A 56,299-nucleotide genomic window follows, 5' to 3' on the forward strand; every position below is an offset into this window, starting at 1 on the left:
CCCGAGCCCGGCACGGTCGGCGAACTCGTGTGGGGCGACCGCGCCGCGATCGAATCGATCACGGTGGTGGACGTGGACCCGCCCCACAGGTTCGCGTTCCGCTGGATCGCCCCCGCCGCCCAGCTGCCCGATGCGGACAACTCCCTCCTGGTCACCTTCGAACTCGAGCCCTCCGGTGACGGCACGATCCTGCGCCTGACCGAGAGCGGCTGGCGGGAGAAGGGCTGGGAGGCCGCCGTACTCGAAGAAGCCTTCCACGACCACGAGCGCGGCTGGGACATGTTCCTGCCCAGGCTGCAGAGCTACGCGCCCTCCGTGGAGGTGTGATGTCCACCGCTGTCGACGACGAACTCTGGTCCGCGATCGGCGACCCGATCAGACGGCGACTGCTCGACCTGCTGCTCGCGGAGGGCTCCGGAACCCCGACGGGCCTCAGCGACCGGCTCCCGATCACACGCCAGGCGGTCACCAAGCACCTGGGCGTCCTCGATCGCGCGGGCCTCGTGCACGCGACTCCGATCGGCCGCGAACGGCGCTACGAAGTCGACGAGCCACAGCTCGCCCGCGCTGTCCGGCAACTGAACGAGGTCGGCAAGAACTGGGACGCCCGGCTCAACCGCATCAAGCGCCTGGCGGAAGAGATCCAGCGGCAGAGAAGCGACTGACCGGCCGGCCGCCGGAAGAGGCACCGGTGGCCTCCACCATCCGGAAGAACCGATCACCTTTGGAGAGCGCCATGAGTCTGCTGCTCGGTGACCTAATGAGCCCGGCGCAAGCCCCGTCCTCCAGGGCGGGGTAAGCCGAAACGGTCCGCAGCGCGAAGCTACAGCGGCCGGCGCTGCTGTTCGATGCACTGCCGCACCACTGTGAGCGGGGCGCCGCCGCAGGAGGCGGCGAAGTAGGACGGGGACCAGAGATGTCCGTGCATGATCGCCCGGTTCACGTGTCCCGGTGAAGTCCCGGCGCATGATGCGGGCGGAGACGCCTTGAGGCTGTTCACGAGACCGGACACGCCGACCTTCGGAGGCTGGTGGACCAAGAGATGCACGTGGTCATGCTCGCCGTTGAACTCGAACAGTTCAGCCTCGAAGTCCACGCACACCTTGCGCATGGTCGTCTCGCACACGGTCGGCATCTCGTCGTTGCGTACACGGTGCCGATATTTTGTTCCGAAGGCCAAGTGGACGTGTATCGGCGGATATTGTGGGGGCTGTGCAGCTCCGTTACAACTTCCGTGTGTATCCCGAGCCTGCTCAGCGTCGGGCGCTGGCGAGGGCGTTTGGGTGTGCCCGCGTGGTTTTCAATGACGGTCTGCGGGCCCGTCAGGAGGCCCGTGAGGCGGGGCTGCCGTATACCAAGGACACTGATCTGCAGAAGCAGGTCATCACCGCTGCCAAGGGCACCGAGGAGCGGGTTTGGCTGGCTGAGGTGTCCTCGGTGGTGCTGGTGCAGTCGTTGCGGGACCTGCACACCGCCTACCGGAACTTCTTCGCCTCCGTCACCGGCAAGCGCAAGGGCCCCAAAGTCGCGTCCCCACGCTTCAAGTCCAAGCGGGACAACCGGCAGTCGATTCGTCTCACCGCCAACGGTTTCTGCCTGCGCGGCAACGGCAGACTGTATGTCGCGAAGGTCGGGGACTTGCGGGTCCGTTGGTCCCGTCCGCTGCCGGCCACGCCGACCTCGCTCACCCTCACGATGGACGCCAGCGGCCGGTACTTCGCCTCGTTCGTCATCCACACGGACGCCTCAGAGGTGTTGCCCGAGACGACCGGCATGGTGGGTATCGACCTGGGGCTGACGCACTTCGCGGTTCTCTCCGATGGCCGCAAGATTGCTTCCCCCCGCTTCTTTCGCCGGGCGGAGAAGAAGCTGCGCAAGGCCCAGCAGAACCTCGCCCGCAAAACCCGGGGATCGAACAATCGTAAGAAGGCCGTCGTGAAGGTGGCCCGTGCGCACGCGGACCGCCGACGCGCGCCGGGACTTTCACCATCAGCTGTCCACGACGATCATCCGTGAGAACCAAGCGGTGCACGTCGAGGACCTCGCGGTGAAAGGCCTTGCCCGCACACGACTCGCCAAGTCCGTACACGATGCAGGCTGGTCCGCGTTCGTCGGCATGCTGGAATACAAGGCCACCCGATACGGGCGCACCTTCACCCGCGTCGACCGGTTCTTCCCCTCGTCCCAGCTCTGCTCCGTGTGCGGCGTCAAGGACGGGCCGAAGCCTCTGGACGTCCGGGAATGGACCTGCCAAGCGTGCGGGACCGTCCACGACCGGGACGTCAACGCGGCCCGCAACATCCGCACCGAAGGATCCAAGGTCGCCGCCGGACAGGCGGAGACCCAAATCGCCCGTGGAGCGCAGGTAAGACCGGTACTCGTACCGGCACCGCGCGCAACCCCCGCACCCGCGAGGAAGAAGCAGGAACCCACCCGAAGCAGCCAGCCCCGCGGCTGGATGCAGACGGGAATCCCCGGCCTTAAGGCCGGGGAGGATGTCAAAAGAACGCTGTGAGCTACGGGACGGTGGAGGCGGGGGCGCCATCCCGCGCGTGTTCGCCCGGGAAGGCGCGAGGGTCTTCATCGCCGGACGCACCCAGGGAAAGCTCGACGTCGTGGCACGTGACATCGGCGCCTCGGGCGGCAGGGTCGAGGCCGCTCAAGTGGACGTTCTCGACGAACAGGCGGTCGAGAAGCACGCCGAGGCGGTCGCGGCGACGGCCGGAGGCATCGACATCGCCCTCAACGCCGTGAGTGTCATGCACGACCAGGGGACCGGGTGATCTGCATCCGCCCCCACGCCGTCGTCGACGCTCCGGCAGCCGGCTCCTACACCAAGGATCTGTTCAAGCCGATCGCGGCAGCGGCCGGGCAGTCGGTCCAGGAAATGCTCGACGGGGGAATGGCGCAGGGCACGCTGCTCAAGAGACTGCCCACACTCTCAGAGATCGCCGAGACCGCCGCGTTCCTTGCCTCGGACCGGGCCGGAGCCGTGACCGGCACCGTCGCCAACCTGTCGGCGGGAGGACTCGTCGACTGAGGCCGCCACCTTCGGCTGGAGGGGACGCGGGCAGCCTCATCGCTGGCTCCTGCGCCGATGAGGCTGTCCGGCGTGCTCGGTCAGGGCAGGAGCTCGACGTACCCGTCCGTCCCGTGTACGCGGATGCGCAGGCCGTCCCGGATCAGGCGGGTGGCCTGCTCCACGCCCACGACCGCCGGGAGGCCGTACTCCCGGGCGATCACCGCGCCATGGGTCATCTGGCCGCCGACCTCCGTCACCAGGCCCGCGATTCCGACGAACAGCGGTGACCAGCTGGGGTCCGTGAAGGTCGTCACCAGGATGTCGCCCGCTTCGAGGTCGGCCTCCGCCATGTCGAGGATGACCCGGGCCCGTCCCTCGATGGTCCCGGCGGAAACCGGCAGACCGATCAGAGCGCCCGCCGGCACGTCGTCACGCCGGTACGCCCCCGTGACGGCCTCGCCGTCCGACGTGAGCACCCGGGGCGGAGTGAGCCCCTGGTACGAGCGGAACGCGTCCTTGCGCTGCTGGATGAGCCGGTCGTCGACCTGGTGCGAGCGCGCGACGTCGTGGAACTCCTGGAACGTGAGGTAGAAGCTGTCCTCCCTCTCGCGAAGCACGCCTGCCTGCACGAGGCGCCCGGCCTCCTCCAGCAGGGCCTGCTTGTAGACGAAGTACCGGGTGATGATGCCGTACTTCGGGTACTCCCGGTATCCGATGAAGGTCCGGACCCGGTCGATCATCTGCTGGGTCTCGTCGGCCTTCTGGTCCCCGTCGGGCAGGGTCCTCAGGCGTGACAGCACGTCCTGTTCCTTCTCCTGGGCTCTCCACCGCCCTTGCTCGAAGCGCCGCTCGGCGGCGCCCGGTTCGAAGATTCTGACGTTGTCCAGGATCACGGGCACGAGCGTGGCGGGCCGCTCGCGCCACCGTGGCCTCGTGATGTCGATCTCGCCGACGCAGCGCATGCCGTATCGGTCGAGGTAGGCCTCGATGGCGTCGCGCGCCTCGGTCCCGCCCGCGAGCTTCGCCAGATCGTCCAGGAAACCCTCGTCCTGGACGCCCTGCAGGAACGCCACCACCTCCGGGTGCGGGCGGATCACGTCCGCGACGTCCAGCAGCGCCAGCCCCATCTCGGACGTGATGTTGTCCGGGGCGGACAGCGTGAGCGTGTCAGCCGCGTTCTTCTCGCCCAGCCACTCCCGCAGCTTGTCGTTGAGCCACCACGTGGCCTCCATCCCCGCCATGATCACCTGCATGCTCAGCGGATCACTGAGAACGCGTTTGTGCTCCTCGAACGCCTCCAACAGGAAGTCGAACAGCGCGGGTCCGCTCTTGCTCCGGATGTCGTGCTCAAGGGCGCTGATGGACGCCCGGCTGCGCTCGATCAGCTCGGTGACGATGGCCGGATCGGTCTCGATCGGCGCGGACGCACCGCGTCCCGGCAGCCCACCGGGGCCGCCGTCCGGGAGCGACGGGATGAAGTCGTCGTGAGCGAGGACGGTCTCCAGTGCGTCCCTGACCAGGGGATCACCTTTCCCCATCATGTCCAGGAGACCTGCCCGGCCGGCGGGCGAGGCCAGGCGCCGGGCCACATCGACGAACAGTCTCCCGCCGGCCGCGTGCATCGGCGCCATCGCGGTCAGCTGCCACATGGACAGCCCCAGGGGCTTCATGGGGTCGGTCATCATCTGCTGGTGGCCCACGGAGACATAGACGTGGTTCTCCTCGTCGTCGCTCTCCGGGATGGGGAACAGCGTCGTGATCGGCCGGCTCTGAACGATCTGAAAGCCGTCGCCGACCAGGCACCACTCGATGTCCTGAGGGCGGCCGAAGTGCGCCTCGATCCGTCGCCCGAGCCGCACCAGCCGCACGACCTGCGCATCCGTCAGCGCCGGCTGCTCCTGCCGGTCGGGGTCGATCGTGACTTCCCGCGTACCGCCCGTCGGCAGGGCATGGACGGCACGCTGCTTGGCGGCGATCACCTTGGAGACGATCTCGTCCTGCCGCACCCTGAAGGCGTCCGGATTCACCAAACCGGAAACCAGGGCCTCACCGAGGCCGAAGCCGGCGTCCACGGTGGAGACCTTCCGGTTGCCCGTGACGGGGTCGGCCGTGAACAGGACGCCGGCCGCGTGCGGGAAGACCATCCGCTGCACGACCACGGCCATGCGGACCGTGCGGTGGTCGATGCCGTTCCGCCGGCGGTACGCCACGGCCCGCTCGGTGAACTGCGACGCCCAGCACCGGCTGACCTGCTGGAGGACGGCCTGTACCCCCATGACGTTCAGGTAGGTGTCCTGCTGGCCCGCGAAGGAGGCCGTCGGCAGGTCCTCCGCCGTCGCGCTGGATCGGACGGCGTAGGCGGCCCGCTCGCCGTGCCGGTCGAGCGCGCGGGTGATCTCCGCCGCGAGATCGCCCGGGATGGCGATCTCCTCGATGGTCCGGCGAATCTGCGCGCTCAGCGTACGGATCCCCTCCCGGTCGTCCGGGGCCAAGCGCGACAACTGCTCCAGCTGCTCGTCGACCGACTCCGCCTCCGCCACGATCCGACGGAAGGCCTCCGTCGTCACACAGAAACCGGCCGGGACGCGGATGCCCTCGATCCGCGACAGTCCGCCCAGGTGCGCACCCTTGCCGCCGACGTCCGCGACCCGCGTCTCGTCGACCTCTTGAAGATCCAACACGTACTGCTCAATCACTGCGACACCTCCGAGGCAGCCGTGTTCCGTCGCGTTGCGATGGCCGACCGAATCACCGGCGCCTCCAACTCTGTCGAACCTCTTGTCGGACACGTCGCCATCCCTGGTCGCATTCCCTCTGATGAGTCACCCGGCCACTCCGCCGGCCGTGCGGCACGCACGGCGCGGCCTTCATTTCCGCAGGTGATGGCTTCGGTCGACGATTCTGCGGCACCACGGGGGCCTTGCCGCAAGCCCCCCGGTGCGCTATAAGTTGAGAGAGGCAAGGAGAGGGTTCTCTCCTTGCCTTCGTCATGCGCCGGCCACTGCACCGGGCAGGACCCTCATCCGGTCGGCCTGTCTACGGGTAATAGGGCGTGTACGTGATCGCCGAGACCTTGAGATAGCGCGCGCCGTCCGCCGTGGCCCAGGTCGAGGAGTCGGGATTACCCGGCCAGTCGCCCCCGACGGCGGTGTTGACGATGAAGTGCATCCCGATGCCGGGAGCGGTCGAGTACCACTTCGTACCCTGGAAAGCGCCGTCGACCGTGAAGTCGATGTGGTCGGGCCACCACGTGAACGAGTACGTGTGGAAGCTGTTGGTCCATCCGCCGGCGTTGTTCACGGCCCACTGGGTCTGTGCGTTGCTGGTGTCGTGGAACGTCTGGTAGACGGTGTTGGGGTTGGATCCCACGATCTCAGCGGCATCGAACTCGGGCAGCCACGGGTTGAGGTAGGCAGCCCAGACGGCGGGCAACAGCCCTTTGCCGTTGGGCATGTTCGCCGTGAAGCTGTACGTCCCGTAGCCGTAGAGAGCCTGGGACTCGACGCGGCCCGAGTAGTAGGTCCCGTTCCCCGCGTTGTAGGTCTTGATGACGAGCGTGCCGCCTTCGTACCAGACGCAGGCGGGCGTGTAGGTCTCGAGTTCGTTGTTGGCCGTCCATCGTCCGTTGATCGTGTTCCAGGAGTTGACGGTCTGCGGAGCGCCCCAGGTGCCGGCGTGCGCCGGAGGCTGGGTCAGGAGCACCAACGCCAGTGCCGCGAACGCGGCAGCGACAAGCCTGGTCCTGGAAAGGAGAGTTGATCGCATCAGAGCTCCGTTGCTCGGACATGAGGAGGATGGGAGCGGTCCCACTCCTGAAACGCACAGTAGAACCATGTCCCGTACCTGACAATCCTTCGCGCGGCGGGCCGCCACGGGGCCGGCGTCGTGCGGCGCGGTCACCGTCGACGAGCGAACTGATATCCGATCCAGACCTGAACCTCGGTCAGACCGCTCCGGGCCAGGCTCCGCGTCGAACTGCCCCCGTGGGATCGACACTTGTCAGCCCGCCTACGGCACGGTCCCAGAACGCCAGCGACCGTGGAGCCGTGAGGGGTGGGGCGCCGCCCAGTCCCTCGTCGGCAGGGAGAGGCGTCGCTCGGCGGCGCGCAGCATGGCGATGTCGTCCGACAGGGTTTCGATCCGCAGGGTCAGCGGGAGTCACTGCTCGGCGAGCAGGGCAGGCAGTTTGCGCATGTCGTGGAAGACGACGGTGCCAGGGCCCGCGAGTTCTTCGGCCGGGGTGAGTCCGCCGGCGTAACCGAGGGAACGCATGCCCGCGGCGCGGGCCGCCTGGATACCTGGACGGCTGTCCTCGACGACGACACAGGCCGAGGGATCGACGCCCATTTGCTGAGCGGCGTACAGGAACAGGTCGGGCGCGGGCTTGCCGTGGACGACCTCGGTGGCGCTGAAGATCCGGCCCGCAAAGCGTTCGTACAGCCCGGTACGGCCCAGGGTGTGTCTCATCTTGTCGTGCGATCCGCTGGAGGCCACGCAGGTCGTGAGCGTGACCCCGTCGAGTGCCTCCGGCAGTCCCTCGACCGGCATGAGCCCGGCGTCGACGGCTTCGCGATGACGTTCTTCGAACTGTTCCGCCCACGTCGCGGCCGTCTCTTCGCCCAGCTGAGCCGCGACCTGCTCGCGGATGGCGGCGTGTGAGCGCCCGATGAATCGTGCAACGACGTCCTGGTGGGTGAGAGGCCAGCCCAGTGCGGCGCCGAGCGCGACCTGAACGCGTACCGCGATGCGTTCGCTGTCGACGAGCACTCCGTCGCAGTCGAATATCACCAGTTCAATTGGTTTGATCACTTCGGCAGCATAGGGCCGACCGTTCACGGGGTCCGGCGCTCCGGAGGTCGGGAATGCGTGGCCTCCGCGTACGTTCAGCTCGCTCGGAGGATCCGAAAGCGGTCGAGTTCCGTCGGATCGCGCTCCACGACCTGGATCGGTGCACCGGCCCATTGCCAGACGCTGATGCCTGGTGTGCGGGTGAACTGGATCAGCCCTCGGGTGCCTTCGACGGCGATGCGGGGCCAGGCGTCGGCGATACGCCTCCGGTCCGCGCCGTGAACGCGCAGCAGGTCGGCGAGGACGGTGATCGCGTCGTAGCCCTCGAAGGCGACGAAGGAGGGTGCTTGGGCCAGCCGCTCGCGGAGGGTCGTTTCGACTCGTGTGCCGAGTGGGCCGAATCGCTCGGGCAGATAGCGCAGGAACGGGATCGCGGCGCCCTCGCCGCCCAGCAGCGTGTTCCACTCGGCGAGTTCGGGTTGTCCGGCCGGAGCACCGATCATGATCTCGGCGAGGCGCTGATCACGGCGGACAGCCTGGACGATGGGCACCGCCGGCTCCGGGTGGCCGACCAGGAGAAGGAGGGCGTTCGCCTCGTTCTCGACGAGCTCCTCGCACAAGGCCGATGGAGTGAGCGCGGTCATGTCGAGTTCGACGACGCTGCCTCCGCGCGCAGTGACGTGTTCGCGCAGAATGCGGGTCCCCGACGCCCAGTAGACACTCGGCTGGGCTGCAACGGCGATGCGACGACGCCCCGCTCCGAGGAGGAAGTCCGCGTACATCCGCCAGCCGCGGGACTGCGGTGGCGCGAGGCGCGCGACCCAATCCGTGGGCTGTTCGGTGAGTGCGTCGAGAACCGCGGACGAGCAGAGGAACGGCACTCCCAGAGCGTCGGCCCTGGCGGCCGCGGTGCGAGCGACGACGCTGTGGTACTCCCCGGCCAGGGCCGCCACGCCAAGCAGAGTCAGTTCGTCCACGGCGGCCGCTGCCCTCTGAGGATCAGCGGCGGTGTCGCGGACCACCAGCTCAAGAGGCCTTCCGGCGATCCCGCCGGCTTCATTGACGTCGTGGACGGCCAGTTCGAGTCCGGCGAGCAGGTGGCGGCCCGCCTCGACCCAGCCGGGCCGGGTCAACGGAAGGAGGGCGCCGACCGTGACCGCTGATCCGTCAGCCCGTACCGCTCCAACCGGCTCCTGCATGCGGGGGCATCTCCCATCGATCCGAACGTGCAGCTTACCCACGTACGGACACTCGCAACTTCGCGGTGTTCACCATGGGAACCCGTGTCCGTGTGGTGCGCGGAGGCATGGGCGCGAGGGTTGTGGGCAAGGCCGGAAGCATGACCACAACACTTGGCGCCTTCGTGCTCGGCACTCCCGATCCTCCCGTCCTGGCCGACTTCTACCGGTCTCTGCTCGGCTGGCAGGAGGTTCATCGTGAGCCGGAGTGGGTCCGGCTGAAAGCCCCGGAACAGGAACGCCCGGGCCTGAGCTTTCAGTTGGAGGCCGACCACACGCCTCCGACGTGGCCCCAGAGCCCGGGCGCTCAGCAGATGCAGGCGCATCTGGACCTACAAGTCGATGACCTGGAGGCGGAGACCGCACGGGCCCGCGCCCTGGGGGCGACGCTGGAAGAGCACCAGCCTCAGAAGGACGTACGGGTACTCCGCGACCCGCACGGCCACCTGTTCTGCCTCTTCCTTCCGGGCGCCTGACGGTCCCGGAACCTGGCCCCGGTTCACGGCCGAGGACCGGGGCCACGACCAACCGCATGACGAACCCTGCCCGCTCCCGGAGGTCCGCGCGCTGTCGGAACGAATGCGCTGACGCGTGCAGTTGGCCTGGTGTAGAGATGAGCCAGCGTCCTGAACCCGTGGCATGGAGGCGTCGGCCTGCACGCCCGTGCAGGGCGCCTTCGCTCGGAACTGCATACCGCTCACGATCACCGGCCAGGAGGCTCGCATGAAGGTACGGGTACGCGACGTACGAGACACTGACCTGCCCGTATTCTTTGCTCAGATGAACGATCCCGAAGGGTGTCGGATGGCGGCGTTCACCGCCAAAGACCCATCTGACCAAGCGCAGTTCCAGGACCACTGGGCACGGAATCGCAAAAATCCATCGAACCTCATGCGCACCGTCGTTGGCGTTAGCGACGGCGATGGCGATGGCGATGGCGCTGAGATCCTTGGGCATGTCGCCGTGTTCGGGCCGCCCGAGGAACGCGAGGTCACGTACTGGATCGGACGGCCGTACTGGGGGCGAGGAGTGGCCACCGCTGCTCTGCGGGCGCTGCTCGGCGTCGCGACGGAGCGTCCGATGTACGCTCGCGCGGCAGCGGACAACCTTGCCTCGATCCAGGTCCTGAAGAACTGCGGGTTCGTCCTCTCCGGCAGCGGGCGGGGCTTCGCGAACGCCCGGGGAGCGGAAATCGACGAAGTGGTCCTCACGTTGACCGACTGAGCATGAACGTCCCCACGGGTGACGCAATTTGTCCGACCCTGCCGGAAGGTCAGCTCAGCAGGGCGGCCGTGAACGTATCGCGCTGAGCGGCGAGCCAGTTCTGTATCCGGTCCCAGCGTTCCCATCCGCCGCGCTCCTCCAGTGCCCGCACGTAAACAGGATCACCGTCAGCCACGCGCCGTGCGACGAACCCCCGGCAGACCTCGGTGGCCTGTTCGACAGCGCCGGGCAACTCGACACGTTCCCGCGAGGAAAGGCCGTAACTGTCGGCGAGGATCCGCAGCCGGTCGGGAGCGACGAGTCCCGAGGGGTGGAAGGCGGCGGCCGACACGGGATCCACCATGGGGATCCAGTAACGGGCGGCCATGGCGAGGTCCCAGAGCGGACGCCCTGGGGCCGCCAGGTCGAAATCGATCAGGGCGGCGGCATGGCCGTCACGGAAGACGACGTTCTCCGGGCACACGTCGTTGTGGCACAGCATCGTTCCTCCCTCAGGGTCGGCGAGATCGTCTGGCCACTTGACGCGGGTGTCGACCCCGACGGCCAAGCTGGTCTCGTGCAGGCGCCGAAGCAAGCTCCCCACCGATGCGAGGGCAGTGTCCGTCACCACCCACTGAGGAAAAGGCGGAAGCGCGACATTGCCCGGGATGAAGGTCAATTGCTCCCGGCCGTCCGCGGAGAGGGCGACGGGAGTCGGAGCCGCGTCGAAGCCGTGCTCCTTGAGCGCGTGGAGGTGGACATGGAGTGCCAACGCGTTGGGCGGCGCCGGGCGTTCTACCAGAGCTCCGGTGCGGAAGACCGCACCGGCGTTCACCATTCCGCCGACCAGTGCTTCGCGGTCCGTCGCCTCCCCGTCAGCCGTCATGCCGGACACGGTATGCCAGGCGGATCCGAGCGGGCCCGCCGAAGCGCGACTGGCACGGCTCGGAGTTGCGGTTCTTGTACGTCGTGGTCACGTAGCCGCTCTGTGAGCCGGTTCCGTGACACCTGTCATGCGAAATGCCGTACGCCGGGCACTGGGGGCGCCACGTGCCCCGCCCCTACCTTCTTCTCATGACGAAGACAGGTGGCAGCAAGCTTCAGAAGACCGACGTCAAGGTGAGCCTGATCGGCGGTCACCGCCTCAAGGGCGAGACGTTGCACGAGCGCACTCTCACGGCGTCCCTCATCGGAGGGGCCGACATCGACCTCAGGGACATCGACATCCCCGACGGTGCCGAGCTGCGCGTCACCAAGCTGAGTCTGATCGGCGGCGTCAGCCTCACGGTCCGTCCCGACGTCGTCGTGCGGGTGTACGGCATCCGTCTGGGGGGGTGTGAAGGACGACGGCCCGAGCGAGCCGGGCGGCCCGACGGTCCGTATCGACGCCTGGGGACTGCTCGGCGGAGTCACTGTCACCCGCGGGTGATCCCACGCAGGCGCTCTGCATGCGGCAACAGGCCGGCCGGTTGACGTACCCCCCGCGGCCCCGCCCTGCGCCTTGGCTCCGGAGCGGCTGCCTGATCCAGGTCGGGATGGACATCAAAGCCCCCGGCGGCGAGACTGGCCGCCCACAACACGTCAAGAATTCTGCCCGGTGACGGAGTCGGTGCGGGGCGCGTGTCCCCTCTCCGCGCCAACACTGGACGGTTCCAGACGGCAACCACGGGTCGGTCCATTCGGGCACCGACGGCCCGGCGGGCCGTCCCGCCGGGCAGCGAACAGGACTCGCCGTGCCATCGGCGAACTACCGTTCCCTGCTGCGTACCCCGGGTGCCGCAGCCTTCTTCCTCCCGGCATCACTCGGCCGCGTCGGCATTGCGATGACCAGCCTCAGCATCGTCTGGCTCGTGCACAGCAGCACCGGCGCCTTCTCCGCGGCCGGCTTGGTCGCCGGCGGATTCGCCGTATGCGAGGCGCTCGGTGCGCCTCAACTGGCCCGACTGGTCGACCGGTTCGGGCAGACCCGCATCCTGCGGCCCACGCTTCTTGTCCACGCCCTCGCCGTGGCGGTCCTCCTCTCCCTGGTCGCCGCGGATGCCGACGTCGCTTTCCTGGTCGTCGGGGGAGGGCTGGTCGGCGGCAGTGTTCCGCAACTCGGCGCCATGTCCGCGGCTCGCTGGGCGGCGTTACTGCGCCCGGCCCGAGCGGCGGAACTGCCCACCGCCTTCGCCCTGGAGTCGATCAGCAACGCGGGCGCGTTCCTGGTGGGCCCGACGCTGGTCAGCGCACTCGCCGCGGCCGATCATGCCGTCACCGGCATGGTGTCGGCCGTCTCGTTGTCGGTGTTCAGCGGCCTGTTCCTCGCCACCCAACGCATCACAGCTCCTCCGGCGGCGTTAGGTGGAGCTGAACATGCGGGAGACAAAGGGCAATTGCTGTGCGGCCCGGTCCTACTCCTGATGGGCCTCAACCTTGCCATCGGGATCTTCTTCGGGGCCATGCAGGTTTCGGTGACCGCCTTCGCGGTGGAGTACGGCGCGCCGGGTGCCGCCGGCCCGATCTTCGCGGTTTCCAGCTGCAGCGGTCTGTTGGCCGGGTGGTTCTACGGGCTGCGCAGGTGGCGTGCCGCACCGCCCGTACAATTGCTGGCCGTGACTGGCGTGTTGAGCCTGGGCACACTGCTGCTGTTCACGGTCGGCTCACCCTTCGGGCTCGGACTGGTCGTGGTCCTGACCGGAGCCGCGATTCCGCCCCTTCTCGCACTCTTCCCCCTGTTCACCGAGTCGACGGTGCACCAGGCCGTCCTGACCCAGGCATTCGCCTGGCTCGGTGCCGCCGGGGCAGCAGGCTCGGCGGCCGCGGCGGCACTCTCGGGCTGGGCGATCGACTCGGTCGGACCACGGGGCGGCTTCGCGGTCACCGCCGCGGCCGCCGCCGCAATGACCCTTCAGGGCCTCGCCGGCCTCCGTGTGCTGCGCACACCTCATGTGCGGTGGAGGCGACGAGGCGAGGGTCCACACTGAACTCGCCTGCGCGCGGCTTGAGTGACGAACACTGCGCTGCAGTGGGGGAGTTGCCTCGCATTGCCTTGTTCCGGCTGCTGCGAGCGCGATCAGCTCTTCAGGCGTGACAGCTGCTCGGGAAGCTCGGTGAGGCGTTCGATGCGGAGCACTGTCTCCTGAGGAGTCGGTGACGGCCCGCCAGTGACGAAGTCGATGCCGCGGTCCAACCAGATGCCGGTGAGCCCGACGAGGCCGGCTGCGTGGACGTCGCTCTCCAACATGTCGCCCACGTTGACCGCCTGCGAGGCGTCCGTCCGCATCCGTCGGCAGGCGGCGGCGTAGGCGGCGGGCTTGGCAGCGCCGAGCTCGGCCGGGGTCAGTACGGCTTCGAAGTAGGTGAGGAGGCCGAAGCGGGCGAGCTTGGCCCGCTGTTGCCCGGGGTCCCCGTTGGTGAGAACAGCCAGACGTGGCCCCCCGGGAAGGCCCTTCAAGGTCTCTAGACAGGGCTGGACATCGGGATAGCACCGCCAGGACTCCTCGAACACAGTGAGGTAGCGCTCCGCGATCCAGGCGTCCAGCAGGCCGGGACTCTCAGGAACGGGCTCGCCGAGGACCGGCAGGAAGGAACGGAGCCTGCGTCGGTGGTGCTCAGCGAAGGAGCACTCACCGGCCAGGTACTCCCGCATGTGGCGTGCCTCCAGCGTCCACCACCGTTCCGCCAGTTCCTCCGGCGGAGCCGTCGCGTTCGGTGAGGCCCGGACGATGTGGCCGATCGTTTCCATGACGGCGCTTCGATGGTCGATCAGGGTGCCGTCCAGATCGAAGAAGATCACTTGTGTCATGGGGTGATCATCTCGTGGCGCCGGCCTCTGGCGGCGAGAGGGCCGGCCTCGGTGCGCTGCTGCCCTGCTCGACCGCAGGAGCTTGGAAACGAACAGCGCACCGACGATCAGCGCCGCCAGGGCTTGTCCCGTCGTCCTTGTGACTGCAGCCGAGCTGTCCGTGGAGCCGCTCGACGTGGCCTGCGGTCTTCTCGCCTGGTCAGCGAGTGATCGAGACGGCGAAGGGGGCGAACCCGCTGGAACGGATCACGTGAGGTGCGAACAGCACGGCGGCCTCGGCGGCCTGCGCGGTGTCGATTCCGCCGAGGTCAGTGATCCAGTCCCGGTGCCAGCCGAGGTCCTCTAGGAGCCCGTGGACGATCTGTTTGGCCCCCGGGTCCTCACCCGAGAGGAAGGCGGTAGGCGGATGGGCGAGCGTGGTGGGCGCCGTCATCACCGTGTACAGCATGGTGTTGAGCGTCTTGACCACGCGGGTGCCGGGGAGCGCCTCTTGGAGTTGCCGACCGAGACTCGAGCCGGGGTAGAGGAGGTTGGCGGGCAGTCCGTCCGGCCCGTCGACGGTGGCGTTGGAGACGTCCACGAGGATCTTGTCCTCGAGCTCCTCGCGCAGAGCAAGGAGACGTTCCAGCGAACTGGCTCCCGGCGTGGCGTTGATGACGATCTGCGCTGACCGGGCGGCGTCGGCGGCAGCGGCCGGCGAGCGGTCGGCGACGGTCACCTCATGCCCGGCCCGGGTGAGGGCTGCGGACAGGCTGCCGCCGACGCGGCCGTTTCCGAGTACGGCGATCATGGTCATACCGATCTGGTCCTTCCGGTGCTGCTGGATGTCAGAGGTGGTCAGCGGGAGAGCGTGGCGACAGCGGCGCTATGCACACCGGGTGCGGCGGCCAGCAGGCTCTCGCTCGCCGGTGTCCAGGGGCGGCCCTCGGCGTCGGAGATCCGCCCGCGGGCCTCGGCGACGAGCAGTGCGCCGGGAAGCAGGTCCGCCCGGGCTCCGGCGAACTGCCAAAAGGCGTCGATCCGGCCGGCGGCCACGTTCAGGAGGTGCAGGGTCGCGGGCACGGACGTCCGCACCACGAGTGCGTCGATGAGCATTGCGGTGATCGAGGAGCCGATGCGCCGGGTGATCGCCTCGTCCTCGTCCGGCCTGGCCTGGCTCGTGGCGACGAGGCTCAGTCCGAGGTCTGTCGTCTCAGAAACGTGCAGCGGCCGGCCGTCGAGGTAGGCGCCACCACCCGCCAGCGCGGTGTACGTCTCGCCGGTCAACGGAAGGTGGACAGCAGTGAGTACCGGCTGGTTGTCGCGCACGAGTGTGGCGGTGACTCCCCACTCCGGCAGACCGTTCAGGTGGTTGACATTGCCCTCGGCGGGATCAACTACCCACCATTCACCGGAAGGAAGTGCCCCACCCGCGAGTTCTTCCTCCACCCAGCGGGCTTCGGGGCGCAGGCGCTCGAGGCGCGGACGCAGAACATCGAGGGCTGCGTCGTCGTTTGCCGCGAGCGCGCGCATCAGTTCTTCGCGCGTCCGGTAGCGGACCACGCCGCCGAACCGCTCTCGCAGCACCGAGCCGGCCGCACCTACGGCGATCGCGGTCTGCTCCAGCAGGTAGGCATCGGACGCGGTCTCGGCGACTGCGGCACTACCTGTGGTCTGAATCGAGTCGGGCATGGCGGTACTCCCATCTCAGCAGGGGTGATGAAGGCGGGGGCCAGATCGTCGATCTGTGCGCCCGCATCTCGAAGGTATGAGCACCCGGCCATAACCTCAAGTGCATGTAAAGCACGGATAGAATGACTCTCATGCAACTGGATTTGAACCTGCTCGGTGCCCTCGACGCGCTCCTCGATGAGGGGAGCGTGGCCGGTGCGGCCGATCGCCTGCACGTGACCGCGCCGGCGATGAGCCGAAGCCTCGGCCGGATCCGGAGAACGACGGGGGATCAGATCCTGGTGCGCACCGGGCGCACCATGACCCCGACGCCGTACGCGATCGCCGTTCGGGAGCAGGTGCACGAGTTGCTGCAGCAGGTCCAAAATGTGCTCGCGCCAAGCCGTGCACTCGACCTCGCGACGCTGGACCGCACGTTCACCCTCCGCTGGCACGACTCCCTTGTCGCTCATGGCGGCCCCGCGCTCCTCGCGGAGGTACGGAGGCAAGCGCCTGGCGTACGGTTGCGCTTCATCGCTGAATCGAGCGTGGACACACCCGAGTTGCGTCGCGGCGAGGTCGACCTCGAGGCGAACGCGAATCGCCCGACCCAGGCCGAGATTCGCGGCGAACTGCTCGCCGAGACTGGGCACGTCATCGTCGTGCGGCAAGGACATCCGCTTACCCTCGCCAAGGCCGTCACGCCCGCGCAGTACGCCGAAGCCGAACACGTCACCATCTCAAGGCGCGGAAAGTTCGACAACGCCCTCGACGGCGCTCTGGCGCAACTCGGGCTCACGCGGCGTGTGGTGGCGACCGCGCCCACCGAAGGCGCCGGGCTGGCGTTCGTGCGCGATTCCGACCTGCTGGTGACAGCTCCCGAATCGACGACACGTTCGTCGGCCGCGGACCTCGGTCTGGTCCTGATCCCTCTGCCGTTCGAACTGCCGTCGGCTCCGGTGTACTTGTCCTGGCATCAGCGCTACGACACCGACCCCGCACATGCGTGGCTGCGCGACCTGGCGCGGACCGCTCTGACCGGGCGCGCGAGAGATGGGCATGAGGTGGCGCATTGACAACCGACTGGGGGCGCGAGGTGGTTTCTCGGAACGCCGGCGGGTTTCCCACACGCTCACGGCGCGTGAAGAACAACCGTGGGGGTTCGACTCCCCAGGAACAGTTCAGCTCAGCACTGCGTACAGATATCGGTGCACATTGCACGGCAAATCATCAGGTGCGGATCAGAGCCGGCCAAGGCGGATTCGGCGCCGTCCGCATCGCAGCGCCGCAGATCGTCAGGGCGGACGGCTCTACCGATGAGTTCGCCGCCCCCCAGCGGTCTACCCAGCGACACGACCGTTCGCGACAGGAGTGCCATGTCTACCATTCAGCCAGTGATCGTGACTGCCGACCAGGACGCCCTGCTCGGCTTCTACACGAAATTGTTCGGCGCTGAGGAGATCTTCCGGGTGCCGGCGGAGGGCCCGGCCTTCTACGTGGGTTTGCGCATCGGCGACTCCGACCTCGGGTTGGTGGCCAGGGCGGACGCGGGGACCGGGGCGGCGTCGCGGATCCTGCTCAGCATCGGTGTCGACGACGTCGATGAGACGCTCGGCCGCGTTGCGGCGCTGGGCGGCTCGGTCAGTGGCGGCCCCAACGGCATGGCATGGGGACAGCGCGTCGCCCACATCCAGGACCCCGACGGCAACCCGGTGAACCTCACTCAGCCGATCCCGGCCCGATAGCACTGTTCCGGGCCGGTACGGAGCTTCCGCGCGGATGCGCCCGAAGGGCTCGGGCTGCCCGCCCGGCGGGCGGGTCAGAGTTTGGCGAGCCGGTCCACCAGTAGCTCCACCCTGCGCTCGGCATCCCCTCGTGGGAGTCGTCCCGCCCGGGTCAGGGTCGCCAGCCCGTGCAGGGCCGCCCAGAACACCTCGGTGAACAGTCCTGGGTGGACGCCCTCCCCGGCGACCTCGCCGAGGGTCTCCATGAGAGCGGCGAAGGCATCCTTCAGAGGTTCCGGGGTGTCGTCGTTCGCGAACGTCAGGCCGCCGTCGAGCTGGAACAGGGCGTCGTAGACCGCCGTGTTCCGTTCGGCGAAGTCGAGGTAGGCGTGGGCGAGAGCGGTGACCCGGGCGCGCGGGCCGACCGCCGCGGAGGTGGCGGCCCGTAGCTCCGCGGCCATCTCGGCGGCGCCCTCGACGGCTACTGCGCCGATGATCTCGCGCTTCCCGCGGAAGTGGCTGTAGAGGACAGGCTGGCTGTACTCGATGCGCTCGGCGAGCAGGCGGGTGGTGACCGCGTCCCAGCCCCGCTGCTCGGCGAGTTCGCGGGCCGTCGCCACGATGAGGCGCTCGCGCTCCATCCGTTCGCGCTGCTTGCGTTCCTGTACCGACATGATTCGATCCTAGCACCGCTAGACAATCGAGCGGCAGCAGTACTAGCGTTGCATCGTCATCTAGCAGCGCTAGATCCCTGGAGGGGTCATCATGCTCAACGCACTCGAGGTCTGCACCACCGTGATCGTCGGCGTGATGGTGGGGGTGGAGTTCTCCGTTGCCTTCGTCATGAACCCGATCTTCAACGCACTTCCCGACGACAGCGGCCAACTCGGCCGGGCGCACGGGGGCCGGATGCTCGGCGCCGTGATGCCGGTGTGGTACATCTCCTCGCTCGTCCTCGTGGCGGTCTGGGCCATCGCCGGACGGCACCACCACGGAACCGGCCTCGTCATCACCGCCGGCGCACTGCTGATCTTCAGCGTGGTTATGTCGCTGCTGCTGCTCGTCCCGATCAACAACCGGAGCAAGACGTGGACCCCGGACAACCGGCCCGCCGACTGGAAGCAGCAGATGAACCGCTGGGACCGCTTCCACTACGTCCGCGTCGCCGTGATCATCGCCGCCTTCGCCCTGCTGGTCGCCGCCCTCGCCTGAGCCCGCGGGCCGAGGCCGAGCCCGGCAGGCGGCGTGCGATCCCCGATCCAGCCATGACGAAGGCGACACGAGGCGAGCGGCACCCGAGGCGGGCGCCGGGAACCGACGCCCGCCTCGTGCAGAAGTGGCCACGCCGGAAGCAGTCGAGCAGACTGGTGCGGTAGGCACGGTGTGGCCTTGCACGTGTGAGGCTCGGGTCCGGTGGGGCAGCCAGAGCCCGCAACATAGACCTGGTGCCCCGCCGTCATCGAGGCCGAAAGCGACAGCGCTGTCCGAGGCACGGCGATGCTGTCGGCGAGAGGCGGTTGTCGTGCGTCCCGACATTGTTCAGGGTGGCGTCCTCCCTGATTTTGCTCTTCCGGACCATACGGGAACGGTTCGCAGCCTCAGCGAGGTCCAAGGCGGCGACCCGTTGGTGCTCACGCTGGCGCGGGGGCACTACTGTCCAAAAGAGCACCAGCAACATCTCGAGATGGCCTCAGTGCTCCAGGCCAAGGCCGCGGTCGCTTACACGCAGATTGCGACGATCTCGACGGACGACCATCACACGACGCAGGAATTCCGCCTCTCCGTAGGCGCCCAATGGCCCTTCTTCTCCGACCCGGAGAGGGTCGTCCAGCGTGAACTCGACATCCAGGAATACACGGATCCTGGACACAACCCCATGATTCCGTACACGCTCGTCCTGAAACCGGGCCTGATCGTGCACAGCGTGTACAACGGCTACTGGTACTGGGGGCGCCCGTCGGCCTACGACCTGTGGCGAGATCTACGGGACGTCACGTGGGAGATACGCCCGGACTGGGATCTGGGCGCTCCGGGCCTCCGCGAGGCCTGGGACTCCGGCGATCGGTCGCCATTCCACGGTTGGGGCAAGTGAGTCGTGAAACGGTGGGGAGTGCAGAGGTGCAGGATCTGGCACGTTCCAGCACACGCCGAGAGGGATTCCGGCCCTCACTCCCAGCGGAGGCATCGCGGCCAGTCCCCTTTCACCGTCCACGACGCCTTCCGCGACCGCCTGGCGCACCTCTGACCGCCGCGGTCAGAGCAGCGCCGCGTACCGGTCCCGCCACGGCGCCGCAGCCTCCAGCTGTGCGCTGAGGGCGATGAGGGTCGCCTCGTCGGCGGGGCGGCCCGCGAGCTGCACCCCGACGGGCAGCCCGTGTTCGGCGGTCCAGTACAACGGCAGGCTCACCGCCGGTTGGCCTGTCATGTTGTACGGACTCGTGAACGCGCTGAACGGGCTCTGGCGACGCAGATTCACCAGCGGGTCGCCCGACTCGTCGAAGTGTTCGACAGGTCGGGCCAGTGTCGCCAGGGTCGGGGTGAGCACGACGTCGTACGATCGCGTCGCCTCGACCGCCCGGCGCGTAGCGCGGTGCATCCCGTTGACCGCGGCCGCGAACCGCTCGCCGGTCACCTGTCGCCCGTACTCCCGCCAGGCTCGTGTCACCGGCCTGAGCAGCGTCTCCTGTCCCGGCGCCACCGTCCGGGCCAGGGACTGCACGCCCCAGGCCGTGACGAAGCAGTCGCTGATCTCCGGGCCGAACGGCGTCGGGATGTCCTCCACCTCGTGGCCGAGGCTCTCCAGGAGCCGCGACGCGTACTCCCAGGCGGCCACGCACTCTGGGTCCACGGCGATCCCGTCCGCCGCGGGGGACGCGTACCGGCCGATCCGGAGCCTGCCCGGTTCGCGCTCGGCGTGCTGGAGGAACGTCTCACCGGGCGGCAGCGGCGGCGCCCAGTGCGGATCGCCGGGCTCGGGTCCCGCGAGGACGTCGAGCAGAGCGGCCGCGTCGCGCACCGAGCGGGCCAGCGGCCCCTGCACGGCCAGCCCGGTGACCTCGGCTCCGGCGGGGCCCGAACTGACCCGCCCCCGTGCGGGCTTGAGGCCGAAGAGTCCGCACAGAGCTGCCGGGATCCGGATCGAGCCGCCGCCGTCGCTGGCATGCGCGACGGGTACGAGGCCGAGCGCCACGGCGAGGGCCGCTCCGCCGCTGGACCCGCCGGCCGACAGCGACGGGTCCCACGGATTGCGGGCCGGGCCCGCCAGATCGTTGTCCGTGTAGCAACAGCAGCCGAACTCCGGGGTGTTGGTCTTGCCCAGGCTGACGGTGCCGACCTCCCGCATCCGCCGCACACTGTGCGCGTCGACGTCCGGGACGTGCGCGGCGAACGCCTTCGAGCCGTACGTCGTCACCACCCCGGCCGTCTCCACCAGGTCCTTGACCGCCGTGGGCACACCGCTCAGGGCGCCCGCCGTGCCGCGCGGCGCCTTCTCCAGCGCGGCCGCGGCGTCCAGGGCCGCCTCGGGCGTGCGGGTCAGGAACGCCCCGTAGCGTTCATCCAACTCCTCGGCACGGGCGAGGTGGTGGTGGGCCAGCTCCACCGGGGAGATCCCGCCGGTGCGCACAGCGGCGGCCTGCTCGAGCGCGGTGAGCGCGTGCGGTGCGGTCGGGGTACTCACGCGGGCGCACCCTCCTGCGAGTCCGCCTGCCGCATCTCGGCGACCTGGCGGGCCACCGCCTCCTCGTGCTCGCGCAGGTCGCGCCGGGCGTCGCGGGGCCGCCAGCGCCCGGACATCAGGAAGACGAACGGCACGAACAACACCTGCCCGGCCAGCGACACCCACCACCAGATCTGCCACTTGCGCGGGTTGTCGGCGCTCGCCTTCTGCACCTCGGCGCCGTGCTCACGGAGAATCTTGAGCTGGGGCGCGGCCTTCTGCACGGTGGCCAGATCCTGCGCGCCCACCTCCTGCACGGCCTGCTTCAGCAGCGTCGGCGGGACCTTGTCCGGTGCGTAGCGGCCGAGTTCGGCGAACACCTTCGGATGGGCCTGGGTGATGGCTAGCGCGTCGGCGGCCTGTACGGACGCCTCCTTGACCTCGGCGCCGTGCTCGACGATCGGGGTCACGGTGTTCACCACGAGCGGCAGGAAGGCCGCCGACAGCGCGACGGTGATGCGGACGATCCAGCCCCAGATCGCGAGACCCGTCGCGGTGGCCGCCGGATTGTGCCGCTCGACGGTCTCGGTGAAGCTCGCCATCCACGGCGAGTAGGCGAGGCCACTGGTGACGCCGATGCCGGCGACGATGAACGCGAAGGTGTAGTAGCTGGTGTCCGGCTCGGTGGCGCGCAACGTGAACGCGAGGGTGAATCCGATCGTGCCCAGTGCGCCGCCGAGCATGAACGGCTTGCGCACGTGCAGTCGGTCGGAGAGCAGTCCGGCCACCACGAGGGAGATGGCGTTCGCGCCCCAGTACCAGTTGAGCAGGGCGTTCGCGCGCTGGGTGGTGTAGCCGAAGGCCGTGGCGAAGTAGACGACGAAGTTGCCGACCGCCGCGTAGTACAGCAGAAGGAAGAGCGCGACGGCGACGGCCGAGCCGATGACGTCGAAGCGCAGCATCTGCCGCCACTGGCCCTTGAGGGCGGCCTCGGTGTCGATGCCCTGGGCGCGGGCTTCCACCAGGGCGCGGTCGCGCAGGCTCACCATGATCTGGTCGCGCAGCGCCGGAGCCAGCTCACGCAGCCCGATGAGCGCCACGACGAACAGCACCAGACCGCTGATCCCCGCGTAGCGGATCTCGTCCTGCCAGGTGGCGGAGGTGCCGTACGTACGGGAGGTGACGGCGGTGACGACGAGGCTGCCGATGACCGGGCCCATGGTCCAGTACCCCATGGCGGACGCACGGCCCAACTGCGGCGAGAAGTCACGGACGAGGGCGGGTGTGGCGACCAGGATCATGCCCTCGACGAGAGCGACCGCGCTGTAGATGAGCAGGTAGCTCAGCTTCCCCGGCGCGTTGGGCAGCGCGAAGGTGGTCAGCACACCGACCACCAGCAGGCCGTAGACCACGATGTTCGCGCGGCCCCAGCGGTCGGCCAGTCCGGCCGCGAGGGAGGCGAAGGCGCCGACCGCGTTCGCCGCCACCGAGATGTAGACGAAGTACATGAACGACATGTGGTAGTCGGCGATCACGGCTGTCGAGACCGCGTACTGCACGTACAGCTGGTAGTAGAGGACGATCGTGACGAGCACGACGAGCGCCAAGTACCAGTAGCGCGCTCCGCGTTCGGGATAGTGCTGGAGCCGTCGGCCGCCGAGGCCCCACAGCGGCGTCGACGCACGCGTGGCCTGCGGCCCGTCGGTCGCCGGAGGAGAAATCGACACAGTGCCTCCCTGGAGGTCGCCATGGCACGCGGCAGTGCGTGCTCGACGCGGCGACGCTAGTACCGACCAGTCGGTACGGGGAAGGGGGTGGATCCGATTCTCTGGAGAAAAGAGTGACGGCCGAGGCGGTCCCGCCGGGTCGTCCGGCGTCGAGCGGCCACCTATGCGACCTCCCAATCGCAAGCTCCCGCGCGAGTCAGGCCGGGTCGACGAACGCCGACGTGGGCCCACCAGCCGGCTTCGTAACCGTGCGAAACCCAGGCATCTGTCCCGCCGGCCGACGAGTGTCACCGAGAGTTCCGGCCCTGTCCGCCGGAGCGGAACAGAAGGGCGACGCCGCTGTCACGCCGTCCCGGCTGCGATGGACCGAGCTCGTTCGAAGCCAACCTCTAGGCGGGGGCGTCGTGTTCCGGGTATTGCGGGAGTTTCCAGGCGCCTCCCCGGTCCTCCTTGGAGAACCGCGCGACGAGATCGGGCACGCGCAGGAAGCATGCCAGAGCCGTGACGGAGTGGAAGGTGTCGATGGAGAGTTGGTTCATGGGCATGCCCACCCGGAGGAGGTGCGGTTTCACCTGGGACTGGATCTCGTCGACGAACGGCCGCAGTGTGGCGTCGTAGGTCGCCAGCGCCGTCGGGAGGTCGTGGGGGCGGCGATTGATCTCGCCTGCCAGGACGTAGGCGCCGACCAGACCGCCGGAAACGCCCATTCCGCTGTAGGGGGAGGCGCAGTGGGCGGCGTCGCCCGCCAGGACCACGTGCCCCTTGGACCAGGTGTCCGTGCGAACCTGCACGACCTCCTGGGAGTAGAAGCTCTCGGCAGTCCGCATGCCGTCGATGAACCGCTCGGTCTGCCATCCCGCGTCGCGGAACCTGTCGGCCCAGAACTCCTGCTGGCGTTCCGCCGGTTCGCGGTGCACGGCCGAGGCTTCCTCGGACTCCTCGCGCAGGACGAAGTAGACCTGGGTCTCGGTCGGGTTGTGGCTCCTGCGCATGATCATCCGACCGCCGGGAGCGTTGTACGTGTCCCGGATGTTGGTGTCCGAGGCGATGCGCGGGACGAACCAGTAGGCCATGTGGATGCCCACCCGCCAGTACGGCTCGGGAGAAGCGGTCGGCAGGATGGCCCGGCGTATCCGCGAGCCCTGTCCGTCCGCGCCGACCAAGAGGTCGTACTCGCCCGACGAGCCGTCGGAGAACTGGGCGACGACCTTCTTCTCGGCCTGCTCGAAGCGCTCGACCCCCCTACCGAAGACGTAGTCCACGTCGTCCTTGACCGCGTCGTGGAGGATGCGCACCAGGTCGCCGCGCATGATCTCGTACTCGGAGGTCAGTGTCTGCCGGCCGTGGCCCGAGGTGTTGGCCATGATGGTCGCCCGCGCCTTGCCACGCGCGTTCACGAAGGCGACGCCGCACTCGTCCACGAGCTTGCTCCTGACCGTGTCGAGCAGCCCCATGCGCTCAACGGCGTCGATGCCCTGGCCCCGTAGGTCGACCTGCGCGCCCGTGGCCCGCAGCGCCGGGAAGCGTTCGGCCACGGTCACCCGATGGCCGCCCCGGGCGAGCCAGAAGGCGAGGGCCTGACCCGCGACTCCACCGCCGCATATCAGGACCTTCAGAGAGGGGTCTCCGCTCTTGTGCGGCATGAGGCATCCCACTTTCTATCAGTGATAGGTGCTCTTGCAGAGTCACCTATCACTGATAGATTGTCAACGTGAAAGTGCATCGTGAGAACGTCGTCGGCGCGGCGCTCGACCTGCTCGACGAGGTCGGCCTGGACGGCGTGAGTACCCGGCAGCTGGCCAAGCGACTGGGCGTCGAGCAGCCGTCGCTCTACTACCACTTCCGGAACAAGAAAGAGCTGCTCAGTGCCATGGCCGAGGCCGCCATGGAGCCCCATTCGACGGCCCCACTACCGCAGGCGGGCGAGGACTGGCGTCACTGGTTCCTCGAGAACACGCGCAGCTTCCGGCGGACCCTGCTGATGCACCGCGACGGCGCACGGCTCCACGCCGGAAGTAGTCCCGGAGTGATTTCCCTCGACCGGGTCGCCCACAAGATGGACTTCCTGCTCGCAGCCGGTCTCCCCGAACGGGAGGCCCAGATGGCGATGCTGGCAGCCAGTCGCTACACGGTCGGCAGTGTCCTGGAGGAGCAGGCGGCCCCCGGCATCGCCGCCGACGCGGACCATCAGGTCGTCCCGGTGATCGACGACGAGCGGGCGTTCGAGGCAGGGCTGACCCTCATCGTGGACGGCCTGGTGCAGCACGTCGGGGCCTAGCAAACGGGCATCGCGGCCCGCGGTGCTACACACTCGGACGCCGCGGCGCCCCGCCTGCTGCGGACGGGGCCCGCCGCGAGAGTGCGGCAGCCTGGATCAGTAGCGCTGAAGATCACCACGCACACTCGCGTCGTCCCTCAGCCGGCCTCCGCTGAGACGTCGGCACCGCCACCCTCCTGGACGCCAGGGGTGCGATCCTGTCTCGACTCCCTGCGCCGCTGGATCGCGGCGTACAACGCGTCCCTCGGCTGCAAGGCCCATGAGATTCCCCGGCTGGAAAAGGACACCTCACCGTCCCACCACAACCTCTCGGGTGACGCCGGAACGGACTGACCTCGCTCGGTCAGATGCCGGCTCCCGCGGCCAAGAGGAAACGGCTCCCGCGGTCACGCACACGACCAGGCAACCGAATCCGCCGTAACGGTGGTCTGGTGGGCGAGGGAGGGTGCTCGATGCAGGCCGAACAAGAGGACCGGTTCCAGGACTTCGTCAGAGTGAGGTGGCCGCAACTGGTGCGGACCGCCTATCTGCTGACGGGCGACGTCCATCATGCGGAGGACCTGACGCAGACCGCGCTGGCCAAGGCGTACCGGTCGTGGCGGCGGATCTCGCGTGCCGACAACCCGGAGGCGTACGTCCGGCGGATGCTGGTCAGCTGCAACAGCGACCGGTTCCGGAAACGGCGGGTCACCGAGTCGCTCACCGCGGCGGTACCCGAGACGGCTGGGCGCGACGAGAACGCGATCCGGGTGGAGGAGCGCGGGTCCTTGCTCGCCGGACTGGCTCAACTCCCGTCGCGACAGCGGGCAGTGGTGGTGCTGCGGTACTGGGAGGACCTGTCGGAGGCAGAGGTGGCCGAAGTGCTCGGCTGCTCGACCGGCACGGTCAAGAGCCAAGCGTCCAAGGGGCTGGCGAAGTTGCGCAAGTATCCGGGGTTGGCCGACAGCCGTACGGTGTCCGGCGGGCGGGGAGGCGGCAGGTGAACGGGCCAGGTGACGCGCGGGAGTCCGGTTCTCGGGCAGCGGGGTCGGAGGGCGAACGGGAGTCCGGATTCGAGGAGCGTATGCGTGAGTTGCTGGCTGAGGACGCTTACACCATCAGGCCCTCGCCGGCGCCCTACAGGGCAATCCGGCAGCGTGGCCGGAGCGAGAGGAGGCGGCGTGCGGCAGTGGCGGGGGCCGCGCTGGCGTCGCTGGTCGCGGTGCCCGCAGGGGCGTACTCACTGGTCGGGGGAGAGGGGGGACAGGGCACGCACACGGCGGCGGCGAAGCCCTCGGACGGCGCCCCGCGGACCTCGTCCGCGACGACGTCCGGGCCCACGCGACCTGCCACTGAGGGGCAGTTGCTCGACGGGATCACGTTCGCCCAGGCGTCCGACGGGCTGGGGAAGTGCCTGACCGCGGAGCGCGGGGCGCCGTCCGCCCCGCTGGGCGAGGCCAAGGACTACCGGATCGTCCTGGCGGCGAAGAGCACGGGCGGTTCCGTCCCCGGCGACAACTTCCATGTCGTCGGCGTGCGGGAGCACCCGGCGGGCATGAGGGTGGTCTGCGACATCGAGGACGGCGTGGCCTCCGGTTTCAGTACCGGCACCAGTGCCGATGATTCACCCGACGCAGGCCCGGTCGTGCCCGACCTCAATGCCGGCGGACTGTTCCAACCGTCGGCCACCGACAAGGGCAGTTGGAAACTCCCCTTCCGGTGGGCGGTCGTCGGAACAGTCGAGCCCTCGGTGGCCGAGGTGTCCGTCTCCTACGGTGACGCCACCCGCCAGGCCGTCCTGGACCACGGCTGGTTCGTCGCATCCGGCGTGCTGGACCGGCAGGTCACTGCGGCACCCCACATCAAGGGGTACGACAGTTCCGGAAAGCTTCTCTACGACTCCGACCAGGACAAGGGCTGGGCCCGGATGCTGCCGTGAGGGAGCCGTACAGGCCGGCCGGGGCGCCGTACAGGGGTCGGCGCGTCGGCCAGCCGGACCGCAACGACGTGCGCGGTGGGCCGGCCTCGGGGCCGAGCTGCGCCTGTCACCTGGCCCAGCACCCACAACTCGTCCGGCAACAAACGCTGAATCCGGTCGACCAGGCACGGGGCGCGGAACGTTCACGCATGAGAAGCGGCGTCTCAGTCGCGTTCCGCCAACCTCGCACAACCCTTCGTACGCCTCGTGCGTCACACCTCCGAGATTCCTCAGTCTCATCACCCCCTTCGACTACGGGAGTTCCACCGTGCGTGCACGCACCCTGGCCGCCGCCGCCGCAGCGGCACTCACCGCCGCCGGTCTGACCCTGCCACTCGCCGGGAGCGCCGCGGCTGCCACGACTCCGCGGTTCGATTTCAACGGCGACGGATACGCGGACATCGCGGTCGGCATGCCCGACGCCACGGTGGACGGCAAGGCCAAGGCCGGCTACATCAGCGTGATCTATGGCGGGCCGCAGAGCCCGAGCCAGTCCACGGGCGTCATCAGCCAGGCCGAGGCCGGGATACCCGGCACCCCTGAGGCGGGCGACCGCTTCGGGTCCTCCGTGGCGCCCGTCGACGTGAACGGCGACGGCGTCTTCGAGCTTGTCGTCGGCGCGAGCGGCGAGTCGCTCACCTCCGACCAGCTCAAGGACGAGGGCACCATCACCGTCCTGGACGGCTCGGGGTGGAACGTCAAGGGCACCACCGTGGCCAGGGGCTCGGGCGAGTTCAGCAGCATCGGCCGTACCGTCGCCGCGGGTGACTACGACGGCGACGGCGACATCGACCTCGCGTACGGGGAGAACAGCGAGGAGAGCGGCTCGCTCCGGTTCCGCCCGGGCCCGCTCACCGCGGACCCCGTGACCACCACCAGCCTGCGCCGCTACAGCATGGGCGGCGTCACCCGCGACCTGGCCACCGGCGACTTCGACGGCGACGGCCGGGACGACCTCGCCGCCACCTGGCAGGGACTGGAGGACTCCAGCACCTTCATCACGCGCTGGGACGATCAGGCCAAACCGGCCCAGTGGTACGCCGACGCCGACCGGGGCAGCTCGCTCGCCGTCGCCGACTTCGACCGGGACGGCACGGACGACCTCGCGGTCGGTCTCGTACAGCCCAACCCCGAGTCGGAGACCACACATTGTGAGGACCGGCTCGGCGGTGCGGTGCTCCTGCTGAAGGGCTCGAAGACGGAGAACTTCGGCACCGAGAGCGAGTGCTTCACCCAGTCGAACCCGGAGGTCGGCGGCGCCGCCGAGGAGGGTGACGACTTCGGCGCCGCGCTGGCCGCGGGCGACCTGAACGGCGACGGCCGTCCGGAACTGGTGGTCGGCGTGCCCGGCGAGGACGTGGGCACCGTCAAGGACGCGGGCGGGTACGTCACCATGAACGGCACGGAGCACGGCCTCTACGGCGGTCTGGCCCGCAGCCAGAGCACCACGAACATGCCCGGCACCGCCGAGGCGGGCGACCGCTTCGGGGGCCAGGTGGCCGTCGGCGACTACAACCGCGACGGGCTGTGGGACACCGCGGTGAGCGCTCCTGGGGAGAACGCCGGTGAGACCAGGTCGGGTGGCGTCTGGTTCGTGCCGAGCAGCACCGAGGAGACGTACCCGCTGGGCAAGTCGCTGACCCCGTTCGGCTTCGCGCTGCCTCTTGGGGCCATCAAGTACGGCGAGGTGCTGGGGCTTTAGAGGCCGTTCAGCGACCGCGAAGCACCGGTCGCGATCATCCTCGTGGCGGCGTCGGGCTCCACCTGACGGCAGAAGCCGCCGGTGTTCGGCCCAAGCCGGCGGGCGGGCTATCGGGACTTCGCCCAGTGGAGCCGGGCCCGGGTCCGGGGCCTGGCTCCACCGCGTCGTCCTCGACGAACTCGGCGCCGCGGGGGTGCAGGGCGTCCCCGACACCCGATTCGTTCCAAGGGGCCGGACGTCGCCACAACGCCATGCGCGAGCCGGAGCCCAACTCCTCAAGCGGGTACGCCCATTGGAGGCCCGCGCCCAGGACGAACAGGACCCAGCACACGGCCTGCCGGTCCGGGGCCAAAGGTTCACCTGCCGGCGCTGTGCCGACAAGCCCCGGCGCTCTTTCCTCTCTGTCCGCGTCGCATATGGACACCCGGCCGCGGCTGTGTTGTCATGCCACGGGCATCATTTACAACGATAGAAGTCGTCGGGGCACCCATGGTGCCTCCGTCCTTCCATCGTTCGCGCAGGTTGAGCCGATTCCACCGGCGCCCCGGAAAGGGCGAAGGTGACAACGATGTCAGCAGGACTCGCGAGGGGCCGAGAAGCTCGCTCCAGGACGGAGTTTTCCGTGAGAAGAAGACCAGCGTGGCGCGGGGCGCACTTCATGCGCCGGCGGATGACGGGCGTCGCGCTCGCCGCGTGCCTGGCGGGGATGACCTTGGCCGGGCAGGCCGCCGCGGGACCGGCGGAGCGGCCGGGCGAGTACAGGATCCCGGCGGTGACGTCGGGAAACGCACGCTTCCAGGTGCTGTCGCCCACCTTGATCCGTACCGAGTACGCGCAGAACGGGCAGTTCACCGACCAGGCCACGTACAACGCCATCGGCCGCGGCGACTTCACGCCGACCGCGTACACGTCGAGCACGGCCGACGGGTGGCTGACGGTGAAGACCAGCGCGGTGACCCTGCGCTATCAGGTGGGCTCCGGGTCGTTCAACGCCCGCAATCTGTCCGTGCGGTTGACGGCGGCGTCGGCGGTGACCGCGGCACCCTGGCAGCAGATGACGTGTACGGTCGGCGCGCTGTGCGAGGCGGAGAGCCTGTCGTACGGAGGGCTGGGCCTCGCCTCGGACCACACCGGACATACCGGCGCCGGATTCCTGGCCGGTTTCCAGGGGACGGGCAGCTCGCTGACGGCCGATGTCGACGTCACGACCGCGGGGACCTACCAATTCGACGTCCGGTACGCCAACTCCCTCGCCGGTGACGGAAAGAACGTCACGCGCACCCTCACCCTGACTGTGGACGGCGGCGCGGCCAGGACGCTGAGCCTCCCGGTGACCGGCAGTTGGGACACCTGGAGCCTGGCGAACAGCGCCGTACAACTCGGCGCCGGACACCATACGATCACGCTGGCCAAGACCGCCGCCGACTCCGGAAATGTCAACGTCGACAGCGTCGCCCTGGTCGCCTCGGGCGGTACCTTCCCGCCCACCTCGACGACCGCGATCACGGACTGCGCCTTCGGCACGAGCTGCGAGGCCGAGGACGCCCGGATCGCGGGCTCCGCGAAAGTGGCCACCGACCACGGCTCGTACTCCGGCAACGGCTTCCTGTCCGAACTGAACCAGGGTTCGAGCGTGTCGGCCCACGTGGTCGGTGTGCCCTCCGACGGCACGTACGCCCTCCAGGTGCGCTACGCCAACGCGGCCGGCGGCGACGCCCTGAACCAGACGCGTACGGCCTCGGTGTCCTCCGGCGGCACGACGCAGACGCTGTCGCTTCCGGTGACCGGAAGTTGGGACACCTGGCACACCGCCTCGGTGCCCGTGGCGCTGAAGGCCGGCTCCGACGACATCAGCATCGGCTGCCCCGAGGCGGCGAGCTGCCACATCAACCTCGACACGGCGTCCGTGACGGCGTCCGGCGCCGCGGCTCCGCAGCCGCATCTGGCCCTGGGCGGCTATCGGCGCAGCCTGGACGGCCTGAACGGCGACAACGGCGATCCGACCACCACACCGGGCCTGCTCCACAAGGACGGGTGGTATCTGTTGGACGACACCACGTCCGCGCTGTACGACACCGCCACCAAGAAGGTCACGCAGCGACCGTCCCACAATGGCACGCCCTACCAGGACGGTTACGTCTTCGGGTACGGCCACGACTACAAGAAGGCCCTGTCCGACCTCGCCACCCTCACCGGCCCGCCGAAGCTGCTGCCCGAATGGGCCTACGGCACCTGGTACTCGGAGTACATCGACCGGACGGCCGCCGACTACGAGAACACGATCCTGCCCGCCTTCCGCTCCGAAGGCGTCCCGCTGGACGTGCTGGTGACCGACACCGACTTCAAGTCGCCCAACACCTGGAGCGGTTGGGAGATGGACACGGCCAAATTCCCGGATCCCAAGGCCTTCTTCGACTGGTCCGCCGCGCAGGGACTGCACAACACGCTCAACACCCATCCGAGCATCCTGGCGTCCGACCCGCAGTTCGCGAAGGCCCAGACGACCGCCAAGGGCAAGCTGACGAAGGGCGGTTGCGCGTCCGCCGCGAGCGCCGGCGGTGACTGCTACACCTTCGACTTCGGCGATCCCGACCAGCTCAAGGCCTACATGGATCTGCACCGGACCATGGACGACCAGGGCAACGACTTCTGGTGGCTCGACTGGTGCTGCGACAACTCCCAGTCGTCAGTGCCGGGCGTCACGCCGGACGCGTGGATCAACCAGCAGTACGCCGCCGACGCCGACCGGGCGATCGGCCGCGGCTTCGTCGTCTCCCGTGCGTACGGCTCGCTCCAGGCCGGTGGCTACAGTGGCCAGCAGGGGTTGCCGACCGGGCCGTGGGCGGACAAGCGGACCACCGTGCACTTCACCGGGGACACCTCGTCCACCTGGGGCACCCTGCGGTCCGAAGTGGGCTACACACCCGGCGAGTCTGCAGCCACCGGCATGTCCGCCGTCAGTCACGACATCGGCGGCCACAACGACACGACGGGGCTGACCGGTTCGGAGACGTACACCGACGGCGGCAGCACCCGCACCACCCACAAGCTGCCCGACGACCTCTACGCCCGCTGGGTGCAACTCGGCACCTTCCAGCCGATCGACCGCCTGCACAGCAACCACAGCGACCGGCTGCCCTGGCAGTACGGCACCAAGGCACGGCAGTCGGCCGACACATTCCTCAACCTCCGCGAGAACCTCGTGCCTTACACGTACTCACTCGCACAGGAGGCAGCCACGACCGGCATCCCCGTGGTCCGCTCCACGTATCTGGAGTATCCGGACGAGCCGCAGGCCTACGCCACCGCGGGCAGCGAGTACTTCTACGGCAAGGACATGCTAGTGGCACCCGTGACCACGCCCGGCAGTACCGCCACGACGCCGGTGTGGTTCCCGCCAGGCCAGTGGACCGACTACTTCACCGGACAGACCTACAACGGAGGCACCACGCAGAACATCACCACCGGCCTCGACCGGATGCCGGTGTTCATCAGGGCGGGCGCCACCATCCCGACCCGGACGGACAACGTCACCAGCAATGACAAGGCGCCGCTCACCAAGGCCACGCTCACCGTCGCGACCGGCGCCGACGGCAATTCGTCCCTGTACGAGGACGACGGCACCACGACCGGGCCCGGACACAGCGCCACCACGAAGATCCAGTACCGCGAGAGCGGCTCCCGGCACATCGTCACCATCGGCCCTGCCACGGGTTCCTTCCGCGGCCAGGTCAAGAGCCGGCAGTGGACGGTGAAGCTGCTCGGCGTGACCTCGCCCAGCAGCATCTCCGTCGGGAGCAAGGGGTTGTCGTCGCGGGCATGGCACTACGACAGTGCGGCCCACACGCTCACCCTCACGCTGCCGCCGCGCAACGTGCACACCCCGGTGACCATCGGCTACCGCTGACAGAACGACGTACGACGGGCCTGCGCGCTCATGCGCGCAGGCCCGTCGTACGTCGGCCACCGAGGTCTCCACACGGATCGGCGAACCGCCGGTCGTCATTGGCGCGGCCGGTGAGAACGGCCCCCGGCGCCTGGCGGGAGCGGCGTGACGCGACCGGCTACCAACCCCGCCGAACGTGAAACTGTCCAACGCTCACAGCAACCTGTGGATCTCCCGACCCGTTGCCGACAACTGCGCGACGATCAGTCACTTCTCAGGGTCCGCCGAGGAGCGGCCGTCGGCGGACCGGGTGGTTCCACCGGCGCTGGACGGGCCGTTGTCGACCGGGTCGACGGAGCCCGTGTGCCGGCCGCTTTCGGCGGCCGTTCCGGCCACGCCGACCGGCGCGGACGTGGACTGGGTCAGCCCGTAGTGGGCGTACAAATCGCTCTCCTCGTCGGCGTCGAGACGCGCGTCCACGTCGACACGGGGCGCGTGCTTGACGGTCTCCTTCGTGACGGGGACATGGAGCTCGTCGCCGCTGACACGGGCGCCCGCGAGCGGTACCAACGTCTCTTTGCTGCCGAACAGACCCGTTTTGACGGTGACCCACTCGGGCCGACCGTCCGCGTCGTCGCGGTAGACCTTGCCGACTGTGCCGACCTTCTCGCCCTCCCGGTCGAGGACGGTGAGGTCACGCAGCTGGTCCGCACTGGCAAATTCAGTCATGGTTGTACCTCTCGGGGAAGCGTTGTTCGGTGCCAGAAGCCTGCTCTGCCCGTGGCGGTCTCGACGGGGCGCAGACGGTCGCTGCCTCGGGCCACGCCCTTCTGGCTCATGCGAGTCAGTCATCACGGATCACTTCGCAGAAGAAACAGCGCACGGAAACGCCCACGATTTCACCCGGTCGGAACATTGCCGGGCCTTCGCCGCGGCGCCTTCCCATGAGACGTCATGCACCTCTGCTCCCTCCGCGTCGCAGTGATTCCGCTCTGTCTGCGTGACCCTCGCTCCGCCGAGTAAACATCTGGCTTGCCCCGGCCATGAGTGTGTGACCTGCTGTCACTCCGCGGCCGAGATTCCGTGAACCGCTGCGATCCGGCCTCGACGCCAGAGCGACATCCTCACCGTCGGGCCGATGGCCGACGAGCCACCGCGGCGGGACGGACGTGAACCCTCTTGCACGGGGTAGTCGAGCGTCACGATGCGGGGCGGGCCGACGCGCTGCTTGAGGGGGAGTCAGCGAATGGAATTCGACGAGAACGCCGCGCTGGACACGTCCGAGGTGCAGGACAACCGCGGTGGAGCGATGGGCGGGATCCCGGGCGGCGGGAAGACCGTCGGCGGTGGAGTGGTCGGGCTCCTGGTGCTCGTCGCATCGGTGATCTTCGGCGTGGATCCGGGCCTGTTCAGCTCGGACAGCACCACCTCGCCGGGCACCGGTTCGGGATCTGGCACGTCCGCTGCCGACCTGGCGGCCAACTGCAGGACCGGGGCCGACGCCAACAGCAAGGAAGAGTGCCGGATCGTCGCCGTGGTCGACAGCGTCCAGGCGTTCTGGAAGCAGACCGAGACGGCCGTCGGCAAGTCCTACGAGCAGGCCCCGACGTACCTCTTCACCAGCAGCGTGAACACCGGCTGCGGGAACGCCACCTCCGACGTCGGCCCCTTCTACTGCTCAGCCGACGACAAGGTCTACCTCGACCTCGGCTTCTTCGACGACCTGAGCAGCAAGTTCGGCGCCAAGGGCGGTCCGTTCGCCGAGGCCTACGTCATCGCCCACGAATACGGGCACCACATCCAGGACCTCAGCGGCACGATTTCCCGGGGCAGCGGCCAGGGCCGGAACAGCGGCTCGGTGAAGCTGGAGCTCCAGGCGGACTGCTACGCCGGAGTGTGGGCCCACCACGCCACCACCACACCCGACGCGAAGAGCGGAAAGCCCCTGATCACCAAGCTGACCCAGGACGACATCAACCGTGGGCTGGACGCGGCAGCCGCCGTCGGCGACGACCGCATCCAGGAGCGGTACCAGGGCAAGGTCACGCCCGACACCTGGACCCACGGTTCGGCGAGCCAGCGCCAACAGTGGTTCTCCACGGGGTACACCTCGGGCAGCGTCGCCCGGTGCAACACCTTCGGCTGAGAACGGTGCAAAGGAGGGGCCGGGGCACCAGCGGCGAGCGAGCCGTGTTCCTTCTCATCGCTTCGGGCGCACCGTCGTCGCCATCGCTCCCGAACGCGAGGAAGTCTCTCAGCACCGGCCCTCTGGAAACGTGCTACGGCGTGGCGGGCTGCCGCGGGGAGCGGAGGACGAGCAAGGTGATCTCGCTGGGGGCGAAGACGCGGAACGGCGGGCCCCAGAAGCCGGTGCCGCGGCTCGTGTAGAGCAGGGTCCGGGTGCCGTGGCGGCTGAGGCCGGCGACGGCGGGCTGGTCGATGCGGACGAGGTAGTGGAACGGCCAGATCTGGCCGCCGTGGGTGTGGCCGGAGAGCTGGAGGTCGACGCCGCCCGCCGCGGCCCGGTCGACGAACTTGGGCTGGTGGGCCAGGAGCAGGACGGGCAGGTCGGGATCGGCGCCGTTCAGGGCACCGGCAAGGTGGGCGCGGTGGCCGGCCAGGCCCGAGGACTCGGCGGTGACGTCATCCACACCGGCGACCACCAGCGTGTCGCCGCCGCGTTCGAGCAGCAGATGGCGGTTGCGCAGCGGCTCCCAACCCAGCTCGTCCATCAGGTCGACCCAGCCCTGGGCCTCGCTGTAGTACTCGTGGTTTCCCGTTACGTAGACCCGGGCCCGGGCGGCCCGCACGGTGCCGAGCGGAGCGGCCTGCGCGCGTCGGCGTTCGGCCGTGCCGTCGGCGATGTCGCCTGTGTGGCAGACCAGGTCGGCCTCCAGTGTGTTGACCTTCTCGCAGACACGCGCCGACCAGCGGGCGCGGTCGAGCGGCCCGTAGTGGGTGTCGGTGACGAGGACGACCCGGGTGCCGTCCAATCCGGCTCCCAGGCGGGGGAGTTGCACGTCGAGCTGGCGAACGCGTGGCACTCGGCGCGCCTCGGCGTACCCCCAGGCGAGCAGTACGGCGGTCACGCCGAGCACCGCCCAGGTGACGATCCGGGCGCGGTCTTGACCGTCGCCCACGCCCGCCAAGGTGAGGGCGAGCCGCAGCAGGACGCCGAGCAGGACGGACCACGTGAACAGAACCCAGCTGGCCCCGAGGAGGGTGTCCCCGACGATCGCCGCCCAGTCCTGCTGGCGCCTGCCGTGGCCGCGCGCCATCGCGAGCGGCATGGCGATCAGGCCGAGGACGAACAGGGCGGTGCCACCCAGCGCCACGGGGAGCGGCCAGTGCTGGCCTACGTGCAGCAGCACCACGCAGGGCACGGTCCACAGCAGGACGGGGGCGATCAGAGGGATGTAGCGCATCAGGCGGCGCAGTCGGCTCTGCTGGGTCGCATGAGCCGCATCGTCCGCGGATCGGGCTTCGTCGGTGTCGGTCACGCTTCCCCTCCTTCAAGTAGTCAGACTGGCAACGCGCGCACTTTATCCGGTCGTCCGTGGAGACGTCCTGCCGATCATGGATCGAGCCGGATGAGTGTGCCGGCGAGGGCGATCGCGGCGAGGCGGCGGTCGCGGGCGTCGGCATCGGAAGCGGGCGCTGAGAGCGATGAATCTGGTCGCGGACTGCGGTCTCAGCACGGTAGCCAACCGATCGGAGCGGATATGGGCAAGCTGCATCAGGTAGCCGATGGCGTCTGGGTCCGGCAGAGCGAGTGGGTCTGGACCAATTCCATCGTGGTGCGCGTGGAGGGTGGGTTGGTCCTGATCGATCCCGGCATCGATGGCTCCGAGTTGAGCCGACTCGCCGATGACGTCGACCAGCTCGGCCTTGCGGTGGTCGCCGGATTCGCCACCCATCCCCACTGGGACCACCTGCTCTGGCATCCCCGGTTCGGCGAGGTTCCGCGCTACGCCACCCCTGCCGCCGCCCACCTGGCGACCCAAGCCCGAGAGCGGGCGAAGGCGATGGCGGCGGAGAGCGCGTCCGGCATCCCCCTCGATCTGGTCGCGCACGTCACCCCGCTGCCTGCGGACGGAGGACGGGTGCCGGGCGAGCTCATCGAGCATCAGGCGCACGCCGTCGGCCACGCCGCGGTCCTCCTCGCGGACCGTGGCGTCCTACTCGCCGGCGACATGCTCTCCGACGTCCTGATCCCGCTCTTCGACGTCCGCCAGGACGGGCAACTGGGAGCCTACGAGGCTGCGCTCGACCGCCTCGGTGAGGCCGCCGGGCACGTCGATGTCGTAGTGCCCGGCCACGGCACCGTGGCCGAAGGTCCCGAGGTGGCGGCACGCCTCGCCGCCGACCGTGCCTACGTCGACGCGCTCCGGCGAGGAGAGGAACCGGTCGACGCGCGCCTGGGGCCGCATGCGGACTGGCTCTTCGGCCCCCACCGGTCGAACGTCGAGCAAGTGGGCCGAGGGCGGTAGGTGCCGGGAATCCCTTGCGGGTCGGCCGGATCGACACTCTCGCCGAGTTGGACGGCCTCGATGGGCGGGCCCCGTTTCCCGAGACAGTCGTGCGCACCGGCAGATGGGCGTCCGGCTCGGTGATCTGGGGCATCCGTCCTGCCCTCACCCGCGCCCGGCTCGCCCTTACGGCTTCGGCTGGTCCGCTTGGCGCGGAGGGCATCCGGCATGCGAACGCACGTGACCGAATACCGCTCTTGACGGTGAGTCAGTCCCACCTTCACCATCCAGGCACCCCATTCACCGTGGAATCCCGGACACCTCACGCACCCCTCGTGGGAACTCCGCCGGATTCCCTGGAATTCGGAGCCCCCCACATGAAGCTCTCCATTCCTGGGCGTGCCTCGGCGACCGCTGTCGTCGCGGTCGCCGCGCTGCTCACCGGCGGTTCGATAGCCGGGGCGGCCCCCGCCCCCACGGCAGCGGCCGCCGCACCCGACCTCCCCGTGGCCAACGTCAAGGCCCACCTCACCCAGCTGCAGTCCATCGCCACCGCCAACGGCGGCAACCGCGCGCACGGCCGCACCGGCTACAAGGCATCCCTCGACTACGTCAAGGCCAAGCTGGACGCGGTCGGATTCACCACGACCGTCCAGCAGTTCACCTCCGGCGGCCGCACCGGCTACAACCTGATCGCCGACTGGCCCGGCGGCGACACCGGCCGGGTCGTCATGGCCGGCTCCCACCTGGACAGTGTGACCGCGGGCCCCGGCATCAACGACAACGGCTCCGGTTCCGCGGCCGTGCTGGAAACGGCACTCGCCGTCGCACGCTCCAACTACCAGCCAACCAAGCACCTCCGGTTCGCCTGGTGGGGCGCCGAAGAGCTGGGCATGGTGGGCTCGCGCTACTACGTCAACAGCCTGACCACCACGAATCGTTCGAAGGTCAGCGGCTACCTGAACTTCGACATGATCGGCTCGCCGAACCCCGGATACTTCGTCTACGACGACGACCCGGCCATCGAGAAGACGTTCAAGACGTACTTCAGCGGGATCGGGGTCTCCACGGAGATCGAGACCGAGGGCGACGGACGCTCTGACCATGCACCGTTCAAGAGCGCGGGCATCCCCGTCGGCGGCTTGTTCAGCGGTGCCGACTACATCAAGACCTCCGCTCAGGCCGCCAAGTGGGGTGGCACCGCGGGCAAGGCCTTCGACGCCTGCTACCACTCGTCGTGCGACACGTCCTCGAACATCAACGACACGGCGCTGAACCGGAACGCGGATGCGCTGGCGTACGCGGTGTGGGAGCTCTCGGCGTAGGCACGCTCCGACAGCAGGTCATCCGCGCGGTGGGCCATCGGTCCCCGCGAGAGGTTCCGTGGGGCGGGGAGGGGCCGGCGGCCCCTCCCCGCCCTCTGCCTGGCGAGCCCGCCGCCTTCGGCAAAGGGCCTGATGCTCGACGCCGGCCCGTCACGACGAGAGGCCCTTCGCGTCGGGATCCGTCGCTCCTCGCACCACCTTGTATCGATCATTTGACACAAAATTCCGCCTAGGGCATCTTGTGCTTGCTACTTGATACAAGATGACCCGAGGGGATCTCTCATGCTCGGCACCGCCCCGCTCCAGAGCCGTTTCCTCGATCACGCCGACCACTACGCCCGCTGGTCGGGCCTGGCCATCGGCGTCATCGCCGCACAGGCGCTTTTCACTCTGGGCGACGTCGAGTTCGAGCAGCGCGTCGTGTTCTGCATCACGGCCTTCGGCCTGTGCGCGGTGGCGGGTGTCCTCCTTGCCGACGCGCTGACCCTGGTCCCGCAGGATGTGGTGCGCACCGCGAGCCTCGCGCCACGCCTCGTCAGAAACCATGTGCCACCACGTATGGGCCCCTTGATCGTCCTTCAGGGGGTCTCCCTCACCGTACTGCTGGTGATCACGGCAGTCACGGCCTCCATCGACTCCGGCCGCACCTTCAGCACGGGGAAGGTCGTCGCCGTCACCTGCAACGGAATGAAGGCGCTTCTGGGCCCCTGGCCTGGCTTGTACTACAGCCTCCCGATGTTCGGCGCACTCGCCGTAGCCACTCCCACCTGCATGTGGGCCCTTCGCCGCATCGCCGACGGACCGGGTGGCAAGCAGCAGCGTTGCGACCGCGCGTGGGCGGTGACCGGGGCCTGGGGCCTCCTGGTCTCGAGCCAGCAGCTGTACGCCGTCGTGATGGTCTCCATCTCGCTGACGGAGACGGGCTGCGCCGGCGCGATGGGCGCGCTCACCTTCTGGGTGTTCTACCCGCTGGCCCTGCTGAACCTGTTCACTGTCGCGTGGTCCCTGGTCACGGTCGTGGCTCCGCGAGCAGTCGGCGACGACGCGACAGAGGGGCTCGCCGACGATGAGTGAGCTCGCCGTCCGCGTCGACACCACCAGCCAGGTACCGCCGTACGCGCAGATCCGTGCGCAGCTCGGCGCGTTGATCGTCACCGGACAGCTGGCCGAGGGCGACCGGCTGCCCACCGTGCGTCAGTTGGCCTCCGACCTCGGTCTCGCACCAGGCACCGTGGCTCGTGCCTACCGCGAGCTCGAGGCCGCCGAGTTGATCCGCACCCGCCGGGGGGCAGGCTCCCGGGTCGCTGCACGCCCGGCCGGCCCGATCCGCCCGTACGCCTCTCAACTCGCCACCCTCGCTCGCGATTTCACTTCCTCGGCCCGCGCACTCGGCGCTGACACCGAGGCCGTCCTGGCCGCGGTACGCGATGCCCTGGGCCCGGACCGTTCCTAGGCTCTTCCGTTCCGATGCCGGTGGCTGAGCGCGTGTGATGCGATGGAGTGCTTGCGGCCCGACAGGCTTCGGCGAACCCGTGAGTCATCGACTCCGCCGACGGGCTGCTTCCAGCGCGGTGCCGAAGTAGGTCCGGTGTCCGTCCCGCGCGGTGGTTCGCCCTCAGAGGCGTAACCGCCACGCGAGGCGACCGCTCAGCGCTCCAGCCGGGCGGCGAGCCCGTCGAGCACGCAGTCCAGGCCGAACGTGAACTCCACGTCGGGGTCGAGTTCTTCCGCTTCGAAGACGCGGCGGGCGAGCATCGGGTGTTCGCCGGCAGCGAGGACCTCGGTGATGTACGGGCCGACGCTGCGCTGCCACTCCTCCTCGCTGAGCCCGGTGCGCTGCTCCGCGAGCCGAAGGGCCTGTTGGGCGGCGACCGAGCCCAGCACGTACGCGCGTACGGTGCCGAGCGCCTGCGAGGCCAGCGTGATGTCCGGCGTGAGGGCCACGCCGGCGCGCAGCGCGGACTCGGACCGCCGCAACGAGTTGGGGCCGAGCGCGGGCCTTCCCGTCAGTTCACCCGCCAGCCAAGGGTGCCGAAGCAGCGTTGTACGCAACCCGTGCGCGACGGCCCCCAGGTCGGCACGCCAGTCCCCGGTGGGCTCGGGAAGTGGATCCTCGCCCTGTGCCGTGTCGACCATCAGGTCCACCAGCTCGTCGCGGTTGGTGATGTACCGGTAGAGCGAAGCGGTCCCGGAACCCAGGTCACCCGCGACCCTCCGCATCGAGACCGCCGCCAGTCCCTCCGCGTCCGCGACCGTCAGCGCGGCGGCCACGTACTGGTCCACCCCGGGCGCGCGTCGACGCGGCTCGGGGCGCGGACGGGTCCACACCGACGAGGGGACGGGCTCGGTCATCAGGGCGGTTCCTTTCCTCGTTGACCCGCATCGTACCTTCTGGCTACGGTGTAGCCATGACAGAGACGGCGTATCCAGAAGTGTCGGCGCCAATGCCAATGCCGGTGCCAGTACCGGTGCTCGTGGTCGGAGGCGGCAGCGTCGGCCTGCTCACAGCGGCGCTGCTCACCCACCACGGCGTCCCGGCGGTGCTCGTCGAACGCCGCTCCGGACCGTCGGTGCACCCACGGGCCACCGGCATCGGAGCACGCACCGTCGAGATCCTTCGCGAACTCGGGCTCGATGCCGCCGTCGACGCCGCCGCGGTCGACCTCCGAGGGGCCGTCGGCAAGGCCGTGGCGCCGACCGTCGTCGCGATGGGCGAGGGCGACGTCGTGACCGTGCCCATGCCGACCCCGTCCGCCGACGGATCGGACGTGACGCCGTTCCGACTGCGCGGTGTCTGCGCCCAGGACCGGCTCGATGGCGTCGTGGCAGCCGACCTGGCACGCCGTGGAGCGGACCTGCGTTGGTCGACCCGCCTGGTGGGCATCGGGCAGGACGCCGACGGGGTCGACGTCGAACTGGAAGGCCCCGAGGGACGCTACTCGCTGCGGTGCGCGCACGTAGTGGCCGCCGACGGCACGCACAGCACCGTACGGACCGCGCTCGGCGTGGGGACCTCCGGGCCCGGCGACCTGGGCAAGTCGATGATCAACATCCTGTTCCGCGCCGACCTCCGACCGCACCTGCGGGGGATGTCCTTCGCCACCTGCACGATCACCAGGCCGGAGGCCCCCGGTCTGCTGGCCACCGTGGACGGCGCGACGAACTGGGTCTTCCATGTCGCCTGCGACATCGACGGCGGTGAAAGCCCCGAGGACTTCACGCACGAGCGCTGTGCGGCGGTCGTCCGGCTGGCGGTCGGTGATCCCGACCTCGACGTCGAGGTACGCAGCGTGCTCTCGTGGCGGCCCCGGAGCGCAGCCGCCGAAAGGTTCGCCGTCGGCCGTGTGTTCCTCGTGGGCGACGCAGCGCACACGGTGTCGCCCCTGGGCGCGTTCGGCCTGAACACCGGGGTCGCCGATGCGCACAACCTGGCGTGGAAGCTGGCGGCCGTCCATCACGGCGAGGCCGGCGCCGGGCTGCTCGACACGTACGCGCACGAACGTGAACCGGTCGCCGCGGCGACGCTGGACCAGGCGATGCGCAGGATCGCCGACCCGAAACTTCACTGGGGACGCGGACCCGAGGCCGACGCCGCCAGGGCCGCGGCGGGGGTGTGGGCGGCGCCGGTCGTGCACCTCGGTCAGAGGTACGACTCGGCGGCCGTTGTCGACCCTCGGCCGGAACTCCCGTCCACGGTGGACCTGGAGCTGGTGCTGGACGGGTCGCCGGGATCACGAGTGCCCCACACGTGGATCGACGGGGTTTCCACACTCGACATGGTGGCGTCCCGGTGGACCTTGTTGGTGGGCGTCACCGGTGAGCGCTGGCTCACCTCGGCGGCGGACGTCGGACTCTCCGCGCATCGCGTTGCCGTCCCGTGGCTACCCGACGAAGGCGCGCTGCTCGTCCGTCCGGACGGGATCGTCGCGATGCGCGCCACGACATCGGTGACGGATCCGGCCCGCTTCCTCACCGAGGTCCTGGACCAGGTGCTGGCCAGACCTGTCCCAGTACCGAGCAACTGACAGGGGGTGCCTTGCGGGAGGCGGTCTCCTTCGCGGCTGGATCCCCTCTGTCCTGACGTGGACCGGCACGGGCGGAGCGCATGCCCTCCGCGAACACAATGGCGCCTGGGAGCCGGGTCTCAGCCCTGTCCTTCTCGGAGAGGACCTCTGATGACGAAATCCTCATCGAGCTTCGCGACCAAAGCGTCGGCCAGGGACGGGGCGTACTGGGAAGCCCATTCGCCGACAGAGGCCAGGAAGCCGACGAGCTGGTCCTGTACGGAGCCCATGAGTTCGGGCAGCTGAGCGAGCGGCAGCTCGATGGGGAGTCCCGTCCGGTGCTCTCCGTCAGGCCACAGCCGAACGGTCGCCCCGTTGTGCTCGATGCCCGGCGTGGGGCTGTGGCCGAGCCACGGCTCTTCGCCGTCCATCAGGTGCAGCCAGTCTCGCCAACTCTCCACGCCGAAGCAGCACCCCGGCGCCGCGGTCGCCCCGGTCGAGGTGTCTCGGATCCGAACACCGCCGGGAGCGATGACAGACTCCGCTGTCAGGAGATGACTGACCTGCCCCGTGCTGTCCTCGGGGTTCAAGGCCGTCGCCTCGTCATCGCTCTTGTTGTAGCTGGTCAGCACCGCCATAGCGGTACCAAGCTCTCGCGCGGACAGTCGGCCGGACAGGGACAGGAGGTTGTCCACGGACGAGTCGGCAACGGGCCACTGCGCACGGTCGGTGGGCCCATAGGTCTCCAGCACAGCATCCATGATCAGCACGCCCCAGTATCCCTCGGCGGTGGTGGGGAGGTCCGCGATTTCCGAGGGAAGTCCGAGTCCACCAGGCACCCCAGAGTGTCTGAAGCACCGTCCGGCTTGGTCTCTGACCGTCATCAGACCCTCGGCGGCAGCTGCTGAGCCAGGTGACCCAAGGCCGACCGAAGGGGCAACATCAGGCCCGGTGGATCGCCCCGTCCAGCTCTCGCAACGGCACCCCGCTCCCCGCTCGCCGCACCGCCACGATCTCCGCGCCGATCGAGACGGCCGTCTCCTCCGGCGTGCGCCCCCCGAGGTCCAGGCCGATGGGAGACCGAAGCCGTGCCAGCTCGGCCGTGGTCACCCCCGCCTCCCGAAGGAGCCGAATGCGGTCGTCGTGCGTGCGCCGTGATCCCATCGCGCCGACGTACGCGGCCGGCCGGCGCAGGGCGACCTCCAGAAGGGGTACGTCGAACTTGGCGTCGTGGGTCAGGACGCACAGGACCGTGCGGGGGTCCGTGCGGGTGGCGCGGAGATAGCGGTCGGGCCATTCGACGACGACCTCGTCGGCCTCCGGGAACCGGGCCCGGGTCGCGAAGATGCTCCGGGCGTCGCACAACGTCACGTGGTAGCCGAGCAGTTTGCCGACCCGGACGAGGGCGCCCGCGAAGTCGACCGCGCCGAACACGATCATGCGTGCGGGCGGCACGCTCGACTCCACGAACAGGGTGATGTCGGTGCCGCACTCCGCCGCGCTCTCCGGCACCGCGCTGACCTCGGTCCGCCCGATGTCCAGCAGCGCGTGGGCCTGCGCGGCGAGCCCGGCGTCGTCGGCCGTGCCGAGTTCGCCCTCGTAGGTGCCGTCCGGCCGAACGAGGAGCAGTCCGGGACCTGCGTCGAGGACACGCGCCAAGGCCACCGCCTCGCCGCGCAACGCCAGGTCGAGCGCCGCCTCCAGCGTCGTGCGGGCAGGAGTGCCGACCAGGACCGGCACGACATGTACCTCGACCGCGCCGCCGCAGGTCAGTCCCACGGCAAAAGCGTCGTCGTCGCTGTACCCGAACCGTTCTCGGACCGGAAGCCCGTCCGTCAAGGCGCTCACGCACAGTTCGTACACCGCGCCCTCGACGCAGCCGCCGGACACCGAACCGATGACCTCGCCCGCGGTGTCGACGGCGAGGGCCGCGCCGACAGGGCGGGGTGCGCTGCCGCTCACCGAGACGACGGTGGCGACAGCGAACTCCCGCCCCTGCGCGACCCATGGGGCCAGCTCCGCGGCGAGGTCAAGCATCGGTGCGGGCCGCTTCGGCGAGCAGTACGCGGTCGGGGCGGATCGGCAGCTCACGGTGGCGGACCCCGGTGGCGTGCCACACCGCGCTCGCGATCGCGGCGGCGGCGCCGACGATGCCGATCTCGCCGATGCCCTTGATGCCGACGGGGTCGTCGGGGTCGGGGTCGTCGATCCAGTCGGCCTCGATCTCGGCGACGTCGGCGTTGGCCGCGAAGTGGTAGCCGGCGAAGTCGGCGCCGATGTGCTCGCCGAACGCGTCGTCGCGTACCGCTTCCTCGTGCAGTGCCATGGACAGGCCCCAGGTCATGCCGCCCACCAACTGACTGCGTGCCGTGAGGGGGTTGATGATCCGGCCGGCCGCGAAGATGCCCAGCATGCGCCGGACCCGCACCTCGCCCGTGGCGACGTCGACGGCCGCCTCGGCGAACTGCGCGCCGAACGCGTGCCGTTCCTTCTGCGCGAGGGCCGCGATGAGGTCGGCGGTGTCCGCGGTGGCGGTCACACCGCCCTCGGGCAGGTCGGACCCGAACAGGGCCAGCCGTTCGCGGAGTTGACGGGCGGCGACGCTCACCGCCCAGCCCCAGGAGCGGGTGCCCATCGAGCCGCCGGCGACCCAGGCATGCCCGAAGTCGCTGTCGGCGATCCGCACCCGGACCCGCTCCGGCGCGACCTCCAGGGCCTCGGCGGCGATGAGGGTGAGGGCGGTGCGGGCGCCGGTGCCGACGTCGGCCGCGGTGACCTTCACGGTGAAGGTGCCGTCGGTCTCGGCGGTGGCGGAGGCGGTGGTGGGCGCGGCGCCGGCCTGGAAGGACGCGGCGGCCACGCCGGTGCCGATCAGCCAGCGGCCTTCGCGGCGCGCCCGGGGGCGCGCGTCACGTCCGCTCCAGCCGAACCGGCGGGCGCCCTCCTCGAAGCAGCCGAGGAGGTTGCGGCTGCTGAACGGCAGGCCGGAGACGGGGCCGACGGAGGGTTCGTTGCGCACCCGCAGCGCGATCGGGTCGATGCCGAGCTTCACCGCGAGTTCGTCGAGCGCCGACTCGACGGCGAACGAGCCGGGCGCCTCACCCGGGGCGCGCATCCAGGTGGGTGTGGGCACGTCCAGGGGCAGCACCCGGTTGACGCTGTGGTGGGCGTCGCTCGCGTACATCGTGCGCCCGAACCCGGCGCTGCCCTCCACGAATTCGCGCAGCGTGGACGTGAGGTTGAGGTTGTCGTGCCCGAAGGCGCGCAGGCGCCCCTCGGCGTCGGCGCCGAGCCGCACGCGCTGTGTGGTGGGGCTGCGGTATCCGGTGATCGCGAACACCTGCCGCCTGGTCAGCGAGATGCGGACCGGCCGGTGCAGTTCGGTCGCGGCCATCACGGCGGCGACGTGGTGGGAGCGCAGCCCCTTCGAGCCGAAGGCGCCGCCCACGTGCTCGGAGCGGACGTGGACGGTGGAGGGGTCGAGGGAGAAGAGGTGCGCGAGGTCGTCGGCGATCCACTTGGAGCCCTGGTTGGAGTCGAACACCTCCAGCCGCCCGCCGTCCCAGCACACCGTCACGGCATGCGGTTCCATGGCGCTGTGATGCTGTTCGGGCGTCGTGTAGACGGCGTCCACCACGGCGTCGGAGGCGGCTAGCTGAGCCTCCAGGTCGCCCTTGACGACCTCGTCGTCCTCCACCTGGCGGGCGCCCTCGTGGTCCGCGCGGAAGACGATGTCGTGCGGCTCCCGGTCGTACTCGACGACGAGCGCGGCGGCGGCCTCGCGGGCCTGCTCGGACGTTTCGGCGACGACGAGCGCGACGGGCCAGCCCGCGTGCGGCACTCGGTCGTGCTGGAACACCTCGATGATCGGGTCGGGGCGGCCGAGCGCGCCCACGACGTCGTCCCGGACCCGGGGCGCGTTCCCGTGGTGCAACACGGCGAGGACCCCCGGCATGCCCAGCACGGCCTCGTCACCGACCGAACGGATGCGGCCGCGTGTCACGGTCGACAACACCAGCCATCCGTGCACGAGTTGGGCGAACGGGATCTCGGCAGCGTAGCGGGCGGCGCCGGTGACCTTGTCGCGGCCCTCGATCCGGGTGTGGGCGACGCCGACCGCGTCCGCTCCTGCGACGGTCGTCATCGGGCGGCCTCCTCGTTGAGTTCGGTAAGCAGTGCGACGAGCAGGTTGCGCAGCAGGGGCACCTTGTACGCCGCCTGCGACAGCGGCTTGGCGGCGGCGAGTTCGGCGTCGGCGGCGAGCGCGAACGCCTCGCCGGACGGGGGCCTGCCGATCAGCGCGGCCTCGGCGGCGCGGGCCCGCCACGGCCGGGAGGCGACCGCGCCGAGGGCGAGCCGCACGTCGCGTACGACACCGTCCTCGACGTCGAGTGCGGCGGCGGCCGAGCCGATGGCGAACGCGTAGGAGGCGCGTTCGCGGACCTTGCGGTAGCGGGAGTGGGCGGCGACAGCCGCGGGTGGCAGGGTGACGCCGGTGATCAGCGCACCAGCGGGCAGCGCGGTCTCCAGGTGCGGGGTGTCACCGACCGGGAGGTAGAAGTCGGCGAACGCCAACTCACCTTCCCCATCGACGGTTTCGAAGTGCACGACGGCGTCGAACGCGGTGAGGGCGACAGCCAGGTCGGACGGGTGCACGGCCACGCAGTGCTCGCTCGCGCCGAGGATCGCGGAGTTGCGGTGCTCGCCCGTGGCGGCGGGGCAGCCGCTTCCCGGGGTCCGCTTGTTGCACGGCTTGGTGACGTCGGTGAAGTACGGGCAACGGGTGCGCTGCAGCAGGTTGCCGCCGACCGTCGCCATGTTGCGCAGCTGCCCGGAGGCGCCCGCGAGGACGGCCTGGGCGAGAGCGGGGTAGCGGCGGCGGACCTCTGGGTGGGCGGCGAGGTCGCTGTTGCTGACCGTGGCCCCGATGCGCAGGCCGCCGTCTGGCGTCGACTCGACGCGGTCCAGCGGCAGTTCACGTACGTCGACCAGATACGCGGGGCGCTCCACCCCCGCCTTCATCAGGTCGACGAGATTGGTGCCACCGCCCAGGAAGCGAGCCTCAGGGTCCGCACCGAGCACCGCGACGGCACCCGGCACGTCACGCGCGCGCTCGTAACCGAACTCCCTCATACCTGGGCCTCCTTGGTGTTCCCGGCCTTGGCGCTCCCGGCCGTGGTGATCTCTGCGGCCCGGGCTACGGCCCGCACGATCGACATGTACGCGCCGCACCGGCACAGGTTGCCGCTCATCCGCTCGCGGATCTCCTCCGGCGTCAGCGCCGGTGGGCCGGCCTCGGGACGTACGTCGTCGGTGACGGCGGACGGCCAGCCCGCCGCGTGCTCCTCCAGAACGGCGAGCGCCGAACAGATCTGGCCCGGGGTGCAGTAGCCGCACTGGTAGCCGTCGAGTTCGACGAACGCCTCCTGCACGGGGTGCAGCCGGCCGTCCTGGGCGACGCCCTCGACGGTGGTGATCTCGCGGCCCTCGGCGGCGACCGCGAACTGCAGACAGGAGACGGTCCTGCGGCCGTCGACCAGCACGGTGCAGGCGCCGCACTGTCCCTGGTCGCAACCTTTCTTGGTGCCGGTCAGGTCGAGCCGCTCGCGCAGCGCGTCGAGGAGGGTGGTGCGGTGGTCGACGGGCAGGGTGTGCTTGTCACCGTTGATGTGCAGGGTGACGGTGCTGGACGTTGGGGAGAGGTGGGGGGTCGTCCCGGCAGGGGACATGTAGTGCCTTCTTTCGCGTCTTGGAGTGCGAGGAGAAGCGGCGCTGGACGGACGAGAGAAAACGGACAGCTGTCCGCTGAGCATCTGTCGAACGTAGTGGACTACTGTCCGCTCATCAAGGAGGTATCCGCGCCACGACCGTTGGAGGACGCGTGAGGAACCCGCCGAAGCGGACGCCGCTGCGTTCCGACGCGCAGCGCAATCGCGAGCGCATTCTTGAGGTTGCCCTCGCAGAACTGACCCGATCGGCGCAAACGCCTCTCAGCCTGATCGCGAAGAAGGCGTGCGTCGGGCAGGGCACGTTCTACCGGAATTTCCCCAGCCGCGAGGCGCTCGTCCTGGAGGTCTACCGGTACGAGGTGCAACAGGTCTGCGACGCCGCGGCGCAGCTCCTGGAGACCGGCCCGCCGGAGGTTGCCCTGCGCGAGTGGATGGACCGGCTCGCGCGGTACGCGATGGCGAAGGCGGGACTCGCGGGGGCCTTGCGGGAAGCGACGGCGGCGGGCACGTTGAAGAACCTGGCCCACGGCCCCCTCACCGAAGCCGTCGGCCTGCTGCTGACCGCCTGCGAGGAGGCCGGCACCATCCGCCCAGGCGTCACGACGGACGACTTCATGCTCGCCATCGCAGGCCTGTGGCTCATCGACCCGCACACGGACTGGCAACCCAGGGCGTCCCGGCTCTTGGACCTCGTGATGGCCGGATTGCGCTCAGGTGCGCCCCGTCAGGGGCGTGATTAGGGCGCGGCACGCAGGCGCAGCGTTGTAAGGAGCGCTTGCGGCGCACCGTCACAGCTGTGGTTGACGAGGGGCGGGGCGGACTCGGACGAGTCCCGGTGAGAGCTGAAACCCCACCCACGACGTCCGGCCGTCCGCTGGTACCCGTGCGCCTCATCATGACCGCTCGTATCGCATCAGTTCCTTGCGCGGACTGCTGGTGAAGTCGACGAGAGTGAGCGAACCGTCGTCCTGTTTGAGCTCGTACTCCGTCTCAAGGGGCTTCGGCGGGCAGAGCCGCTTCTTGCTACCGCGCGTGACGCGCGGCTCGCCACGCATCTCCACGGACGTACTGCCCACCTGATAGACGGGAACCTCGACCGTGCAGGGTGCGCCGGTGAGCGTGCTGATGGTGAGAAGGGGTTGTCCCTCCCCGGCCTGTGTGAAAACGAGCTGATGCGAGCCGTCCTCGGCCTTCCACGTGCCAAGGAAGCCCGCCCGGATCGGCTTGTACTGACTGCGTTGTGAGCCGAATCCCTTGCCACTCGTCCAGGTCAGGGTTTTCGTTCCCGAGACCCAACGCTCCTGGAACTCGACACTGCCCTTTCCGAAGTGGATCTTCTCCCAGCCATCGCCGCCCTTGGTGCCCTTGGCAGCCCAGTCGGCGAGTTCGTGGCCGCTGCCGACCACCGCGACGTTCTCCATCGGCGGCTCGCCGTCGCGGCAGTACGCGGCGAAGTCAGCGATGACAGCGACCAGTTCGCCCTTTCCCCGCACCGTGATCCCTTGGCAGGGTTCCGTCTTCGTACGGTGCACGAAGCGCTCAGCGGACCAGTCTCCATCCTTGCGATGGCGCTCCGTGAGTCCGCGACCGCTGCGGTAGCGCAGCTCGACGCGCATGCCGTCGGCTCGCTCGAAGACGGTGTAGTCGTCGTTCTTCTTCAGGACCCGCCCGGACCCGTCGTCACTGACGGACGGCGTGTCTCCGCAGCCGGCGAGAAGGCCACCCGCGAGAAGAGAAGCGACCGCGTACACCGCCAGCCGCGTTGCCCGTATCCGCCTCATGCCCGCACCTCAGTCCTAGCGTTGCTGACCAGCAGCACGTGGCACCCCCCGATGTGTAGATCTTCGCCTAGGGAAAAGGCAGACGGTAGCCTGCGGGACCCCGATGCGCGGGAGTCCCTTGCCCGCCATCTTCCAACGGAATGATCCCAGCGAGAGCACCTCGTCGGCTCGTCCGGAACCCTGGGCGATCTGCTCCGGCTGGCTCGCAGCCGACACCGCTGCCGGCGCCCGCGTCAAAAGCAAAGGCACGGTTACGTCTTCCTCGGCACCGTCGCCGCAGCATCACTTGCAATGTGGCTACGGTCCTGACGAATGCGGGGTCGATCAGCACCCCCTCGGGCTGGTCCGTGACTGCCGTCCTATGGTTCCGGGATGAGCAACTCTGCTGCGGCTGCTGTCCTCACAACCACCGACCTGTCCGAAGCGATACATGCGGTGCGTACCTTGTTGGGCATGGCAGACGTCGATCAGGGAGAGGTCGACTTCGAAGCCGTGATCAGGTCACCGGATGTCCTGGCGCAAGTACGTCACGTACTGCCCGACCTCGAATGGTCGGCGTCGGCCGGCAAGGAGCACGGTTCGTCGGAGGCCGGCGACGACCCTGCAGACTGCCTGCCGATCCGAGTGTTCGACTGGTGTCGCCCGCTGGACCGCGCCGAGCCCTTCATCGCCGCTCTGGGGCCAGATTCCGCGGCTGTTCGGTGGGATCTGAACGAATGGCTTGCGGTTCCCGAAGCGGGGCTGGAGGCGATCTCGCAGAAGTACGCGTACCTCACGCTGACAGTGAATTCCCGGGACCTCTACCAGGAGGAGACGTCGCAGGACCACACCATCCACGTGCACGTCCGGAACCGGAACGGCGACCAGATCGCCCGCGTCAAATGGCTCGCCGATCAAGTGGGCGGCCGATTCAGCGGCAGGGTGCAGTTGGCACCTCTGTAACCCCTGAGCGAACAGGCAAGATCGCCTCCAGGGCGGCATGAGCGCATGCTCGGTTCACGTGCCTTCAGCCGTGCCCGGTGATCACGGTGGGGGAGACGGGCCATGTCGCGCCCGTGTCGGCGTCGCGAGCCCTTTTGGTGCAGGCAGGCGTGCGGCGGGAACCCCAGGCGATCGCCGGTAGGCTGCAACGGTGCGCACGGTCGAGCTTTTGCTGGATGAGGCGGCGGACCTGTCCGTCAGGGAGGCCTGGCGGCGACTGGCGGACGCGGGACTGCCCAGTCAGGCGCTGCACCGCTCCCCGACCAACAGCCCGCACCTCACTTTGGCCGCCTGCGGGGAGTTGACCGCCCCCATTCGCTGGGAACTCGCCGAGGTGGCCGCTGCTCTGCCCCTGCCGGTGCGGTTCACCGGCATCGTCCGCTTCGAACGGCCCACCTCGGTTCTGGCCTGGGCACTGGACCTGGACTCCGCACTGGCCGGTTTGCACCGCCGGGTGTGGGAGGCGGTCGCCTCGGACAGTTCGCCAGCCACCCTCAACCCCTTTCACGAGCCGGGACGCTGGAGCCCGCATGTCACCCTCGGCCGGACGCGGCGGGCTGGTGCCTTCGCCGGCCGACGGGTCTCCGAGCTGCTGCCCGCGCCGCCGCTGTCGGTCCGGCTCACCACCTTGCGCAGCTACGACACCGAAACCGGCGCCTTGGAGCTTCTGGAACCACGTTCGTGACGCGGTCGGCTCAGCGCGATGTGGCGCCTGTGCTGCCGCGGCGGGCCCCCTCCGGCAGTTACCGCGCCCGGAGCGCCCGGAGCCTGCGGGCCCCAGGAGGCAAGCCACCGAAGGTGGGCGAGCAGCATGGCGCGGGACCAGCGCGCCTCCGCTGAAAGGTGGGGAAGCACTGCAAGCCATCGGCGGTCCGGCAAAGGTGCCGATCACCGCGAAGACGCTTCCCGGCACGGTGAGGTCCCCTCCCATGGCGGCCCGAAGCAGCGCCGAGCCCCGCGTCGAACGCGGCTGGGCCCGCCCGGTGAACCACCAGGCGGGCCCAGTCGGCGCTGCCTAGCGCAGGTTGTAATGGCTCGCGGCCTTCGCGGCCGTGAGGGCGGCCGCATAGACGGCCGTCTCGTCGAGCTGGCCCGCGAACCAGTAGGACGTGGGCGCGCCGGGAACGCCGCGCAGGTTGTCGTATCCGGCGTGCCAGTAGCCGGAGTACGCGCGGCTGCCCGCGACGGTGTTGCTCGCCTGGAGCTTGCCGTCGATGTACAGCGCCATGCCGTTCGGGCTCTGTGTGGCGACCATGTGGTGCCAGGCGTTGTTGTTGAGAGCGCCGCTGCTGGTCAGGGTCTTCCAGCCACCGGAGTTCACCCCGAACACGACCCGGCCTGCGTTGTTCATCCACACCTGCTTGTCGTACGCGGTGCTCGCCTTGGCGGTGTTGTCGCCGAAGCCGGTGAGCAGGCCACCAGCGGTGGTGGAGGTCTTGAACCAGGTCTCCATGCTGTACGCCGCCGGCTGCGCGAAGCGGTGATCGCTGTAGACCCACTGGCTGGTGCCGTTGAGGCCGAGCGCGGTGGAGCCGGGGACCGCGCCGGGGGACTGCCGCAGCGCGGGGCCGCCCACGTGGACTCCGTTGCTGTCGGCGGGGCTGGTGTCGGCGGCGAGACCCGGATAGGCGTCCGTGTAGCGCCAGTAGAGCTGGGCGCCGTCGCCGAGGACCGCTGACGCGTAGGCGTCGGCCTTCGCCGCGCCGCTCGCCGACACCGAGGCCGAAAGGGCGCTGGCGTTGCCCGCCGCGTCCGTGGCGGTGACCCGATAGCTGTGGCTCGCCCCCGCGGTGACGCCCTTGTCGGTCCAGGTCAGCTGCGGTCGTGACCAGAACGTGGAGTCGCCGGTGAGCGTGGCGACCGGGGTGGTACCGCCGTCCCGGTAGATCCGGTACGTCAGACGGGAGTCGTCCGCGTCGAAGGCGGAGCGGACGTGCACGGCGATCTCAGCGGGCTTCACGCTCTCCGCGGTGGCCACGGGTGTCGAGGGAGCGCCCTTGTCGCCGGTCGAGGCGAAGCGGGTCAGTCCCTGCGCCGGCGCGTCATTGACGGTGGTGAACTCGCCACCGGACCACAGGTAGTCGGTGCTCCCCGAGGTCGCGACGGTGAGCGCGCGGGGTCCGATCTGTTCGCCGAGGCCGTCGTTGGTCTGCGGGAACCAGCCGTAGTGACTGGTGCCGCCGGTCGACTGGGCGAGGAAGTGATGGCGCGCCCCGTCGGGGAACTCGCCGACCTCGGAGCAGTCGTGCGCGTGCGATGCGCTGTAGAGGACGCTGCGGTACGGCAACACGGACTGGGTGGCGCCGTAGCAGGTGTCGCGCCAGCGCTGGGCGAACGTCGCCGGGTCGAGGCCGATCCGTCCGTCGAAGGCGTGGTGGCCGGTGCCCTCGTTGCCGGTGTACACGCCGTCCCCGTCCGCAGCGAGCGACTTCACCACCGAGTTGTCGGCTATGAACCCCGGGTACGGCGTGGTGACCGCGCCGCTGCCGGCGTCGACCACGGCGAGGGCGTGCGTACTTGTCCCGTTGACGGTGAAGAAGTCGCCGCCCAGCACGACATGCTTGCCGTCGGGTGCGACGGTGATGGCGCGGCCGGGCGCGTCGGCGTTCACGTCGAACGGCAGGACGGCACCGGTGGAAGCGTTGACCGCGGCGAACCTGCCGCGGCTCTCGCTGTCCGCCTGGGTGAAGTCGCCGCCCGCGTAGACGGTGTCGGCGGTGACGGAGAGCGCCCGTACGGTCGCGTTCACCTGCGGATGGAACGAGGCCTTCGGCGTGCAGCTCGCGATGTCGACGGCGGCGAGGCTGCTGGCCGGCGTGCCGTTGACGGCACTGAAATAGCCGCCCGCGTACAGCGTTTTGCCGTCCGGGGACACGGCGAGCGCACGCACGGTCGCAGTGCCGCTGCCGATGGTGAACGACAGCTTGCAGTTCGTGGGATTACCCGTCGCGGCGTCGAACGCGGCGAAGTTGACCGCGTTCTGCACGGCCCCCGAGCCTCCCTGCGGAGGACGGATCTGTGAGAACGTGCCGCCGGCGAAAACGGTGGACCCGGAGTGCGCGAGCGCCCACACGATGCCGTTGGTCTGCCAGGTGGGCAGAGCGTCCGCGGTGAAGCGCACCTGGGCGGAGGTCGCCGTCGCCCGATCGGCGCCGGTCCACAGGCCGACGCCGGCCGCGACGAGCCCGCCGGCGACGGCGAGAGACGTTCCCATGACTGCCCTGCGCATGAACCCCCCAGAGTGAGGCACGACGGTGCCGCGGCCCGGACCCTGAGGTCGGCCGCGCCGTCGTGCGCTCGACGGGCCCGTGTGGAACACCTGCCCCACGAAAACGGACGCCGTTCGAATGCGCGACCATACCGCGCCGCCGCGCAACAGGTGTGCACTCCCGAACAATTCGCGTCAATAGGCAGGCTCCGGCGCCTCATCGGGGGGCTGATCTGATCGCCTCTGATCGCCCGTCGGCGTCAGTTCCTAGGGGCAGGACGATCGAGCCCTGGTACGACGTCGGCGGTAGGGCCGCTGGGCCTGACCGGCCGGCCGTGGCTTCCTCATGCGCGCGTACCGATGAGTTTCTCGGCGAACGCAGGTCATCATCACGACGGCACGAAAGATCCGTACGCGCGGATGATCCGTACGCGCGGATGACGGGTCGGCTCGACGGAGCCGGCGCAGTCGTCCAGGTTCGCTCAACAGACCTCATGGAGGATGCAAGATGGCAGACAGTGAACCGGGCGTTCTGAGGACCGGCACCGCCCGTCGGATGTTCGAGCTCCTGGAGCCGATCTGCCTGGTCACCTTCCTCGCGGACGAATGCAACGAGGAGATGGCCGCCCTCGGCCATCGCACGTACTGGGACGGCTACTTCGCCGGCCGGGCGGCGCCGCTGGGGCGGGTGCCGGCACAGGTCGTGCACGCCGCCTTCTACAACTTTGCCGAAGGGGAAGCCGCGCGACACATCCCGAGGGCGTGGGAGACGATCCCGCCCGAGGCATCCGTCGCCGCGCGTGAGCGGGGCAGCGCGGCCTCGCTACGGCGGATCCTCGGCGACGAACCGGCCGACTCGCCGGGCCTGGTGCGCGCCGCCGATCTGACCACCAAGGCCGCGATGAACGCGCCCACGGAAGGGCGGGTGATGTTCGCCGGGATGCGCACCCTTGCGGTGCCGAGCGACCCGGTCGCCCGGCTGTGGCATTCCGCGACCATGCTGCGCGAGCACCGCGGTGATGGGCACATCGCTGCTCTCGTCGGCGCGCGCATCGGTGGTACGGAGGCCCATGTACTCAGCGCCCTGGCGAGCGGCATCCATCCGCCGGAGTCGTTCGGGCGCATCCATCACCTGCCGAAGGAGCGGCTGGCCGCGGTCATGGACGGCTTGCGCGAGCGCGGGCTCGTCGATGCCGACGGCCGGTTCACCGACGCCGGCCGTGAGACCAAACAACGCATCGAGGCCCTTACCGACGAGCTCGCCGCCCCGCCGTTCGAGGCTCTGTCTCCCGCCGAACTCGACGAACTGATCGCCGAACTCGAACCCATCACCGCGACGCTCGTGGCCGCAGGGTCGCAATGATGATGCATGGCGGTACGGAGAACGGTTCCGACGGGAGCGGCGCACCGACTTCCGATGGCGGGGCGGCCACCGAATACGGGACGACGGCGGTGCACTTCTCACCGGTGAGGAGCGTGCGCCGGCGTTTCAGGCGCTCGTGCCGGGAGCTGGGGACCGGCCGACGAGGTAGATCCGATTGCGGAGCTCCGTCTCGGCCCAGTCCAGGTCGACTCGTAGGTCGAGCCAGACCTGGTCCTTGCGTTGGCCGGGCTGGTCGAGGCTGACGGCGACCCAGGAGAACGTGCCCTGGAGGATCTCCCGTCCCTGTCCGGGGCTGACCACGGAGAGCGCGAAGAGCAGGCTGATGCCGGCGCGGGTGACGACTATGTGGCTCTCGTCGTCCGGTTTGGGGCGGCCTCCGGTGAGATACCGCGGAGCGTCAAGTACCTTGATCCACTCCAGAACCGCTCCAGGGACCTGTTCGTCCAGGATCTCCGCGATGGAGTCGCGCACTGCGGCGGCGGGCTGTTCGCCGAGCCAGTCCAACCAGTGCTTGGACTCCGCGAGCTTGGCGAAGTCGTCCTTGGGAGTGCCGTAGTTCGGATTCTCCACGAACTCACCGGTCAGCTTCCCGTCCTCGCCGACCCGCCAGACACCCTGGACGGCTTCCCCCGGGACATAGCCGTTGGGGTCCCTGATGAGGTCGGGGTCGATCACCGCAACCGATCCGCCCGGGTTCGCAGCCGCCGCAGCGACGAGCTCGGGCGGAGGTGACTGCAGGATCCGACGCCGCTCGGCCGATATGTCCCCCACGTGAGCACCCTTCGCCTGGTTCGTCCG

General features: G+C 69.4%; 52 protein-coding genes and 1 pseudogene (1 of these 53 only partly in view). 29 read left to right on the top strand and 24 right to left on the bottom strand.

All coding sequences use genetic code 11. The annotated features are described in order from the left end of the window. Together ACIRQH_RS12630 and ACIRQH_RS12635 are read left to right on the top strand one after the other, a co-directional pair. Positions 1 to 327, top strand: partial view of an SRPBCC family protein gene (locus tag ACIRQH_RS12630; RefSeq protein WP_388879268.1) — the 3' portion only. It extends 120 nt beyond the left edge of the window; 327 of the gene's 447 nt are visible here — the last part of the coding sequence; its start codon lies off the left edge, out of view; the stop codon is at positions 325 to 327. Further along, complete coding sequence (locus ACIRQH_RS12635; protein ID WP_404225637.1) at positions 327 to 665, top strand: ArsR/SmtB family transcription factor; 339 nt, start codon at positions 327 to 329, stop codon at positions 663 to 665. Before ACIRQH_RS12630 ends, ACIRQH_RS12635 begins: the two co-directional genes overlap by 1 nt. A 158-nt stretch (positions 666 to 823) precedes the next feature. Here the strand turns inward: ACIRQH_RS12635 and tnpA are convergent, their stop codons facing one another. Further along, positions 824 to 1,192, bottom strand: a complete 369-nt coding sequence (tnpA, locus tag ACIRQH_RS12640; protein ID WP_388879361.1) for an IS200/IS605 family transposase — start codon at positions 1,190 to 1,192, stop codon at positions 824 to 826. Between the two features lie 20 nt (positions 1,193 to 1,212). On the opposite strand from tnpA, the pseudogene ACIRQH_RS12645 reads away from it, so the two are divergent. The 3 genes and pseudogenes from ACIRQH_RS12645 to ACIRQH_RS12655 all read left to right on the top strand — a co-directional run bounded on the left by ACIRQH_RS12645 (position 1,213) and on the right by ACIRQH_RS12655 (position 3,040). Then, positions 1,213 to 2,515, top strand: a pseudogene (locus ACIRQH_RS12645) (RNA-guided endonuclease InsQ/TnpB family protein). 37 nt (positions 2,516 to 2,552) lie between these two features. Continuing rightward, positions 2,553 to 2,783: an SDR family NAD(P)-dependent oxidoreductase gene (locus tag ACIRQH_RS12650; RefSeq protein ID WP_388932813.1), complete on the top strand. Its 231-nt coding sequence runs from the start codon at positions 2,553 to 2,555 to the stop codon at positions 2,781 to 2,783. After that, the gene (locus tag ACIRQH_RS12655) at positions 2,780 to 3,040 is read left to right on the top strand and encodes an SDR family oxidoreductase (protein WP_388932816.1); all 261 of its coding nucleotides are present in this window, start codon (positions 2,780 to 2,782) and stop codon (positions 3,038 to 3,040) included. The genes ACIRQH_RS12650 and ACIRQH_RS12655 overlap by 4 nt, the downstream gene beginning before the upstream one ends. A gap of 80 nt (positions 3,041 to 3,120) precedes the next feature. Here ACIRQH_RS12655 and rph read toward each other — a convergent pair whose 3' ends face one another. The 4 genes from rph to ACIRQH_RS12675 form a co-directional block, all read right to left on the bottom strand. Then, positions 3,121 to 5,718, bottom strand: coding sequence for a rifamycin-inactivating phosphotransferase (gene rph, locus ACIRQH_RS12660; protein WP_404225639.1), 2,598 nt, complete (start codon positions 5,716 to 5,718; stop codon positions 3,121 to 3,123). A gap of 340 nt (positions 5,719 to 6,058) precedes the next feature. After that, complete coding sequence (locus ACIRQH_RS12665) at positions 6,059 to 6,787, bottom strand: glycoside hydrolase family 16 protein (protein WP_358821116.1); 729 nt, start codon at positions 6,785 to 6,787, stop codon at positions 6,059 to 6,061. 393 nt (positions 6,788 to 7,180) lie between these two features. After that, entirely contained in the window at positions 7,181 to 7,831 is a 651-nt protein-coding gene (locus ACIRQH_RS12670; protein ID WP_358821117.1) for an HAD family hydrolase, read from the bottom strand. A 74-nt stretch (positions 7,832 to 7,905) separates the two neighbouring features. After that, the gene (locus ACIRQH_RS12675) at positions 7,906 to 9,009 is read right to left on the bottom strand and encodes an ABC transporter substrate-binding protein (protein WP_404225642.1); all 1,104 of its coding nucleotides are present in this window, start codon (positions 9,007 to 9,009) and stop codon (positions 7,906 to 7,908) included. A 140-nt stretch (positions 9,010 to 9,149) separates the two neighbouring features. Between ACIRQH_RS12675 and ACIRQH_RS12680 the strand changes: the two genes are divergently transcribed. Then, positions 9,150 to 9,524, top strand: coding sequence for a VOC family protein (locus tag ACIRQH_RS12680; protein ID WP_358821119.1), 375 nt, complete (start codon positions 9,150 to 9,152; stop codon positions 9,522 to 9,524). Between the two features lie 247 nt (positions 9,525 to 9,771). Next, the gene (locus ACIRQH_RS12685) at positions 9,772 to 10,272 is read left to right on the top strand and encodes a GNAT family N-acetyltransferase (RefSeq protein WP_404225644.1); all 501 of its coding nucleotides are present in this window, start codon (positions 9,772 to 9,774) and stop codon (positions 10,270 to 10,272) included. A 49-nt stretch (positions 10,273 to 10,321) separates the two neighbouring features. On the opposite strand, the gene ACIRQH_RS12690 is transcribed toward ACIRQH_RS12685, so the two are convergent. Further along, on the bottom strand, positions 10,322 to 11,137 hold the full coding sequence (locus ACIRQH_RS12690; protein WP_404225646.1) for a phosphotransferase: 816 nt from the start codon (positions 11,135 to 11,137) through the stop codon (positions 10,322 to 10,324). A 188-nt stretch (positions 11,138 to 11,325) separates the two neighbouring features. Between ACIRQH_RS12690 and ACIRQH_RS12695 the strand changes: the two genes are divergently transcribed. Beyond that, on the top strand, positions 11,326 to 11,724 hold the full coding sequence (locus ACIRQH_RS12695) for a hypothetical protein (RefSeq protein ID WP_404225648.1): 399 nt from the start codon (positions 11,326 to 11,328) through the stop codon (positions 11,722 to 11,724). 260 nt (positions 11,725 to 11,984) lie between these two features. Beyond that, the gene (locus ACIRQH_RS12700; protein ID WP_404225650.1) at positions 11,985 to 13,217 is read left to right on the top strand and encodes an MFS transporter; all 1,233 of its coding nucleotides are present in this window, start codon (positions 11,985 to 11,987) and stop codon (positions 13,215 to 13,217) included. Positions 13,218 to 13,306: 89 nt separating this feature from the next. Here the strand turns inward: ACIRQH_RS12700 and ACIRQH_RS12705 are convergent, their stop codons facing one another. From ACIRQH_RS12705 to ACIRQH_RS12715, 3 genes are all read right to left on the bottom strand, one after another. Beyond that, the gene (locus ACIRQH_RS12705; protein WP_388879306.1) at positions 13,307 to 14,038 is read right to left on the bottom strand and encodes an HAD family hydrolase; all 732 of its coding nucleotides are present in this window, start codon (positions 14,036 to 14,038) and stop codon (positions 13,307 to 13,309) included. A gap of 199 nt (positions 14,039 to 14,237) precedes the next feature. Further along, the gene (locus tag ACIRQH_RS12710) at positions 14,238 to 14,834 is read right to left on the bottom strand and encodes an NADPH-dependent F420 reductase (RefSeq protein ID WP_404225652.1); all 597 of its coding nucleotides are present in this window, start codon (positions 14,832 to 14,834) and stop codon (positions 14,238 to 14,240) included. 41 nt (positions 14,835 to 14,875) lie between these two features. Continuing rightward, positions 14,876 to 15,709, bottom strand: coding sequence for an inositol monophosphatase family protein (locus ACIRQH_RS12715; protein WP_404225654.1), 834 nt, complete (start codon positions 15,707 to 15,709; stop codon positions 14,876 to 14,878). A 131-nt stretch (positions 15,710 to 15,840) separates the two neighbouring features. Between ACIRQH_RS12715 and ACIRQH_RS12720 the strand changes: the two genes are divergently transcribed. Beyond that, positions 15,841 to 16,764 carry a LysR family transcriptional regulator gene (locus ACIRQH_RS12720; RefSeq protein ID WP_404225656.1) on the top strand — a complete coding sequence of 308 codons (924 nt, stop codon included), beginning with the start codon at positions 15,841 to 15,843 and terminating at the stop codon, positions 16,762 to 16,764. Between the two features lie 300 nt (positions 16,765 to 17,064). Continuing rightward, positions 17,065 to 17,433 (top strand): VOC family protein, encoded by a 369-nt coding sequence (locus ACIRQH_RS12725; protein ID WP_404225658.1) that lies wholly within the window; start codon positions 17,065 to 17,067, stop codon positions 17,431 to 17,433. 74 nt (positions 17,434 to 17,507) lie between these two features. Here ACIRQH_RS12725 and ACIRQH_RS12730 read toward each other — a convergent pair whose 3' ends face one another. Further along, a complete protein-coding gene (locus ACIRQH_RS12730; RefSeq protein ID WP_358821129.1) occupies positions 17,508 to 18,086 on the bottom strand; it encodes a TetR/AcrR family transcriptional regulator in 579 nt (192 codons plus the stop codon). A 91-nt stretch (positions 18,087 to 18,177) separates the two neighbouring features. Between ACIRQH_RS12730 and ACIRQH_RS12735 the strand changes: the two genes are divergently transcribed. Continuing rightward, a complete protein-coding gene (locus ACIRQH_RS12735) occupies positions 18,178 to 18,624 on the top strand; it encodes a DUF1772 domain-containing protein (RefSeq protein ID WP_358821130.1) in 447 nt (148 codons plus the stop codon). A gap of 310 nt (positions 18,625 to 18,934) precedes the next feature. Further along, positions 18,935 to 19,504: a redoxin domain-containing protein gene (locus tag ACIRQH_RS12740; RefSeq protein WP_404225660.1), complete on the top strand. Its 570-nt coding sequence runs from the start codon at positions 18,935 to 18,937 to the stop codon at positions 19,502 to 19,504. 162 nt (positions 19,505 to 19,666) lie between these two features. On the opposite strand, the gene ACIRQH_RS12745 is transcribed toward ACIRQH_RS12740, so the two are convergent. From ACIRQH_RS12745 to ACIRQH_RS12755, 3 genes are all read right to left on the bottom strand, one after another. Then, positions 19,667 to 21,091: an amidase gene (locus tag ACIRQH_RS12745; RefSeq protein WP_404225662.1), complete on the bottom strand. Its 1,425-nt coding sequence runs from the start codon at positions 21,089 to 21,091 to the stop codon at positions 19,667 to 19,669. Beyond that, positions 21,088 to 22,797, bottom strand: coding sequence for an MFS transporter (locus ACIRQH_RS12750; protein WP_358821133.1), 1,710 nt, complete (start codon positions 22,795 to 22,797; stop codon positions 21,088 to 21,090). The genes ACIRQH_RS12745 and ACIRQH_RS12750 overlap by 4 nt, the downstream gene beginning before the upstream one ends. Before the next feature lie 389 nt (positions 22,798 to 23,186). Then, the gene (locus tag ACIRQH_RS12755) at positions 23,187 to 24,440 is read right to left on the bottom strand and encodes an FAD-dependent monooxygenase (protein ID WP_404225664.1); all 1,254 of its coding nucleotides are present in this window, start codon (positions 24,438 to 24,440) and stop codon (positions 23,187 to 23,189) included. A 68-nt stretch (positions 24,441 to 24,508) separates the two neighbouring features. Between ACIRQH_RS12755 and ACIRQH_RS12760 the strand changes: the two genes are divergently transcribed. The 6 genes from ACIRQH_RS12760 (at position 24,509) to ACIRQH_RS12785 (ending at position 32,641) form a co-directional block, all read left to right on the top strand. Next, the gene (locus tag ACIRQH_RS12760; protein ID WP_404225666.1) at positions 24,509 to 25,075 is read left to right on the top strand and encodes a TetR/AcrR family transcriptional regulator C-terminal domain-containing protein; all 567 of its coding nucleotides are present in this window, start codon (positions 24,509 to 24,511) and stop codon (positions 25,073 to 25,075) included. A gap of 189 nt (positions 25,076 to 25,264) precedes the next feature. Further along, positions 25,265 to 25,408: a hypothetical protein gene (locus ACIRQH_RS12765; RefSeq protein ID WP_388879337.1), complete on the top strand. Its 144-nt coding sequence runs from the start codon at positions 25,265 to 25,267 to the stop codon at positions 25,406 to 25,408. 119 nt (positions 25,409 to 25,527) lie between these two features. After that, positions 25,528 to 26,058: a SigE family RNA polymerase sigma factor gene (locus ACIRQH_RS12770; protein ID WP_404225667.1), complete on the top strand. Its 531-nt coding sequence runs from the start codon at positions 25,528 to 25,530 to the stop codon at positions 26,056 to 26,058. A 185-nt stretch (positions 26,059 to 26,243) separates the two neighbouring features. Next, positions 26,244 to 26,993, top strand: a complete 750-nt coding sequence (locus ACIRQH_RS12775; protein WP_404225669.1) for a hypothetical protein — start codon at positions 26,244 to 26,246, stop codon at positions 26,991 to 26,993. A 307-nt stretch (positions 26,994 to 27,300) separates the two neighbouring features. Beyond that, positions 27,301 to 28,734, top strand: coding sequence for an FG-GAP and VCBS repeat-containing protein (locus ACIRQH_RS12780; protein ID WP_404225671.1), 1,434 nt, complete (start codon positions 27,301 to 27,303; stop codon positions 28,732 to 28,734). Positions 28,735 to 29,440: 706 nt separating this feature from the next. Beyond that, a complete protein-coding gene (locus ACIRQH_RS12785) occupies positions 29,441 to 32,641 on the top strand; it encodes a TIM-barrel domain-containing protein (RefSeq protein WP_404225733.1) in 3,201 nt (1,066 codons plus the stop codon). A 246-nt stretch (positions 32,642 to 32,887) separates the two neighbouring features. Here ACIRQH_RS12785 and ACIRQH_RS12790 read toward each other — a convergent pair whose 3' ends face one another. Further along, complete coding sequence (locus ACIRQH_RS12790; protein ID WP_358817608.1) at positions 32,888 to 33,349, bottom strand: PRC-barrel domain-containing protein; 462 nt, start codon at positions 33,347 to 33,349, stop codon at positions 32,888 to 32,890. A 517-nt stretch (positions 33,350 to 33,866) separates the two neighbouring features. Between ACIRQH_RS12790 and ACIRQH_RS12795 the strand changes: the two genes are divergently transcribed. Further along, positions 33,867 to 34,766, top strand: coding sequence for a neutral zinc metallopeptidase (locus ACIRQH_RS12795; RefSeq protein ID WP_404225673.1), 900 nt, complete (start codon positions 33,867 to 33,869; stop codon positions 34,764 to 34,766). 133 nt (positions 34,767 to 34,899) lie between these two features. Here the strand turns inward: ACIRQH_RS12795 and ACIRQH_RS12800 are convergent, their stop codons facing one another. Next, entirely contained in the window at positions 34,900 to 36,120 is a 1,221-nt protein-coding gene (locus ACIRQH_RS12800; protein WP_358817610.1) for a metallophosphoesterase, read from the bottom strand. Between the two features lie 222 nt (positions 36,121 to 36,342). Between ACIRQH_RS12800 and ACIRQH_RS12805 the strand changes: the two genes are divergently transcribed. The 4 genes from ACIRQH_RS12805 (at position 36,343) to ACIRQH_RS12820 (ending at position 39,867) form a co-directional block, all read left to right on the top strand. After that, positions 36,343 to 37,110: an MBL fold metallo-hydrolase gene (locus ACIRQH_RS12805; RefSeq protein WP_404225675.1), complete on the top strand. Its 768-nt coding sequence runs from the start codon at positions 36,343 to 36,345 to the stop codon at positions 37,108 to 37,110. A 356-nt stretch (positions 37,111 to 37,466) separates the two neighbouring features. After that, the gene (locus ACIRQH_RS12810; protein WP_404225677.1) at positions 37,467 to 38,414 is read left to right on the top strand and encodes a M28 family metallopeptidase; all 948 of its coding nucleotides are present in this window, start codon (positions 37,467 to 37,469) and stop codon (positions 38,412 to 38,414) included. Positions 38,415 to 38,696: 282 nt separating this feature from the next. Beyond that, on the top strand, positions 38,697 to 39,488 hold the full coding sequence (locus ACIRQH_RS12815) for a hypothetical protein (protein ID WP_404225679.1): 792 nt from the start codon (positions 38,697 to 38,699) through the stop codon (positions 39,486 to 39,488). Further along, positions 39,481 to 39,867 (top strand): GntR family transcriptional regulator, encoded by a 387-nt coding sequence (locus tag ACIRQH_RS12820; RefSeq protein ID WP_358817614.1) that lies wholly within the window; start codon positions 39,481 to 39,483, stop codon positions 39,865 to 39,867. Before ACIRQH_RS12815 ends, ACIRQH_RS12820 begins: the two co-directional genes overlap by 8 nt. Positions 39,868 to 40,061: 194 nt before the next feature. Here ACIRQH_RS12820 and ACIRQH_RS12825 read toward each other — a convergent pair whose 3' ends face one another. After that, positions 40,062 to 40,766: a TetR/AcrR family transcriptional regulator C-terminal domain-containing protein gene (locus ACIRQH_RS12825; protein ID WP_358817615.1), complete on the bottom strand. Its 705-nt coding sequence runs from the start codon at positions 40,764 to 40,766 to the stop codon at positions 40,062 to 40,064. Between the two features lie 104 nt (positions 40,767 to 40,870). On the opposite strand from ACIRQH_RS12825, the gene ACIRQH_RS12830 reads away from it, so the two are divergent. Beyond that, positions 40,871 to 42,439, top strand: a complete 1,569-nt coding sequence (locus ACIRQH_RS12830; protein WP_404225682.1) for an FAD-dependent monooxygenase — start codon at positions 40,871 to 40,873, stop codon at positions 42,437 to 42,439. A 119-nt stretch (positions 42,440 to 42,558) separates the two neighbouring features. On the opposite strand, the gene ACIRQH_RS12835 is transcribed toward ACIRQH_RS12830, so the two are convergent. The 5 genes from ACIRQH_RS12835 to ACIRQH_RS12855 form a co-directional block, all read right to left on the bottom strand. Continuing rightward, positions 42,559 to 43,257, bottom strand: coding sequence for a hypothetical protein (locus ACIRQH_RS12835; RefSeq protein WP_404225684.1), 699 nt, complete (start codon positions 43,255 to 43,257; stop codon positions 42,559 to 42,561). 103 nt (positions 43,258 to 43,360) lie between these two features. Then, positions 43,361 to 44,455: an XdhC family protein gene (locus ACIRQH_RS12840; protein ID WP_404225686.1), complete on the bottom strand. Its 1,095-nt coding sequence runs from the start codon at positions 44,453 to 44,455 to the stop codon at positions 43,361 to 43,363. After that, complete coding sequence (locus tag ACIRQH_RS12845) at positions 44,448 to 46,562, bottom strand: xanthine dehydrogenase family protein molybdopterin-binding subunit (RefSeq protein WP_358817618.1); 2,115 nt, start codon at positions 46,560 to 46,562, stop codon at positions 44,448 to 44,450. The genes ACIRQH_RS12840 and ACIRQH_RS12845 overlap by 8 nt, the downstream gene beginning before the upstream one ends. Next, positions 46,559 to 47,551: an FAD binding domain-containing protein gene (locus ACIRQH_RS12850; RefSeq protein ID WP_404225687.1), complete on the bottom strand. Its 993-nt coding sequence runs from the start codon at positions 47,549 to 47,551 to the stop codon at positions 46,559 to 46,561. Before ACIRQH_RS12850 ends, ACIRQH_RS12845 begins: the two co-directional genes overlap by 4 nt. After that, positions 47,548 to 48,147 (bottom strand): (2Fe-2S)-binding protein, encoded by a 600-nt coding sequence (locus tag ACIRQH_RS12855; RefSeq protein WP_404225689.1) that lies wholly within the window; start codon positions 48,145 to 48,147, stop codon positions 47,548 to 47,550. The genes ACIRQH_RS12850 and ACIRQH_RS12855 overlap by 4 nt, the downstream gene beginning before the upstream one ends. A gap of 152 nt (positions 48,148 to 48,299) precedes the next feature. Between ACIRQH_RS12855 and ACIRQH_RS12860 the strand changes: the two genes are divergently transcribed. Beyond that, a complete protein-coding gene (locus ACIRQH_RS12860) occupies positions 48,300 to 48,887 on the top strand; it encodes a TetR/AcrR family transcriptional regulator (RefSeq protein ID WP_358817621.1) in 588 nt (195 codons plus the stop codon). A 153-nt stretch (positions 48,888 to 49,040) separates the two neighbouring features. Here the strand turns inward: ACIRQH_RS12860 and ACIRQH_RS12865 are convergent, their stop codons facing one another. Then, the gene (locus ACIRQH_RS12865; RefSeq protein WP_404225691.1) at positions 49,041 to 49,928 is read right to left on the bottom strand and encodes a hypothetical protein; all 888 of its coding nucleotides are present in this window, start codon (positions 49,926 to 49,928) and stop codon (positions 49,041 to 49,043) included. A 372-nt stretch (positions 49,929 to 50,300) separates the two neighbouring features. Between ACIRQH_RS12865 and ACIRQH_RS12870 the strand changes: the two genes are divergently transcribed. Together ACIRQH_RS12870 and ACIRQH_RS12875 are read left to right on the top strand one after the other, a co-directional pair. Next, positions 50,301 to 50,870 (top strand): hypothetical protein, encoded by a 570-nt coding sequence (locus tag ACIRQH_RS12870; RefSeq protein WP_404225693.1) that lies wholly within the window; start codon positions 50,301 to 50,303, stop codon positions 50,868 to 50,870. Positions 50,871 to 51,060: 190 nt separating this feature from the next. Next, positions 51,061 to 51,594, top strand: coding sequence for a 2'-5' RNA ligase family protein (locus tag ACIRQH_RS12875; RefSeq protein WP_358817624.1), 534 nt, complete (start codon positions 51,061 to 51,063; stop codon positions 51,592 to 51,594). Positions 51,595 to 51,924: 330 nt separating this feature from the next. On the opposite strand, the gene ACIRQH_RS12880 is transcribed toward ACIRQH_RS12875, so the two are convergent. Further along, positions 51,925 to 54,138, bottom strand: coding sequence for a LamG domain-containing protein (locus ACIRQH_RS12880; RefSeq protein ID WP_404225695.1), 2,214 nt, complete (start codon positions 54,136 to 54,138; stop codon positions 51,925 to 51,927). A 487-nt stretch (positions 54,139 to 54,625) separates the two neighbouring features. Here ACIRQH_RS12880 and ACIRQH_RS12885 point away from each other — a divergent pair, with 487 nt between their 5' ends. Next, a complete protein-coding gene (locus ACIRQH_RS12885) occupies positions 54,626 to 55,480 on the top strand; it encodes an SCO6745 family protein (RefSeq protein ID WP_358817626.1) in 855 nt (284 codons plus the stop codon). 126 nt (positions 55,481 to 55,606) lie between these two features. On the opposite strand, the gene ACIRQH_RS12890 is transcribed toward ACIRQH_RS12885, so the two are convergent. Next, positions 55,607 to 56,272, bottom strand: a complete 666-nt coding sequence (locus ACIRQH_RS12890) for a hypothetical protein (RefSeq protein ID WP_404225697.1) — start codon at positions 56,270 to 56,272, stop codon at positions 55,607 to 55,609. Between the last annotated feature and the right edge of the window lie 27 nt (positions 56,273 to 56,299).

This window comes from Streptomyces sp. NPDC102279 (assembly GCF_044766365.1).
GTDB lineage: Bacteria > Actinomycetota > Actinomycetes > Streptomycetales > Streptomycetaceae > Streptomyces.

Excerpts from the sequence above, each read along its gene's own strand:
- ACIRQH_RS12880 (WP_404225695.1), bottom strand. The coding sequence starts at position 54,138 with ATGCGCAGGGCAGTCATGGGAACGTCTCTCGCCGTCGCCGGCGGGCTC.
- ACIRQH_RS12730 (WP_358821129.1), bottom strand. The coding sequence starts at position 18,086 with ATGTCGGTACAGGAACGCAAGCAGCGCGAACGGATGGAGCGCGAGCGC.
- ACIRQH_RS12695 (WP_404225648.1), top strand. The coding sequence starts at position 11,326 with ATGACGAAGACAGGTGGCAGCAAGCTTCAGAAGACCGACGTCAAGGTG.
- ACIRQH_RS12735 (WP_358821130.1), top strand. The coding sequence starts at position 18,178 with ATGCTCAACGCACTCGAGGTCTGCACCACCGTGATCGTCGGCGTGATG.
- ACIRQH_RS12680 (WP_358821119.1), top strand. The coding sequence starts at position 9,150 with ATGACCACAACACTTGGCGCCTTCGTGCTCGGCACTCCCGATCCTCCC.
- ACIRQH_RS12705 (WP_388879306.1), bottom strand. The coding sequence starts at position 14,038 with ATGACACAAGTGATCTTCTTCGATCTGGACGGCACCCTGATCGACCAT.
- ACIRQH_RS12840 (WP_404225686.1), bottom strand. The coding sequence starts at position 44,455 with ATGCTTGACCTCGCCGCGGAGCTGGCCCCATGGGTCGCGCAGGGGCGG.
- ACIRQH_RS12715 (WP_404225654.1), bottom strand. The coding sequence starts at position 15,709 with ATGCCCGACTCGATTCAGACCACAGGTAGTGCCGCAGTCGCCGAGACC.
- ACIRQH_RS12755 (WP_404225664.1), bottom strand. The coding sequence starts at position 24,440 with ATGCCGCACAAGAGCGGAGACCCCTCTCTGAAGGTCCTGATATGCGGC.
- ACIRQH_RS12795 (WP_404225673.1), top strand. The coding sequence starts at position 33,867 with ATGGAATTCGACGAGAACGCCGCGCTGGACACGTCCGAGGTGCAGGAC.
- ACIRQH_RS12820 (WP_358817614.1), top strand. The coding sequence starts at position 39,481 with ATGAGTGAGCTCGCCGTCCGCGTCGACACCACCAGCCAGGTACCGCCG.
- ACIRQH_RS12790 (WP_358817608.1), bottom strand. The coding sequence starts at position 33,349 with ATGACTGAATTTGCCAGTGCGGACCAGCTGCGTGACCTCACCGTCCTC.
- ACIRQH_RS12810 (WP_404225677.1), top strand. The coding sequence starts at position 37,467 with ATGAAGCTCTCCATTCCTGGGCGTGCCTCGGCGACCGCTGTCGTCGCG.
- ACIRQH_RS12885 (WP_358817626.1), top strand. The coding sequence starts at position 54,626 with ATGGCAGACAGTGAACCGGGCGTTCTGAGGACCGGCACCGCCCGTCGG.
- ACIRQH_RS12665 (WP_358821116.1), bottom strand. The coding sequence starts at position 6,787 with ATGCGATCAACTCTCCTTTCCAGGACCAGGCTTGTCGCTGCCGCGTTC.
- ACIRQH_RS12845 (WP_358817618.1), bottom strand. The coding sequence starts at position 46,562 with ATGACGACCGTCGCAGGAGCGGACGCGGTCGGCGTCGCCCACACCCGG.
- ACIRQH_RS12720 (WP_404225656.1), top strand. The coding sequence starts at position 15,841 with ATGCAACTGGATTTGAACCTGCTCGGTGCCCTCGACGCGCTCCTCGAT.
- ACIRQH_RS12855 (WP_404225689.1), bottom strand. The coding sequence starts at position 48,147 with ATGTCCCCTGCCGGGACGACCCCCCACCTCTCCCCAACGTCCAGCACC.
- ACIRQH_RS12815 (WP_404225679.1), top strand. The coding sequence starts at position 38,697 with ATGCTCGGCACCGCCCCGCTCCAGAGCCGTTTCCTCGATCACGCCGAC.
- ACIRQH_RS12685 (WP_404225644.1), top strand. The coding sequence starts at position 9,772 with ATGAAGGTACGGGTACGCGACGTACGAGACACTGACCTGCCCGTATTC.
- ACIRQH_RS12675 (WP_404225642.1), bottom strand. The coding sequence starts at position 9,009 with ATGCAGGAGCCGGTTGGAGCGGTACGGGCTGACGGATCAGCGGTCACG.
- ACIRQH_RS12870 (WP_404225693.1), top strand. The coding sequence starts at position 50,301 with ATGAGCAACTCTGCTGCGGCTGCTGTCCTCACAACCACCGACCTGTCC.
- ACIRQH_RS12770 (WP_404225667.1), top strand. The coding sequence starts at position 25,528 with ATGCAGGCCGAACAAGAGGACCGGTTCCAGGACTTCGTCAGAGTGAGG.
- ACIRQH_RS12710 (WP_404225652.1), bottom strand. The coding sequence starts at position 14,834 with ATGACCATGATCGCCGTACTCGGAAACGGCCGCGTCGGCGGCAGCCTG.
- ACIRQH_RS12825 (WP_358817615.1), bottom strand. The coding sequence starts at position 40,766 with ATGACCGAGCCCGTCCCCTCGTCGGTGTGGACCCGTCCGCGCCCCGAG.
- ACIRQH_RS12805 (WP_404225675.1), top strand. The coding sequence starts at position 36,343 with ATGGGCAAGCTGCATCAGGTAGCCGATGGCGTCTGGGTCCGGCAGAGC.
- ACIRQH_RS12785 (WP_404225733.1), top strand. The coding sequence starts at position 29,441 with ATGACCTTGGCCGGGCAGGCCGCCGCGGGACCGGCGGAGCGGCCGGGC.
- ACIRQH_RS12865 (WP_404225691.1), bottom strand. The coding sequence starts at position 49,928 with ATGAGGCGGATACGGGCAACGCGGCTGGCGGTGTACGCGGTCGCTTCT.
- ACIRQH_RS12690 (WP_404225646.1), bottom strand. The coding sequence starts at position 11,137 with ATGACGGCTGACGGGGAGGCGACGGACCGCGAAGCACTGGTCGGCGGA.
- ACIRQH_RS12635 (WP_404225637.1), top strand. The coding sequence starts at position 327 with ATGTCCACCGCTGTCGACGACGAACTCTGGTCCGCGATCGGCGACCCG.
- ACIRQH_RS12850 (WP_404225687.1), bottom strand. The coding sequence starts at position 47,551 with ATGAGGGAGTTCGGTTACGAGCGCGCGCGTGACGTGCCGGGTGCCGTC.
- ACIRQH_RS12725 (WP_404225658.1), top strand. The coding sequence starts at position 17,065 with ATGTCTACCATTCAGCCAGTGATCGTGACTGCCGACCAGGACGCCCTG.